Annotated in this window: 58 protein-coding genes (2 of these 58 running past the window's edge); 7 read left to right on the top strand and 51 right to left on the bottom strand. The window is 35.2% G+C overall.

Annotated features, from left to right (window positions below; translation table 11 throughout):
- The 8 genes from J4050_RS05230 to J4050_RS05195 form a co-directional block, all read right to left on the bottom strand.
- Positions 1-115: the start of a sulfite exporter TauE/SafE family protein gene (locus tag J4050_RS05230; protein ID WP_208152988.1), read on the bottom strand. It extends 587 nt beyond the left edge of the window; 115 of the gene's 702 nt are visible here — the first part of the coding sequence; the start codon lies at positions 113-115; its stop codon lies beyond the left edge, outside the window.
- Positions 116-117: 2 nt separating this feature from the next.
- Positions 118-564, bottom strand: a complete 447-nt coding sequence (locus J4050_RS05225; RefSeq protein ID WP_208152986.1) for a FixH family protein — start codon at positions 562-564, stop codon at positions 118-120.
- Positions 565-575: 11 nt separating this feature from the next.
- The gene (gene ccoG, locus J4050_RS05220; RefSeq protein ID WP_208152984.1) at positions 576-2,000 is read right to left on the bottom strand and encodes a cytochrome c oxidase accessory protein CcoG; all 1,425 of its coding nucleotides are present in this window, start codon (positions 1,998-2,000) and stop codon (positions 576-578) included.
- Positions 2,001-2,021: 21 nt separating this feature from the next.
- A complete protein-coding gene (locus J4050_RS05215; RefSeq protein WP_208152982.1) occupies positions 2,022-3,005 on the bottom strand; it encodes a cbb3-type cytochrome c oxidase N-terminal domain-containing protein in 984 nt (327 codons plus the stop codon).
- Complete coding sequence (locus J4050_RS05210) at positions 3,002-3,190, bottom strand: CcoQ/FixQ family Cbb3-type cytochrome c oxidase assembly chaperone (RefSeq protein ID WP_208152980.1); 189 nt, start codon at positions 3,188-3,190, stop codon at positions 3,002-3,004. Before J4050_RS05210 ends, J4050_RS05215 begins: the two co-directional genes overlap by 4 nt.
- Before the next feature lie 6 nt (positions 3,191-3,196).
- Positions 3,197-5,413, bottom strand: coding sequence for a cytochrome-c oxidase, cbb3-type subunit I (ccoN, locus tag J4050_RS05205; protein ID WP_208152978.1), 2,217 nt, complete (start codon positions 5,411-5,413; stop codon positions 3,197-3,199).
- 10 nt (positions 5,414-5,423) lie between these two features.
- Entirely contained in the window at positions 5,424-5,609 is a 186-nt protein-coding gene (gene ccoS / locus J4050_RS05200) for a cbb3-type cytochrome oxidase assembly protein CcoS (RefSeq protein WP_208152976.1), read from the bottom strand.
- Positions 5,610-5,683: 74 nt separating this feature from the next.
- Positions 5,684-8,059 carry a heavy metal translocating P-type ATPase gene (locus tag J4050_RS05195; RefSeq protein ID WP_208152974.1) on the bottom strand — a complete coding sequence of 792 codons (2,376 nt, stop codon included), beginning with the start codon at positions 8,057-8,059 and terminating at the stop codon, positions 5,684-5,686.
- A gap of 109 nt (positions 8,060-8,168) precedes the next feature.
- On the opposite strand from J4050_RS05195, the gene J4050_RS05190 reads away from it, so the two are divergent.
- Positions 8,169-8,846 carry a Crp/Fnr family transcriptional regulator gene (locus tag J4050_RS05190; protein ID WP_208152972.1) on the top strand — a complete coding sequence of 226 codons (678 nt, stop codon included), beginning with the start codon at positions 8,169-8,171 and terminating at the stop codon, positions 8,844-8,846.
- A gap of 18 nt (positions 8,847-8,864) precedes the next feature.
- Positions 8,865-10,019 carry an alpha-hydroxy acid oxidase gene (locus tag J4050_RS05185; RefSeq protein WP_208152970.1) on the top strand — a complete coding sequence of 385 codons (1,155 nt, stop codon included), beginning with the start codon at positions 8,865-8,867 and terminating at the stop codon, positions 10,017-10,019.
- Between the two features lie 64 nt (positions 10,020-10,083).
- Here the strand turns inward: J4050_RS05185 and J4050_RS05180 are convergent, their stop codons facing one another.
- Positions 10,084-13,284 carry a WD40/YVTN/BNR-like repeat-containing protein gene (locus J4050_RS05180; RefSeq protein ID WP_208152968.1) on the bottom strand — a complete coding sequence of 1,067 codons (3,201 nt, stop codon included), beginning with the start codon at positions 13,282-13,284 and terminating at the stop codon, positions 10,084-10,086.
- 113 nt (positions 13,285-13,397) lie between these two features.
- On the opposite strand from J4050_RS05180, the gene J4050_RS05175 reads away from it, so the two are divergent.
- Positions 13,398-14,543, top strand: a complete 1,146-nt coding sequence (locus tag J4050_RS05175; RefSeq protein ID WP_208152966.1) for a vWA domain-containing protein — start codon at positions 13,398-13,400, stop codon at positions 14,541-14,543.
- Positions 14,544-14,552: 9 nt separating this feature from the next.
- Positions 14,553-16,010, top strand: a complete 1,458-nt coding sequence (locus J4050_RS05170) for a MoxR family ATPase (RefSeq protein ID WP_208152964.1) — start codon at positions 14,553-14,555, stop codon at positions 16,008-16,010.
- Here the strand turns inward: J4050_RS05170 and J4050_RS05165 are convergent.
- From J4050_RS05165 to J4050_RS05140, 6 genes are all read right to left on the bottom strand, one after another.
- Positions 16,007-16,741, bottom strand: a complete 735-nt coding sequence (locus J4050_RS05165; RefSeq protein ID WP_208152962.1) for a DUF2490 domain-containing protein — start codon at positions 16,739-16,741, stop codon at positions 16,007-16,009. The genes J4050_RS05170 and J4050_RS05165 overlap by 4 nt on opposite strands.
- A gap of 14 nt (positions 16,742-16,755) precedes the next feature.
- Entirely contained in the window at positions 16,756-17,319 is a 564-nt protein-coding gene (locus J4050_RS05160) for a YdeI/OmpD-associated family protein (protein ID WP_208152960.1), read from the bottom strand.
- A gap of 5 nt (positions 17,320-17,324) precedes the next feature.
- Entirely contained in the window at positions 17,325-18,956 is a 1,632-nt protein-coding gene (locus J4050_RS05155) for a M1 family metallopeptidase (protein ID WP_208152958.1), read from the bottom strand.
- The gene (locus J4050_RS05150) at positions 18,957-20,303 is read right to left on the bottom strand and encodes a M28 family metallopeptidase (RefSeq protein WP_208152956.1); all 1,347 of its coding nucleotides are present in this window, start codon (positions 20,301-20,303) and stop codon (positions 18,957-18,959) included.
- Between the two features lie 72 nt (positions 20,304-20,375).
- Positions 20,376-21,002: a TMEM175 family protein gene (locus tag J4050_RS05145; RefSeq protein ID WP_208152954.1), complete on the bottom strand. Its 627-nt coding sequence runs from the start codon at positions 21,000-21,002 to the stop codon at positions 20,376-20,378.
- A gap of 10 nt (positions 21,003-21,012) precedes the next feature.
- Positions 21,013-23,217 (bottom strand): bifunctional alpha,alpha-trehalose-phosphate synthase (UDP-forming)/trehalose-phosphatase, encoded by a 2,205-nt coding sequence (locus J4050_RS05140; protein WP_208152952.1) that lies wholly within the window; start codon positions 23,215-23,217, stop codon positions 21,013-21,015.
- A 74-nt stretch (positions 23,218-23,291) separates the two neighbouring features.
- Between J4050_RS05140 and J4050_RS05135 the strand changes: the two genes are divergently transcribed.
- Positions 23,292-25,091 (top strand): glycoside hydrolase family 15 protein, encoded by a 1,800-nt coding sequence (locus tag J4050_RS05135; RefSeq protein WP_208153304.1) that lies wholly within the window; start codon positions 23,292-23,294, stop codon positions 25,089-25,091.
- Here the strand turns inward: J4050_RS05135 and J4050_RS05130 are convergent.
- Entirely contained in the window at positions 25,088-26,248 is a 1,161-nt protein-coding gene (locus J4050_RS05130; RefSeq protein WP_208152950.1) for a DUF6265 family protein, read from the bottom strand. The two genes, J4050_RS05135 and J4050_RS05130, sit on opposite strands and share 4 nt — an antisense overlap.
- 11 nt (positions 26,249-26,259) lie before the next feature.
- Complete coding sequence (locus J4050_RS05125; protein WP_208152948.1) at positions 26,260-27,000, bottom strand: hypothetical protein; 741 nt, start codon at positions 26,998-27,000, stop codon at positions 26,260-26,262.
- A 396-nt stretch (positions 27,001-27,396) separates the two neighbouring features.
- On the opposite strand from J4050_RS05125, the gene J4050_RS05120 reads away from it, so the two are divergent.
- On the top strand, positions 27,397-28,740 hold the full coding sequence (locus J4050_RS05120) for a M24 family metallopeptidase (RefSeq protein ID WP_208152946.1): 1,344 nt from the start codon (positions 27,397-27,399) through the stop codon (positions 28,738-28,740).
- An 80-nt stretch (positions 28,741-28,820) separates the two neighbouring features.
- On the opposite strand, the gene J4050_RS05115 is transcribed toward J4050_RS05120, so the two are convergent.
- From J4050_RS05115 to J4050_RS04960, 32 genes are all read right to left on the bottom strand, one after another.
- Positions 28,821-29,624 (bottom strand): DUF6090 family protein, encoded by an 804-nt coding sequence (locus J4050_RS05115; RefSeq protein WP_208152944.1) that lies wholly within the window; start codon positions 29,622-29,624, stop codon positions 28,821-28,823.
- Positions 29,625-29,628: 4 nt separating this feature from the next.
- On the bottom strand, positions 29,629-30,360 hold the full coding sequence (locus tag J4050_RS05110; RefSeq protein ID WP_208153342.1) for a DUF6090 family protein: 732 nt from the start codon (positions 30,358-30,360) through the stop codon (positions 29,629-29,631).
- Positions 30,353-31,138, bottom strand: a complete 786-nt coding sequence (locus tag J4050_RS05105) for a DUF6090 family protein (RefSeq protein WP_208153341.1) — start codon at positions 31,136-31,138, stop codon at positions 30,353-30,355. Before J4050_RS05105 ends, J4050_RS05110 begins: the two co-directional genes overlap by 8 nt.
- Positions 31,139-31,939 carry a DUF6090 family protein gene (locus J4050_RS05100; RefSeq protein ID WP_208152942.1) on the bottom strand — a complete coding sequence of 267 codons (801 nt, stop codon included), beginning with the start codon at positions 31,937-31,939 and terminating at the stop codon, positions 31,139-31,141.
- Positions 31,936-32,658 carry a DUF6090 family protein gene (locus tag J4050_RS05095; RefSeq protein WP_208152940.1) on the bottom strand — a complete coding sequence of 241 codons (723 nt, stop codon included), beginning with the start codon at positions 32,656-32,658 and terminating at the stop codon, positions 31,936-31,938. Before J4050_RS05095 ends, J4050_RS05100 begins: the two co-directional genes overlap by 4 nt.
- Positions 32,659-32,689: 31 nt before the next feature.
- The gene (locus J4050_RS05090) at positions 32,690-33,424 is read right to left on the bottom strand and encodes a DUF6090 family protein (protein ID WP_208153339.1); all 735 of its coding nucleotides are present in this window, start codon (positions 33,422-33,424) and stop codon (positions 32,690-32,692) included.
- The gene (locus J4050_RS05085) at positions 33,417-34,193 is read right to left on the bottom strand and encodes a DUF6090 family protein (RefSeq protein WP_208152938.1); all 777 of its coding nucleotides are present in this window, start codon (positions 34,191-34,193) and stop codon (positions 33,417-33,419) included. Before J4050_RS05085 ends, J4050_RS05090 begins: the two co-directional genes overlap by 8 nt.
- A gap of 123 nt (positions 34,194-34,316) precedes the next feature.
- On the bottom strand, positions 34,317-35,072 hold the full coding sequence (locus J4050_RS05080; RefSeq protein WP_208152936.1) for a DUF6090 family protein: 756 nt from the start codon (positions 35,070-35,072) through the stop codon (positions 34,317-34,319).
- Between the two features lie 47 nt (positions 35,073-35,119).
- Positions 35,120-35,884 (bottom strand): DUF6090 family protein, encoded by a 765-nt coding sequence (locus tag J4050_RS05075; protein WP_208152934.1) that lies wholly within the window; start codon positions 35,882-35,884, stop codon positions 35,120-35,122.
- 2 nt (positions 35,885-35,886) lie between these two features.
- Complete coding sequence (locus J4050_RS05070) at positions 35,887-36,666, bottom strand: DUF6090 family protein (RefSeq protein ID WP_208152932.1); 780 nt, start codon at positions 36,664-36,666, stop codon at positions 35,887-35,889.
- 5 nt (positions 36,667-36,671) lie between these two features.
- Positions 36,672-37,709 (bottom strand): DUF6090 family protein, encoded by a 1,038-nt coding sequence (locus J4050_RS05065; protein ID WP_208153337.1) that lies wholly within the window; start codon positions 37,707-37,709, stop codon positions 36,672-36,674.
- Positions 37,706-38,446 carry a DUF6090 family protein gene (locus J4050_RS05060; RefSeq protein ID WP_208152930.1) on the bottom strand — a complete coding sequence of 247 codons (741 nt, stop codon included), beginning with the start codon at positions 38,444-38,446 and terminating at the stop codon, positions 37,706-37,708. The genes J4050_RS05065 and J4050_RS05060 overlap by 4 nt, the downstream gene beginning before the upstream one ends.
- A complete protein-coding gene (locus J4050_RS05055) occupies positions 38,439-39,155 on the bottom strand; it encodes a DUF6090 family protein (protein WP_208152928.1) in 717 nt (238 codons plus the stop codon). The genes J4050_RS05060 and J4050_RS05055 overlap by 8 nt, the downstream gene beginning before the upstream one ends.
- Before the next feature lie 39 nt (positions 39,156-39,194).
- The gene (locus tag J4050_RS05050) at positions 39,195-39,968 is read right to left on the bottom strand and encodes a DUF6090 family protein (RefSeq protein ID WP_208152926.1); all 774 of its coding nucleotides are present in this window, start codon (positions 39,966-39,968) and stop codon (positions 39,195-39,197) included.
- 31 nt (positions 39,969-39,999) lie between these two features.
- Positions 40,000-40,518: a hypothetical protein gene (locus J4050_RS05045; RefSeq protein ID WP_208152924.1), complete on the bottom strand. Its 519-nt coding sequence runs from the start codon at positions 40,516-40,518 to the stop codon at positions 40,000-40,002.
- A gap of 5 nt (positions 40,519-40,523) precedes the next feature.
- The gene (locus J4050_RS05040) at positions 40,524-40,766 is read right to left on the bottom strand and encodes a DUF6090 family protein (protein ID WP_208153335.1); all 243 of its coding nucleotides are present in this window, start codon (positions 40,764-40,766) and stop codon (positions 40,524-40,526) included.
- On the bottom strand, positions 40,759-41,547 hold the full coding sequence (locus J4050_RS05035) for a DUF6090 family protein (protein WP_208152922.1): 789 nt from the start codon (positions 41,545-41,547) through the stop codon (positions 40,759-40,761). The genes J4050_RS05040 and J4050_RS05035 overlap by 8 nt, the downstream gene beginning before the upstream one ends.
- A gap of 6 nt (positions 41,548-41,553) precedes the next feature.
- Complete coding sequence (locus J4050_RS05030) at positions 41,554-42,876, bottom strand: MBOAT family O-acyltransferase (RefSeq protein WP_243878553.1); 1,323 nt, start codon at positions 42,874-42,876, stop codon at positions 41,554-41,556.
- 94 nt (positions 42,877-42,970) lie between these two features.
- Positions 42,971-44,011: a hypothetical protein gene (locus J4050_RS05025; protein WP_208152918.1), complete on the bottom strand. Its 1,041-nt coding sequence runs from the start codon at positions 44,009-44,011 to the stop codon at positions 42,971-42,973.
- A 459-nt stretch (positions 44,012-44,470) separates the two neighbouring features.
- Positions 44,471-44,611, bottom strand: coding sequence for a hypothetical protein (locus J4050_RS05020; protein WP_208152916.1), 141 nt, complete (start codon positions 44,609-44,611; stop codon positions 44,471-44,473).
- A gap of 21 nt (positions 44,612-44,632) precedes the next feature.
- Entirely contained in the window at positions 44,633-45,319 is a 687-nt protein-coding gene (locus J4050_RS05015; RefSeq protein ID WP_208152915.1) for a DUF6090 family protein, read from the bottom strand.
- A 31-nt stretch (positions 45,320-45,350) separates the two neighbouring features.
- A complete protein-coding gene (locus J4050_RS05010; RefSeq protein ID WP_208153333.1) occupies positions 45,351-46,082 on the bottom strand; it encodes a DUF6090 family protein in 732 nt (243 codons plus the stop codon).
- Positions 46,079-46,768, bottom strand: a complete 690-nt coding sequence (locus J4050_RS05005; protein ID WP_208152912.1) for a DUF6090 family protein — start codon at positions 46,766-46,768, stop codon at positions 46,079-46,081. Before J4050_RS05005 ends, J4050_RS05010 begins: the two co-directional genes overlap by 4 nt.
- A gap of 31 nt (positions 46,769-46,799) precedes the next feature.
- On the bottom strand, positions 46,800-47,588 hold the full coding sequence (locus J4050_RS05000) for a DUF6090 family protein (RefSeq protein WP_208152911.1): 789 nt from the start codon (positions 47,586-47,588) through the stop codon (positions 46,800-46,802).
- Positions 47,581-48,351: a DUF6090 family protein gene (locus J4050_RS04995; RefSeq protein ID WP_208152909.1), complete on the bottom strand. Its 771-nt coding sequence runs from the start codon at positions 48,349-48,351 to the stop codon at positions 47,581-47,583. Before J4050_RS04995 ends, J4050_RS05000 begins: the two co-directional genes overlap by 8 nt.
- Positions 48,351-49,079: a DUF6090 family protein gene (locus J4050_RS04990; RefSeq protein ID WP_208152907.1), complete on the bottom strand. Its 729-nt coding sequence runs from the start codon at positions 49,077-49,079 to the stop codon at positions 48,351-48,353. Before J4050_RS04990 ends, J4050_RS04995 begins: the two co-directional genes overlap by 1 nt.
- Positions 49,072-49,803: a DUF6090 family protein gene (locus J4050_RS04985; protein ID WP_208153331.1), complete on the bottom strand. Its 732-nt coding sequence runs from the start codon at positions 49,801-49,803 to the stop codon at positions 49,072-49,074. Before J4050_RS04985 ends, J4050_RS04990 begins: the two co-directional genes overlap by 8 nt.
- A 68-nt stretch (positions 49,804-49,871) precedes the next feature.
- On the bottom strand, positions 49,872-50,207 hold the full coding sequence (locus J4050_RS04980) for a hypothetical protein (protein WP_208152905.1): 336 nt from the start codon (positions 50,205-50,207) through the stop codon (positions 49,872-49,874).
- 181 nt (positions 50,208-50,388) lie between these two features.
- The gene (locus J4050_RS04975) at positions 50,389-51,144 is read right to left on the bottom strand and encodes a DUF6090 family protein (protein WP_208153329.1); all 756 of its coding nucleotides are present in this window, start codon (positions 51,142-51,144) and stop codon (positions 50,389-50,391) included.
- Positions 51,145-51,158: 14 nt separating this feature from the next.
- Complete coding sequence (locus J4050_RS04970) at positions 51,159-51,710, bottom strand: Pycsar system effector family protein (protein ID WP_208152903.1); 552 nt, start codon at positions 51,708-51,710, stop codon at positions 51,159-51,161.
- A 90-nt stretch (positions 51,711-51,800) separates the two neighbouring features.
- The gene (locus tag J4050_RS04965) at positions 51,801-51,992 is read right to left on the bottom strand and encodes a hypothetical protein (protein WP_208152901.1); all 192 of its coding nucleotides are present in this window, start codon (positions 51,990-51,992) and stop codon (positions 51,801-51,803) included.
- Positions 51,993-52,074: 82 nt separating this feature from the next.
- Positions 52,075-53,286 (bottom strand): nuclear transport factor 2 family protein, encoded by a 1,212-nt coding sequence (locus tag J4050_RS04960; RefSeq protein WP_208152899.1) that lies wholly within the window; start codon positions 53,284-53,286, stop codon positions 52,075-52,077.
- Positions 53,287-53,503: 217 nt separating this feature from the next.
- On the opposite strand from J4050_RS04960, the gene J4050_RS04955 reads away from it, so the two are divergent.
- Positions 53,504-54,973 (top strand): T9SS type A sorting domain-containing protein, encoded by a 1,470-nt coding sequence (locus J4050_RS04955; RefSeq protein ID WP_208152897.1) that lies wholly within the window; start codon positions 53,504-53,506, stop codon positions 54,971-54,973.
- Between the two features lie 73 nt (positions 54,974-55,046).
- Here the strand turns inward: J4050_RS04955 and J4050_RS04950 are convergent, their stop codons facing one another.
- Together J4050_RS04950 and J4050_RS04945 are read right to left on the bottom strand one after the other, a co-directional pair.
- Positions 55,047-56,849 carry an acyl-CoA dehydrogenase FadE gene (locus tag J4050_RS04950; RefSeq protein ID WP_208152895.1) on the bottom strand — a complete coding sequence of 601 codons (1,803 nt, stop codon included), beginning with the start codon at positions 56,847-56,849 and terminating at the stop codon, positions 55,047-55,049.
- A gap of 27 nt (positions 56,850-56,876) precedes the next feature.
- On the bottom strand, positions 56,877-57,671 hold the 3' portion of the coding sequence (locus J4050_RS04945) for an acetyl-CoA C-acyltransferase (protein WP_208152893.1). 396 nt of this gene lie beyond the right edge of the window; the window shows 795 of its 1,191 coding nt (coding positions 397-1,191); the start codon falls outside the window, past its right edge — the gene reads right to left on this strand; it ends in the stop codon at positions 56,877-56,879.

Below are 57,671 nucleotides of genomic sequence, written 5' to 3'. Positions count from 1 at the left end.
TTACTTTTTTTATGGAATTAGAACGATCTACGGGTAACATAAAAGCTATTGGTCCACACATTCCTACGCAGTGTAAACTTCCTAATAAACCTAATATAAGTGCAGACAATAACATACCTAATACGTCATAGCGTCTTTATAAAGATAAGGTTGATTTTCATAGGTCCAATCGATTGAAATGTTCCAACGACCATCCAATAAACTTTTGTCAGGTATGAGCAAATTGTGGTTAGATAAAGAAATTGAGATTTCAAAATCTAATTGTTTATTAGATGGTCTATATAGGAACACTTTACCATCAATTTTTGTAAAATCTAATTCTGGCGGAAAGGTTATGAGAATACCGTCATCCGTTTTTTTCCATGATACATTGGTTTCTAATGTTTTAGAATTAGATTCTTTGTTTATATCCATTTGGAATTGCAGCTCTTTTTGATAATAGTCCTCAACTACCAAATCATGATCGTACTTATCGTTTGTACTCATTTTTATTACAAAAAACATAATAAAGGACATGAATCCTACTATCGCTATTATAATTGCAGTTCCCCAATTAATTTTCATTTCAATTTTATTTAGTAGAAGCTTCTTGGGCCAAGGAAACTCACAGTTGTGGTTTCTATTAAACGGTCCTTGCTATATACTTCTATCATTATTTCATTTTTATCTCCAGAAAGATTAGCTTGGTTAAGCTCAATAAATAAGGTTCCTTCTGCCAAGCCCTGTGATTCTACGACGAAGCTTTCCTCCGTAGAAACTAGTTTGATAGTACCATCTATACCTCTAAGTTTAAAGCTTACATCTTCAATATTTTCACTCGTTTTATTTACCAGTTTATAGGTGTAAACGTTGCTAATAATATTATTGTCTTTCTTTTCATACAATTGCCCTGGCAGACGAAGTACCCTCGCCTCCACATCATTTCTTAAGGCTAACATACCTAAAAGTACACCCGTTAAAATCACTAAAACAGCAATATAGCCCTTCATTCGCGAGGTCAGTTTAAATGGTGTTTTCTTTTCAATATTCTCCTCACTGGCGTAGCGTATGAGCCCTTTAGGCAGACCTATTTTATCCATTATGGTATCACACTCATCAATACAGGCTGTACAATTAACGCATTCTAATTGTGTTCCGTTTCTTATATCAATACCTGTTGGGCATACATGTACACATTGAAAACAATCAATACAATCACCATGGCCTAGTGCCTCTCTATCTTCATTTTTTCTAAATTTCTTTCTTCCGTTTTCAGCTTCACCACGCTTATGGTCATAAGCAACAACTATAGATTTATTATCTAATAACACACCTTGCAGGCGTCCGTAAGGACATGCTATAATGCACACTTGCTCCCTAAACCAAGCAAACACAAAGTAGAATACCGCAGTAAATATTAGAAGTGGAACTAAAGTGCCAACATGAGCAGAAGGACCGTCTACGACATATTGTATAAGTTTATCACTTCCTATAAGATAAGCCAAGAAAATATTAGCTATTAAAAATGAAATGACTAAGAAAATAAACCACTTAAATAATCTTTTCTTTATTTTTTCGGCATCCCATTTTTGCTTTGCCAAGCGTATTTGTTTATTTCTATCGCCATCAATCCAGTATTCAATACGTCTAAAAACCATTTCCATAAAAATGGTTTGAGGACAAATCCACCCACAAAAAATACGACCAAAGCCAACTGTAAACAACGTGACAAAAACTACAGCTATTATCATGGAAATCACAAAGAGGTGAAAATCCTGAGGCCAAAACGGAAAACCGAAAATGTTAAAACGTCTTTCTAGGACATTGAACATTAAAAATTGATTTCCGTTTATTTTTATAAACGGTGCCGCAAATAGAAAAGCTAATAAAATATAGCTTACTACCTTGCGCTTGTCGTAAAAAGGGCCAGAAGGTTTTTTAGGGAAAATCCAATTGCGTTTACCTTCTTCACTGATGGTAGCAATGGTATCTCTAAAAACTTCATTTTGTGGCGCTTCCATAGGTGGTGAGCATTTGTTTATTTAATCATTTGAAACAACAGTAGTCGTTTCTGTCATTTCTGTTTCTTCGGTATCATCTGGTGTTGCATTTGAGTCTTCACCTTCCATTGATTCATCGCTTTCTGCAGGAATAGTGTCATCAACCCAAATCTCACCCTCAGCTGCTTTTGGTTTGGCTGGTGTAGTCCCTTGAAATTGTAATAGGTAACTTGCTACTTGTGCCATTTCCAAAGGTTTTAAATCTGCTTTCCAGGATACCATACCTTTTCCGGCACGACCACCTTCTGAAATGGTATTAAAAACATTTTTAATTCCACCACCTAAAATCCAATATTCATCAGTAAGGTTCGGTCCTATACCACCGCCACCATCAGCCATGTGACAAACCACACAATTAGCTTCAAAAATCTTTTTACCAGCATTAAGGTCTGAAGCTTCGGTTAATACCTCAACAGTATTTACATCTACAAGGTTTTTTGCTGTTTTTTTGTATTCTTCAATAGCGCGCTGAGCTTCTGCATATTCTATTTCGTATTCAGCAACTTGGTCATCTGCTCCAAGAACATGATAACGGACCATATAAACAACTCCAAATAAAATTGTAGCGTAGAAACCATATAACCACCAAGGCGGTAAGTTATTGTCTAGCTCTTTGATGCCGTCATAATTGTGGTCTAAAATAATTTCACCTTCTTCTTCAATAGGTTTACCTCCTACAAGCTTTTTGTAGAGAGCACTTATTTTATTGAATAGTGGAAATTCATTCTGTTGGGCTAAGTATCTTTCTTTAGCTTTCTCGTCCAAACTTTGAAATAAAATATTGTCCATAGAACTGACAATACCTTCTATAGCTATGAGAATTAGAAATACTAATAGAAGAAACAATAATACTACGGGCTGCATAAATGCAGGTTCATCACCTGAATCTATGAAGTACTCAACTAAGCCTGCGATTGCAAAGAATATCACAGGTACTCTAATGTATGATGGGATTAGTTTTCTCATGATAATGTGTCGTTTTCTTGGTTTTCTAATGGTATTTGGCTCACTTTATTTATGTAGTCTTTTTTTGCTGTGATTACCCAATAGAATAGTACCACAAAGAATAAAAAGAAAATGAGCAGGGAGATTACTGGGTATATTTCAATACCGGTAATGCTGTCCATATGATGTTTTATAAATTTTAGCATGGCGAATTAGTTTTGAGCGGTTATATTTTCGTCATCTTTCACTTTTATATCTGTACCCAATCGTTGCAAATAAGCAATTATTGCTACAATTTCACGATTGCGCATTTCAACAAAATTCTCGCCACCAGCTGCTTTATCAGCTTCGTAAGATTCTACAAAATCCGGGTCGTTGTAAAGATTTTTTTCTATCTGGGTACCTTGCTCTAGCATAGAAGCTTGAGCATTGGTAATATCTTCTTCGGTATATGGAACACCAAGCGAAACCATAGCTTCCATTTTTTTCTCCGTCATAGACTTGTCTAATTTCGCACCTTCTCCTACAATTAACCATTTGTAAGAGGGCATTATAGAACCACTTGAGGTACTTTGTGGATCGTACATATGATTAAAGTGCCAATTGTCTGAATATTTTCCACCAAGTCGGTGCAAGTCTGGACCTGTACGTTTACTTCCCCATAAGAACGGATGGTCGTAAACATATTCGCCAGCTTTGGAGTATTGCTTGTCGGAGGTCCAATCGTAGCGTTCTACCTCACTTCTAAAAGGCCGTATCATTTGTGAGTGACAGCCCACACAACCTTCTCTTATATAAATGTCTCGACCTTCAAGTTCTAATGCTGTGTATGGTTTAACACTACTAATTGTTGGAATGTTGGATTCAACAACCAAGGTTGGAACGATTTGAACAATACCACCAATTAAGATTGCGACAGTTGCATAAATTGTTAGTAGAACAGGTTTTCTTTCTAGCCAGGTATGCCAGCCTTCACCTGCAACACGTCCTTTAGTTACACGTTTAAGAGCTGGTGCTTCAGCAAGCTCGTCTGTTACCTTTGAGTCAGACTTAACAACAGTCATAACCACATTATAAACAAGGACGAGCATACCAGTAATATATAATGTACCACCAATGGCACGCATCCAGTACATCGGTATAATTTCTGTAACAGTTTCTAAGAAATTACCATAAACTAATGTGCCATCAGGGTTAAATTGTTTCCACATACTTGCTTGGGTAAATCCTGCGACATACATTGGAAGTGCGTAAAGAATTATACCTAAGGTACCTATCCAGAAATGTAAATTGGCCAGGCCAACCGAGAATAGACGTGTTTTGAATAATTTTGGAATTAGGTAGTATATCATACCAAACGCTAAGAAGCCATTCCAAGCTAAAGCACCAACATGGACGTGTGCAATAATCCAATCCGTAAAGTGGGCAATGGCATTAACGTTTTTCAAGGATAGCATTGGGCCTTCAAAAGTGGCCATACCATAACCCGTTATAGCAACAACCATAAATTTAAGTACTGGGTCGGTTCTTACCTTATCCCATGCGCCTCGTAACGTTAGTAAACCATTGATCATACCACCCCAAGATGGTGCTATTAGCATCACTGAAAATGCAACCCCAAGGTGCTGAGCCCATTCGGGTAAGGCGGTGTACAATAAGTGGTGAGGACCAGCCCATATGTATATGAATATAAGTGACCAAAAGTGAACTATGGATAAGCGATATGAGTAAACAGGTCTATTTGCTGCCTTGGGAACAAAATAATACATGAGTCCTAAAAATGGCGTGGTTAAGAAGAATGCAACCGCATTATGGCCATACCACCATTGTACAAGGGCATCTTGAACACCTGCATAAACCGAGTAGCTCTTAAGGCCACTAACCGGAAGTTCTAAACTATTGAAAATATGAAGTACTGCAACGGTCACGAATGTAGCAATATAGAACCAAATCGCAACGTAAAGGTGTCTTTGGCGACGCTTTAGAATAGTACCAATCATATTTACACCAAAGGCCACCCAAATAAGGGCAATAGCGATATCAAACGGCCACTCAAGCTCTGCATATTCTTTTGAAGTTGTAAATCCTAGAGGCAATGTTATTGCAGCACCTACAATGATTAATTGCCAGCCCCAGAAGTTGATATTACTGAGAAAGTCGCTGAACATTCTAGCTTTTAATAAGCGTTGGAGGGAGTAATAAACTCCAGCAAAAATTGCATTACCTACAAAAGCAAAAATCACTGCGTTAGTATGCAGTGGTCTTAATCTTCCAAAACTTAGCCATGATATACCATCGGTCATGTTTGGGAATAGAAACATAAAGGCCAAGATCAGACCTACAAGCATTCCAACCACTCCCCAAAGTATAGTCGCGTAGAGGAATTTTTTTACGATTTTATTATCGTAGTAAAATTGTTGCATTTCCATATTTAAAAAATTAGTCAGTTTTTGATTTTATTGATTGTTTAGATTTTTCTTTAACGAGTTCGTCCTCAAATAGAATACGTACTGAAGGTGTATAACTGTCATCGTATTGCCCAGACTTTACAGCCATTAAAAACACAATGAAAAAGCCTACGCCTACGATAACACTTACCGTTAAAACAATATATATAACGCTCATACCTAATTGAAGTTATGCATCAAAAATACTCTTGTGTTTGTACGTAAAACATGACATTTGTCATAATGAATAATTTATTTTAACCGTCTGCCTAAAATATTAGTGCAAACCGTAGTAAACACTACTATGCTAATAGAACTCAGAGGCATTAATATAGCAGCAACTACAGGAGCTAATTGTCCCGTAACAGCGAAATAAAGGCCTACTATATTATAGATAAAAGAAAGAGCAAAACTCCATTTAATAATTTTTATTGCACCCTTTGAGGCTCTCAAATATTGATATAGAAATTTTAGTTTTGAAGCATCGAGAATAGCATCACAGGCTGGTGAAAAAACATTGATGTCGTCTGATATAGCGATACCGACCTCACTTTGAGCCAAGGCTCCGGCGTCATTTAATCCATCACCTACCATCATAACATTTGCCCCTTCAGATTGATGGTATTTGATGTAATCTAGTTTGTCTTCTGGTTTTTGATTAAAAATGAGTTTGGTTTTTCCTGGCAACAGTTTCTTAAGATTATCGCGTTCTCCTTCATTATCACCAGACAAGACCACCAAATCAAAATGCGCTTTTAGTTGGTTAAACAATTTAGCGACTCCTTTTCTATACCTGTTGTAAAATGTGTATTTGCCTTTGTACAAATCATTACTGCTGATATGAACAGTGGTATTTAAGTTGTTGGGAGTAGTTTCACTTCCTACAAAGGATGCAGATCCAATTTTTAGGGCAATATTGTCGTGTTTGGCTTCAATTCCTTTTCCAACATGCTCGGTAAAGGTGTCTAACGTTACAATATCATTAGCTTCTAGAATATCATATAAAGTCCTACTTAACGGATGATTAGATCCTCTTAAGGTGTTCTTTAAAATTAGTGCTTCCCTAGCATTTAGAGCTTCACCTTCATAAATAGCTTGACTAGCTTTGTTGGCTGTAAGTGTTCCTGTTTTGTCAAATACAATTGTATTAATCTGAGCTAATCTTTCAATAACACTAGCATTTTTCACATAGAATTTAAGTTTACCAAATATTCGCAATAGGTTGCCAAAAGTAAAAGGTGCTGAAAGAGCTATGGCACAAGGACAAGCAATGATTAGTACCGCTGTAAATACATTCATAGCTTTAGAGACATCAGTTAGGAGCCAATAAGTAGTGGCAATAAATGCAATACTTAGGATGGTTAAGGTGAAGTGCTTACTTATGGTGTCTGTAATACTTGTAAATCCATCTTCTTTTTCTTTGTTGAAGACATCGTTAGACCATAATTGTGTCAAGTAACTTTGTTCAACCGATTTCAGAGCCTCCAATTCAATAATACCATTAGTTTGTTTTCCACCGGCAAACAACTTGTCTCCAGAGGATTTGGTTACCGTTTGCGATTCGCCAGTTACAAAACTGTAGTCGATTTTTCCTCTGCCAGAAATAAGTATGCCATCAACGGGTATGAGCTCTTCGTTTCGAATGAGCAAGCGATCCCCTTTTTTAATATCATAGACTTGTATGGATACTTCTTTACCTTTTTTGTTGACTTTAGTGATGGCAATAGGGAAATAGGACTTGTAATCACGTTCAAACGATAAGAAATCATAGGTTTTTTGTTGGAAAAATTTACCTAATAACAAGAAAAAAACTAATCCGGCGAGACTATCAAAAAAGCCTGAACCGATGTCAAAAGCAATTTCTATACTACTTCTCAAAAATAAGACACTGATGCCTAAAGCAATTGGTACATCAATATTTAAAATACGAGCCTTCAATCCCTTAAATGCCGAACTGAAATAATCTTGAGCCGAGTAAAAGACTACAGGTATTGATAAGACAAACATTATCCACCTAAACATATGTTTGTATTGCTCTAGCCAAAACTCATTGACCTCAAAGTATTCTGGAAACGATAAGAACATGATATTTCCAAAGCCAAAACCAGCAACACCAAGCTTGTATATTAAAGAACGATTAATGTGTTTTTCGCCAGATTTAAAATCGTCGAGGCTGATATAGGGTTCGTAGCCTATGGCACTGAGCAGCAGCACAACTTCTTTTAAACTTGAATTTTCGTTATTGTAAGTAACACGTACAGTTTTCTTTCCAAAATTGACTACAGAATCGCTAATGTTATGATTAAGTTTGTTGAGGTTTTCGAGAATCCAAATACAAGAGCTACAATGAATGTGGGGAATATATAAGGTTGCGATTTCAATGGAGTCACTTCTAAACTCCGTAAGCTTATCAATGATTTTGTCTTGAGATAAAAAATCATATTTCCCTTCAATTTCCTTTGGTACTGCGCCCGGTGAATCTTGTAAATCGTAATAGCAGGTTAAATCATTTTCGTTAAATATTTCGAAAACAGTTTTGCACCCGTTACAACAAAAGGATTTATTTTGAAAACGAAGTGGCTTTTCGCCACAGTGATCTCCACAATGATAGCAAGTGGATTCTTCCATAAACAATTTGCTCTATAATACCTAAATGCAAATTTTGGATTTTGTCAATTAAGAAAATATGATATTTGTCAGCTTTTATTTATCTTTATGTCAACTAAATTCAATTGGTATGAGCAAATGCGAATCTTGCATTGTCAGAGAATTTAATTCGTTAAAATCTTTGTCAAGGGAAGAATTGATGCGCGTTTCGGCGTGCAAAACAGGTAAAATCTTCAGAAAAGGTCAGGTAATTTTTGAAGAAGGAGAAACATTAAATGGCGTTTACTGTGTTAAAGACGGCGTCTGTAAACTCACAAAACTCAGTGAAAACGGCAAAGATCAAGTCGTAAAATTAGTTGTCAAAGGCGGACTTCTCGGCAAACGATCTTTAGTTACGGAACAAAAAACAAATCTTAGTGCTGTGGCCTTAAACGACATGGAAATGTGTTTTATTCCTAAAAGTGAAATAATGGAGGATTTAAATAAAAATCCGAAGTTTACTATGGATGTCCTAAAAACTATGGCTCACGATTTAAAAGAATCAGATGAGTCCTTAGTTAATATGGCTCAGAAATCCGTGAAGCGCAGAATGGCTGAAATTCTAATGTACATCCATGATAATTTTGGAACTGATGACGAAGGTTATCTCAGTATTGTAATATCAAGAGAGGATTATGCGAGTATTGTAGGAACAGCCACTGAATCTGCAATTCGGATATTATCCCAGTTTAAAAAGGAAGATATTATTTCTACGCGAGGTAAGCAGATTAAGATTGAGGACTATAATGCATTAAAGTGGATGGAATAAAGCCATTTTGAAGAATTAATGTCTTACGAAACGTACCAAAAGGACTATTCCAACAAATTTCCAGCTATAGAAGATTTAGCTATTAAGGCGAAGTCTAGGATTCCTCATGTGGCATGGGAGTACTTAGAATCTGGCACTGGTTCTGAGTATTTATTACAGCGTAATAAGGAAGCCTTCGAAGCCATTACGTTTACACCGCAGTTTTGTAAAGGTCACATAGAAGTTGATGTCAGCACACAGCTGTTCGGTCAGTCGTATTCTTGCCCTATAGGTATAGCTCCAGTTGGTTTAACAGGGTTGATGTGGCCGAAAGCAGAACATTATCTTGCAGCAGCTGCAAAACGATATACCATACCCTTTTGTCTGAGCACGGTTGCTACAGAAACTCCAGAGACAATTGGTCCTTTAGTTGGGAATAACGGATGGTTTCAATTGTACCCTCCTAAAGAACTGGATTTGACTGTATCATTACTGAACAGAGCAAAAGCATCAGGATTTCATACGTTGGTAGTAACTGCAGATGTTCCTATGGCCAGTCGACGTGAACGCACAAAGCGCGCTGGTATGACCATTCCACCTAAAATTACGCCACAACTTATTTGGCAAGGGTTAACCCATCCCGTTTGGACCTATGAAACGCTTAAACATGGCCTACCACGATTGCGTACGGTTGAGCAATACACCAACACTACTGATTTTAAATTTGTTAGTGGTTTTGTAGGAAATCGCCTAGGAGGAACTCTAGATTGGCAGTACTGCCAAAAATTAAAAGCCCTATGGGATGGCCCTGTAGTTTTAAAAGGCGTACTTCACCCAGATGATGCTCAGAGAGCAATAGATATTGGTTTAGATGGAATTTGGGTCTCTAACCATGGTGGTAGACAGTTTAATGGTGCTCCAGCCTCTATTGAAGCTTTACCAGATATTGCTGCAATGGTTGGTAATCAGGTTCCCATAATCTTTGATAGTGGTATACGTACAGGTTTGGATATAATGCGTGCTTTATACGAAGGGGCTAATTTTGTGATGTTGGGACGACCATTTTTGTATGGTATTGCTGCTCTTGGCACATATGGTGCTGACCATGTTATTCATATTCTTAAGGACGACTTAAAAAATAATATGGTGCAGCTAGGTATAACTTCGATAGAGGAGCTTAAATCTCATAAATAAACGGTCTGCAAACTGTGTAAATAAGGTTGCAGACCGTTCTTGAGAATTTTATTCTATGTAATGTTTAATCCGTTTTAAAGGATTCGGTAGATTTAAATGGATCTAATTTTAAAGATTGCACGGTATTTTTATAGTCTACCCAATCCTTATCGAAAAATGCATTGGTTTCTTCAAATAAGACGGTTAGTGCGTCTTTAGCCTGCATAATCAATGTAGTTTCCGTTGCGGTTAACCCTGCTTGGCTATTACTTACATAACGTCTCGCTGTACCTAATCGCTGCAGAGGTGTTACTTCAGGATTTCTCGTTATACCTTGGCGTTTGTCAATCTTGCCTAAATACTTAGCCATTAAACTATCAATAGATTTTACAATGTCTTTAGAGGCTTTTATCTCCGCTTTGAATCCATCTTTATCAAGTTTTGTTAAATTGGTTTTGTATGTTTCAGCTATGGTTTTACTTTCAACCAATTGCTTCACAGCATCTGCCGAGGTCTGTTGCAATTGTTCAAGGTTTTTTAAGGCAGCATAAACTTCATTGATATTCTTTTGTGAAACCTCTAGTCTTGGATCTGATTCGATTTTAACCATAGTTTCTGATGTTTTGTCTCCATAGTGCAACACCGCCTTATAAGTTCCCGGTTTTACGCTTACGCCTCCTGGTTCTCTATTGCGCTTTCTAATAGTTCTAGACGGCCTGTCAACTCCAGCTTCATCCATATACCAAGCCCATTTTTGCACTCCATTCTCTTTAGGTACTTTACGTTTGAGTGTGCGAATTAATCGACTACCATCATAAATTTTTAGAGTCAATGAATCCCAACTTATTTTAGCCTCCTTGTTTTCGGTATCATCTTTTTTATCCTCCTCCTTATCACTATCCTTCTTCGGCATTACTTTTTTATTAAAGAGATAGGTAAATCTTGCTCCACCGCCACGATTTTCGCCGTGATACATGGCGTCTGCACCAAAACGGCTTCCTGTAGGTTGTTGATATGCGGCCTGATAACCTACTGGAGGCTCAAACATCTTAATGTTGGATACTATGACCGATTTATTCCTTGCCATCTCGCGAAGTGGTCTTATATCATCCAAAACCCATGCTGCACGGCCAAATGTTCCAATTATAAGATCGTGTTCTCTAGGATGAATCACCAAATCTTTAACAGAAGTGGTAGGGAAACCCTCCGTCCATTTAGTCCATTTTTCTCCTGCGTTGATAGAAATGTATAGCCCATCGTCTGTTCCTAAGAACATTAGATTTGGCTCCTCCATATCTTCTACTATTGCAAGGGTATAGCTTTGGACGTCATTTTCGTCAACAATACGTTCCCAAGTTTTACCGTAGTTTTTCGTACGATAGGCATATGGTGTGTAATTGAATCGTCTGTAGTCGTTGGCAATTAAAAGTGCTTCGCCTTTATTTTTGTTCGACGCTTTAATTTGAGCAATCCAACTTCCCTCTGGAAGTCCTTTTAAATTTTTACTTACTTCAACCCAATCGCTACCACCATTTGTGGTATAATGAACGCGACCATCGTCTGTGCCCACCCAAAGCATATTTTTTTCAACAGGAGACGGTTCTATAACTAAAATCGTTGTGTGATTTTCTGCACCTGTGGCATCCATGGTTAAACCACCACTTTCCGATTGTTTTTGCTTTTCTGGATCATTGGTAGTAAGGTCTGGAGAAAGAATAGTCCAGGTTTCACCTTTATCTGTGGATTTATGTACAAATTGACTTCCAAAGTAAATGGTGCTGTTATCAAAAGGATCCATGTTTATAGCAGAATTCCAATTAAACCTTAAACGTACTTCTGGGTCTGGGTGTGTAGGTTTTACACTATAATTGTTACCAGTTTGCCAATCATATCTCACCACAGAGCCTTGTTGGCTCATGGACCAACCATAGCGGGAGTCGTCGCGGTCTGGAACTACATCAAATCCATCACCAAAACTAATTTCTTGCCAATAAGAGTTTCTTATACCTTGGGCTCTCCAGACATAAGCCGGACCGCGCCAGGACCCATTGTCTTGCATACCACCATAAACGTTATACGGGAATTCGTTGTCTACAGCGATGTGATAAAATTGTGCAACAGGAATATTACCTATAAAGCGCCAAGTTTTTCCTCCATCTCTAGTAATGTTCATGCCACCATCATTTCCATCAATCATAAAACTTCCATCTTCGGGATGAATCCACCAGGCATGATGATCTGGATGCACACCATTACTAACACCATAGGCAGGCATGAGTTGGTCAAAGTTTTTGCCACCATCCTCAGATACATTAACATAGGTAAAAACGGAATAGATCCGGTTTTCATTCTGTGGGTCGACATAAATTTCTGAATAGTAGAACGGTCTGTTCCCTATATCGCTTTTATCATTCGTTTTTTCCCAAGAAAAACCGCCATCATAACTTTTATAAAGTGCATTCTTTTTAGCTTCAATTAAGGCATAAACAATATTTGGTTTTCCAGGTGCAATAGCAACACCGATACGACCTAAATCTCCTTTTGGTAATCCATCTTCGTCAGTCAATTTTTTCCAAGTTTTTCCGCCATCGTGCGTCATATGAAGACCTGAACCTTCTCCGCCAGAATTAAAAAACCATGGGTCGCGCTTGTGTTCCCACATGGCTACAAACAATTTATTAGGATTGTTAGGGTCCATTACCATATCGGCAACACCTGTTTTATTGTTGGCGAACAAAATCTTATTCCACGTTTTTCCACCATCCGTGGTTTTAAAAACACCACGTTCTGGGTGTTCTCCCCAAGGAGACCCTATCGCTCCCACATATACAACATCTGGATTCGTTGGGTCTACTATAATTCTATGTATATGTCTCGTTTTCTCAAGACCCATAGATTTCCATGATTTACCGCCATCTAAAGATTTGTAAATACCATAACCACCATTGAGTGAGTTTCTGGGATTACCTTCACCAGTACCAACCCAAATTACACTTGGATTAGATTGTTGAACTTCAACAGCACCAATTGAAGCTGTTAATTCGTTTTCGAAAATAGGATTCCATTTAATACCTCCAGATGTAGATTTCCAAAGTCCACCAGAAGCAGTACCTACATAAATTATATCTGGATTATCTAAAACAACATCGATGGCAGTGACCCGACCAGACATTCCGCCAGGACCAATATTTCTTGGGGCCATATTTTTGACCATATCCATTGAAAAGTCTTGAGCAGATAAAAGCGTTATGCAGCAGAGCATAACAAAGGAAAAAAAATGTTTCATTATTTCTGGGTTAGTTTAGTGAATGCTAAAATTAATGAAATCTCGGATGCTAAATCTAAAAGAGATGTTAATGCTTGTTATAGCCTTTTAAAAAGAAGTATTTTTATGGTGCAATGAAAAGAGAGAATAAGAAAGCGGGTTTTGTTTTTAAAACTTACGAAGCGCCAAATCAGTCACCATTTGAAAAGCTTTTTGAAATTTTCAAAGAGTTAATTACGTACACCTCTGGGGATTTTGATGAGGCCATTGATTGGTTGAGGCAACTTGACAAGGAGTACGACCTCACAACACCGGAATACACAATTGATGATTTTATTGAAGACCTAAAAAATAAAGGGTATATCCGTGAGGAAATAGACCCAACTGTTGGCGATGGTGATGGAGATGGTAAAGGAAAACTAAGAATAACAGAAAAGACTGAGCGCGCTATACGAAAGCAAGCTTTAGAGCATATATTCGGAAAAATTAAGCGCAGTGGTTCAGGTAACCATAGAAGTAAAGGTTTAGGTATTGGAGATGAACATACAGGGGAATTTCGTGGGTATAGATTTGGTGATGCCATAGAGAAGGTATCTATGACGGAAAGTCTGAGAAATGCTCAAATCAATCATGGTGTTGGTGATTTTAACTTAACCGAAGATGATTTGGTTGTTGAAGAAACCCTTCATAAAAGCCAGATGAGTACGGTATTAATGATTGACATCAGTCATAGCATGATATTATACGGCGAGGACCGAATCACACCCGCCAAAAAAGTGGCCATGGCATTGTCTGAACTGATTATGACACGCTACCCAAAGGATACTTTAGATATTTTGGTATTTGGAAACGATGCCTGGCCTATTAAGATTAAAGACTTACCCTATTTGAAGGTTGGGCCTTATCATACCAATACAGTAGCGGGATTACAATTAGCTATGGATATGTTGCGTCGCAAACGAAATACCAATAAGCAAATTTTTATGATAACGGATGGTAAGCCAAGTTGCTTGCGCATGCCTGATGGTCAGTATTATAAAAATAGTAATGGACTTGACCCCTATATTACCAATAAATGTTACGCTATGGCTCAACAAGCTAGACGCTTGCATATTCCTATTACAACATTTATGATTGCAGAAGATCCCTATTTAATGAGTTTTGTAAGGGAGTTTACACAGGCGAATAGAGGCAAGGCCTTTTACACAGGACTGAAAGGTTTGGGCGAAATGATTTTTGAAGATTATGAGAATAATAGAAAAAGAAGAATTAAAGGATAATTGCTAAAAATGAAAAACATAAAAACTTTAGGCGCGTTAAAAGACACAGGTTATCAATCAAAATCTATAAAAGATGAATTGAGAGATAATCTAGTTAAAAATATTAAGAGTAAAACGAATACTTTTGAAGGGATTCATGGCTACGAAAATACTGTGATTCCTGAACTGGAGCGTGCTATTTTATCACGACATAATATCAATTTATTAGGGTTGAGAGGCCAAGCCAAAACACGATTGGCGCGCATGATGGTCAACCTACTGGACGAGTATATTCCTTACGTAGAAGGTTCTGAAATTAATGATGATCCTTTAAATCCTATCTCTAGATATGCTCTCGAGCTCATTAAAGACAAGGGTGATAACACACCCATCGCGTGGTTACATAGAAGCGAGCGCTTTGCCGAAAAGTTGGCCACACCAGATGTTACGGTTGCTGATATTATTGGAGATGTCGATCCTATTAAAGCGGCTAATCTTAAGCTAAGCTATGCAGATGACCGCGTTATTCATTATGGAATGATTCCACGGGCTAATCGTTGCATTTTTGTAATTAACGAATTGCCAGATTTACAAGCGCGTATTCAGGTAGCATTATTTAATATTTTACAAGAAGGAGACATACAAATCCGTGGGTTTAAATTGCGGTTACCTTTAGATATGCAATTTGTATTCACGGCGAATCCAGAGGATTATACTAACAGAGGTAGTATAGTGACGCCCTTAAAGGATAGAATTGGGTCTCAAATATTGACGCATTATCCTGCTACTATTGAAACCGCAAGAATTATAACTGAACAAGAAGCAAATTCTGGGGATGCACAGAAGAGCCATATTTATGTACCTGATTTAGCCAAGGACTTGTTAGAACAAATAAGTTTTGAAGCTCGTGAAAGTGAGTTTATTGATGTAAAGAGTGGTGTAAGCGCTAGAATGAGTATAACGGCTTATGAAAATCTGTTGAGTACGGCTGAGCGCAGAGCTTTACTTGCAGGAGAAGAGACTACAGCTGTTCGTTTATCAGACTTTATTGGCGTTATTCCAAGTATTACAGGTAAAGTTGAATTGGTTTATGAAGGGGAACAAGAGGGTGCTGATTTTGTAGCTCAAACCCTAATGGATAATGCTATTAAAACCCTTTTTCCTAAATACTTTCCAAAGATTGAGAAACTACAGAAACAAGATGAAGAAACACCTTATGATGATTTAATTTCTTGGTTTTTTAACAGTGATGGGTTTCAGTTATTGGATGATTTTGATGATAGCACCTATCGGTTAAAATTAGACGAGATAGTACCATTAACTGATTTAGTTAAGGAGTATCAACCAGATATTGACGACCGTGATATCTATTTTGAAAAAGAGTTTGTCCTTTGGGGATTAGTACAGTTTAAGAAACTCAGTAAATATAGATATTCAGAAGGGTTGCAATTTCAGGACCCATACGGCAGTTTTATAAAGGGAATCTAAATATTTAAATAGGCTCTACACCTAATAATATTTTCGATTACTGATTTGTCTGCCAATAAGGGAATGTTTGAAGTTTGAAGAATGTAATGTAGCTCTAGTTTTAAGTTTTCATTCATCTGGAAACTTATTGCAGTATCCCATCGGAAATTATTCACAGCAAAATTATTTTTTGAACCAGCGAGTGGAAAAAATGGTTCTAAACTGATGAAAGCTGTACTTGCTTTATTTCCAAGAAGTTTAAAGCTTCCTGTTTTAACTCCAATAAGATACCTAGCTCTTAACCTTGAATCATTTTGAATGGATTTTTCACTAAAATTGAAAAATCGTTGTTCAAATCTAAATCGATGTAAAATGCTAAAAAACCCCAATTCAGGCCAATTAATATTTGTGTCTTGGTAAACTCGAAACTCGTAAGTATTAAATAGGTCTTTTATAAATGTATTAAAAGAACCAAGACCTAATGAAAAGTTTACTCTTTTCGTCAATTTGTAATTGATATTGGGTCTTAAATAAAATTGCCAAAATAAAGGGTGGTCTGCAGAATGGCGCAAGCCAAAGTCACCTCCAGTTGACCAATTGTCAGTTAATTGAGTTTTGAGAGTAATGTCTCCCCAGATCTGTAAGCTGTTAATGTTATCAATATCATTAGTTTGAGCCTCTATATGTATGAGCGCTCCCATAAAAACTAAGAGGTAAGTTTTTTTTAATAGTATTTTAATAATAGGTTTCACAATTAATAACGCTTTTAACGTGATTTTTTGTTGTGTTCACAAAGCCTTATGATTTCTTCTATCCTTTTTTGACGTGTTGCTTCGCGTTTAGCACTATTGAGCCAAGATAAATAACTTTTTCTGTAGCCTCGGCTGAAGTTTTGGTAATTTATAAAAGCCTTTGGGTTTTGGTCAAATGCGCTCTGAAGTTCTGGCGGAATAATACCATTTTCTACATCATCCATTTCGCTCCATTTACCAGATTGCTTAGCTAATTCTATGATTTTATAACCTGGTTCTTGTAATAGATTAGCTTTTTCAAGCTCAAAGATGTACTTTTTATTTAAAGCACTCCAGGTACTTTTAGGATTTCTAGGTGAAAAATATTGTTTGCGTTTACCGTTACCCAAGCTTTTTACGGTAGAATCTATCCAACCAAAACAGAGGGCAACTTTTACAGCCTCTTCCCACCGCATCGTAGGCATACCCGTTTCGAGTTTATAAAAGATGAGATGAACGGCCTGATATTGGCTGTGATTACTTAGTAGCCAATCGTACCAATCTACATCACGTTCAAAATATAATTCTGGGATTTCCAAACCATTTAGAGTTGCTTGGAATAAATATAAAAATCTCTATCCACTTTGAAGGCGTCTGTGGAAACAGTTTTTGTTTGCCATTGTGTTTTAGGAAATATCCACTCCTTTTTAACTCCGATTATAACTTCAATTGGCATATCAAAACCATCTACAACATCTATATATCTATAAGATAATTTACCGTTACTTAATTTATATTCTAAGATGGGAATTCGCGAATCACGCAAATATTGATTGAAAAAAGCACTTAAATCTTTCTTAGTCTTTTTACTTATGTAATCTTCAACTTGTTTTGTAGTTACGGTCTGGTGATAAAATTTTTTGTTCAAACCTCTTAAAACTTCTCGCCATAGACTGTCATCTTCAATCAGTTGACGTAAGGTGTGTAACATGTTTGCTCCTTTATAATACATATCGCCTGACCCTTCGTTATTGACGTTGTATTTTCCGATAATAGGCTTGTCATTTCTTATGTTAGCTCTTGTACCTATAACATAATCAGATGCTGCTTCCGTACCATAGTAGTAGTCTAAAAACAGATTTTCAGAGTAGGCCGTGAAGCTCTCGTGAATCCACATATCTGCGATATCTTTGTTGGTGATATTATTGGCAAACCATTCGTGACCAGCTTCATGAATAATGATGAAATCAAATTTTAAACCCCAACCCGTTTGTGATAAGTCTCTTCCTAAATAGCCCTTGGTAAATTGGTTGCCGTAAGTAACGGAACTCTGATGTTCCATACCTAAATAGGGTACTTCAACCAATTTAAAACTATCTTCGTAAAAGGGGTAAGGACCAAACCAATGCTCAAAAGCTTTCATCATTTTGGGAGCATCTTTAAAGTGTTCTTTTGCTTTTTCCAGATTATCTTTAAGTACCCAATAATCCATATCGAGAGGACCTTTTTCACCTCTATACACTTCTGAAAAATTCACATAATCACCAATATTGACATTAACACCATAATTATTGATTGGATTAGATATAAACCAGTGTGATTTTACTTTTTCTCCTAAGTCTTCGAGCTGTCTGAGGCGACCATTAGAGACGTTGGTCAATCCTTTTGGAATGGTAACACTTATAAGCATACTATCCACTTCGTCGTAGCCATGATCTTTATTTGGCCACCAAACGCTTGCACCTAGGCCTTGACAGGATGTCGCCACAAAATGATTTCCGTTTTTATCTTTTTTCCAAGAAAAGCCGCCATCCCAAGGTGCACGCTTAGCTTCGCGAGGATGACCTTTATAATACACTTCTATGGTATTAACATCATCAATATTTTGAGGCGTTTTTAAATAAATAAAATGGGCATTTCCCTCGCTTTTTATATCTAAGTTTTCGCCATCTTGTATAACCTTTTCAATGGTCATTGGTGATTGTAAATCAATCTGAATGGTTTGATAGGGTTTCAGTACTTTATATTGAATGGTATTTTTTCCCGATATGAACTTTTTTTCTGGTTTTACCTCAATGTCCAAATGGTAATAGGTTAAATCCCACCATTCGCGCTCAGGAGTTATGCTTCCTCTAAGGGAGTCTTGACGTGTAAAGTTTTGCTTTTCTTGAAGTAATTGTGCAAAACTAAATGAGCAACAAAAAAAAACTAAAAGATATATTGGTAATTTGCTCATCTACCTCATTATTTGATTTGGAAATACAACAACACTTTCATGACCATTTTCGCCTACGGCTGCAACACCGAATAAAAAATTGTCAATTACAATACCTTCTAAAGTGAATTCAGTTACCTTGCCAACATACCTGCTTTGATCCCAAGTAGGTGAAGTTGTATCCCGCCAATAAATTTTATAGCCTTTTGCACCTTCCACCGGAGACCATTTTAATCTCGCGGACGCTTCAACGATACCACCAATACCAACTTCTTTAGGTGCAGGTGGTGCTGATGCTAAACTTGCCAAATTAATGGCATTAACAGCAGTTAATTTTTTGCAATAGGGAAAATTAACATGTTCAAAAGTATCGCCATAAGAAATACCATTTTCTGTTCTAATGTCTTGATGCTGCTGTGTATAGTTCTCGTGAGCCTCCATGATTCTTATCCCAGCGAACCCCAAATCATTAAATGGTCTGTGATGACCACCTCGCCCAAATCTGTCTAAGCGATATACCATTATTGGATTCATTTCTGGCATGTAAGTTTTTGTTGTATTATGAACATAACGTGCCAATTGTCTTGAAATTCCATCAACTTCACCACCATAAAACCTTCTTCCTCTGGCTTGTCTTGCCAATTGTTGTAAATCGGTTATATCCGTCGTGATTGGCTCAGAAAATATTCTAAATGTTCTATTGTCTATGACACCGTCAACGCCTGTAATATTACCAATCATATCGTTGTTAAGTACACCAATAATCTCCCAATTATTGTCTTTTGCATATTTTGCAAGACCTTGCCCACCAAAGAGCCCTTGTTCTTCACCAGATAAACCTGTGTAAATGATGCTATTCTCAAATTTATATTTTGAAAGTATTCTTGCCGCTTCAATTGCGCCTGCCATACCAGTAGCATTATCGTTGGCTCCAGGTGAATCTGTGGTATAATCTGTTGGGTCTGATACTCTAGAATCAATATCACCACTCATAATAATGTAACGGTTGGGATAGGTTGTACCGCGTTGAATGGCCACTACATTTACAACATTAACATCCTTAACAATACGTTGATTAGTCCCTTTTTCAAAGAAATTATTCTGAAACGAGACTTCTAAACAATCATTACAATCTGACGAAATCAGGTCGAACTGTCGTTTTATCCATCGACGTGCAGCCCCAATACCTCTAGTTTCAGATACTGTGTCACTAAGGGTATGCCTAGTGCCAAAATCAGCAAGGGTTTTAACATCATTTCTAAGGCGTTCTTCGGAAACTGCATCTATGATATCATAGAGTTTTGAATCGGTTTGAGATAATGAATATCCTGAAACTACGATACAAAAAAGGGTAAAAACATATTTCATATTCTCGTTGGTGTTGGTTAATGGTAAAATTAAGCTTTTAGAATCTGTATAGTTTTAAAGAAGTGTTAACACCTAGGTAAATACACTAGGATGTTTTTTTCTAAAAAAGGCTCCGTTGAAATAACACAGTGGTCCAAGCAAGGCATAAACGAATCCGGGAAACCCAAAGTTAATACCTAGTTGAAATGCTGATAGAATTACAGACACAATCCCAATAATTACAAAAATGAGGAAATGAGAGCAAAAGAATTTCAACTTCAGGCGGTTGTTATTTTCTATGTCTCTCTTATAGGCTTTCCAATAGAGAAAAGAGTAGGATGCAAAAATTAAAACAAATCCGCCACCATATAGCATGAATAGTTGGGAGAGGTCATTTGCCGTCATTCCAATTTGTTGTGTAATGGAATTAATTAATGTCTTCAATGGAAACAGATAAAAGAGAATAGTAAACAATAACAAGATGTTCGCGGTAATAATCCAATTATCTACATATTTGGTACGTTGAAAAAAATTATAATGCACTTTCCATAACAGCATCATTACAAAAAAAGCTACACCAAAACTTGTAAATAGCGGTAGTTGTGCTCCAATATTTTTAATATCTATCGTTGTACCTATATCTACAACCATTAATGTTGCGGCAAAAGCAAAAATACCATCACTTAGAGCCGTTATTCTACCTCTAGAATGTTTGTACATACTTTAGGTTTTATTTTAAACTACTTAAAAGTTCTCTTACCTGCTTTGGAGATTTTATTTGATATCTCGCTTTTGTTTTCTTATAACCCACTTTTATCGAATAGGCAAATTCGGGAGCTTCTTCGAACATATATTCATCCGTCCAATCATCTCCTACAATCAATACAAAATCATAGTCTACATCTAATAAGAGCTTATTGGTGGCTCTTCCTTTATTGACGTTACTGCTTTTAATTTCCATAACCTTATTGCCCTCTAACAAGGACAAATCATTATTAGCAATCATACTGGTAACAACTGTTTTAAGCTCTGTTGTTCTTATTTGAGCCAGTTCCGGGTCAGCAGTTCTGTAATGCCATGCTAAAGAATAGTTTTTACGTTCTATAAATGTTCCTGGTGTGCGGTCAACAAAGGTTTCTAGGATTGGCAGTAGTCTAGTCATCCAATCGGTTTTGAGGCGTTCTAATTCAACCCATTCCTTATGATGTCTAAGCCACACTCCATGGTCAGTAACTAGATTATAGGACTTTTCACCAAACCAGTTGTTAAACGTTTCTTTATCCCTTCCACTTATAAGAACAAGATTGTTATTCTCATCCTCTTGCAGGGTATCGAGTAATTCAAACAAGGCGTCATCTGGTTTAGCATCTTGAGGATTGTCCGTAAATGTTGTTAGGGTACCGTCATAATCCAGCAGTATTAAGCGTTTTTCAGCATTGTTATAATCGGTTTTAATTTTTGAAGCGTCGGCTACGGTTAATTCTTTCGCAACAATCACTTCTTGTAATTCTCTTGTAGCTCTTAATGCGCTTAAAAATTCTTTTGCCCATTTCTCAACATCATAACGCTTTAGTCGTTTTTGTAAAAACTTCATTCGTGTTTTTTGCTCAGCTTCTGGCATTTCTAAAGCACGCTTCAAGGTATTTGCAAAATCATCATAACTATTGGGATTAATTAATAAGGCCTCATTCATTTCTTTAGCTGCACCAGCCATTTCGCTGAGAATGAGTACACCATCAGTGTTGGTTCTGGTAGCTACATATTCTTTAGCTACTAAATTCATCCCATCTCTTACGGGGGTAATTAAAGCCACATCTGCCGATGTATATAAATCTATTAAATCACTAAATGGTAAGGATCTATAAAAATACCAAATAGGTGTCCAGCTCACGGTGGCAAACTGGCCGTTGATTCTACCCACAAGCTCGTCTGTTTCCCTTTTTAGCTTTATATACTGCGGAACATTAGATCGCGACGGAACTGCCAGCATTACGAGTCTCACGTGTTCCTTGTATTGCGGATAAGCGTTTAGAAAATATTCAAAAGCCCTAAGCCTGTTAGGTATGCCTTTGGTGTAATCCATTCGGTCAATGGATAGAATAAGTTTTTTGTTATGTTCTGGATCAATATGTTCGTCTAAACGTCGCTGTAAATCAGATTTTTCCTCATGGTCGCTATTGTGTTTAAGAGCTGCATTCCAAAACTTTTGATAGTCTATTCCCATTGGGAAGGAATCTACTTTTATAATACGATTATGATAACTAATTTCGTTGAAATTGACTTCTAATCGTAGTATACGTTTTATAGAACTTAGGAAATGACGTTCGTAATCATAGGTGTGGAAACCGATGAGGTCTGCCCCGAGCATTCCTTCCAACACCTCACTACGCCAAGGAAAAGTTCTGAAAATTTCATAAGATGGGAATGGAATATGTAAAAAGAAACCAATGGTTGTATAGGGTTTTTTAGCTTTTATCATTTCTGGTACTAAAAGCAGTTGGTAATCGTGAACCCAAACCGTATCGCCATCGTTTAATTGCTCTAAGACCGCATTTGCAAATTTCTGATTTACCTCTACATATGCGTTCCATTCTTTAGTTTCAAAAGCGGTATATTCCATAAAATAATGAAACAGTGGCCATAAGGTTTTGTTGCTAAATCCCAGATAATAATCCTCAATATCTTGCTCAGTGAGGTTTACAGCAACACATTTTTCCTGCTTAACACGCTTATTGACGGTATCTCGTAATTTGGGATTTAGGTCTTCGTCAGTTATTCCTGTCCAGCCAACCCAGATACCATTTCCTTCGGTATGCACTGATTTCATGCCAGTAGCTAGACCTCCAACGCTAGCTGAAACCTCTAGTTTGTCATCTTCAATTGAAATTTGTAGTGGTAGTCTATTTGAGACTATAATGGTTTTAGAATTACTCATATTTTGTTATGCGGTTCTTATTTCGTTAATTTAAACAAAAATGATTGCTAATCCATATGAGAAAAGAAGAATTAATGAATAATTTAAACTACGGCATTATAGGAAATTGCCAAAGTGCAGCCTTAGTTTCAAAAAACGGCGCTATAGATTGGTGCTGTTTACCAAAATTTGACTCACCATCTGTATTCGCCAGACTTTTAGATGATGAAAAGGGCGGTTATTTTGGTTTTGAAGTTGATGAAAGCTATAACATCACGCAACACTACCTAGAGGATACTGCGATTTTAGTCACCCGATTTAGTAATGGCTTAGATTGTTTTGAGGTGCATGATTTTATGCCGAGATATTACAAGGCCCAGAATAAATATCATAAGCCACCAGAGGTCTTACGGTCTGTTAAACTAGTTTCTGGGAAGCCCAGTTTTAAAATAAATTATGACCCGAAATTGGAGTATGCCAAAGGGGTTACCACTACTTATATTAAACACGAATTTATTGTTAGTATCAATGATGAAGAAACCTATGATACGCTTTTTCTTTATACAGACTTTAATTATGAGGCTGTTGTAAAGGGTACTGAAATAGAATTGGATAGAGACTATTTTTTGTGGTTTAGCTATAATGAAAAATTGGTAAAGCCCAATGTAAAAGAAGTTCAGCTAGAATATGAACGAACCAAAGTCTATTGGCTGAATTGGATGGAGCGTACGTCTGAATTTAAACTCTACAATGATGTTATTTCGCGTAGTGCCATTACATTAAAACTTTTAAGCTACGATAGAACGGGAGCGGTTTTGGCTGCAGCGACCACTAGCCTGCCAGAAACTATTGGTGAAGTTAGAAATTGGGATTACCGCTTTTGTTGGATCCGAGATGCCTCAATGGTTATAAAAGTTATGAATCAATTGGGACATAAAAATATTAGTAAACGTTACTTGAACTTTATCATTGACCTTATACCAGACAAGGATGAAAAACTTCAAATAATGTATGGCATCGATAGGGAAAAGCGACTTACGGAACATACATTAGAGCATCTCTCGGGTTATGAAAATTCTAAACCGGTAAGAATAGGAAATGCTGCATACAAACAAAAGCAGAACGATATCTACGGGATTCTAATGGATGTTATTTACCAGCTCCTTCTCAACTTTAGAAGTGATGTCGATCATCGAGAAGAATTATGGACCATTACCAAAGGCATTGTTTGGGTAGTTAACAAGCATTGGACAGAACCTGATAAGGGTATTTGGGAATTTAGAAATGAAGACAAACATTTTACCTTCTCTAAAGTGCTATGTTGGACCGCCGTTGATAAGGCTCTTAAAGTAGCAGGGCTTTTAAATAAAACATCAAAAATTGCACGCTGGCAATTGCTAGAAGAAACAATAAGAAAGGATATTATGGAAAATGCATGGAACGAAGACGTCCAAGCATTTACACAAGCCTATGGCTCTGAGGATTTAGATGCTTCTGTGTTATTAATGGAATCTTATGGCTTTATAGATGCTAAGCATCCTAAATACATTAGTACTGTAAAGGCCATTGAGCGCGAGTTGTGTTATGAAGGATTATTATATCGCTATAAGAATAAAGATGACTTTGGTTCACCGTCCTCTTCATTTACTATTTGCACATTTTGGTTTATAAACAGCTTATATAAAATAGGGGAGAAGGAGCGTGCAAAAAAAATGTTTGAGAAACTATTAGGTTACAGTAACCATTTGGGTTTATTTAGTGAGGATATAGATTTTAAATCGAAACGGCTTTTAGGTAACTTTCCTCAAGCGTATTCGCATTTAGCATTAATAGAAACGGCAATTAATATGTCTTCTGGAGTTAGAAAGGTAAAACTAAAAAGTGAGATTCGTTAATCTTTTTCTTTTAGAATAAGTGTCCCAAAAACACTGGCATTTTTCCAACCTAAATCTTGTTTAAACCCTTCGTTATTTGAAGAGCCGATAAAGTTTTCCCGATGCTCACTATTGTCGTTATCGCAGTAGGCTAGCGCAAACCCCATTTTTTTATTCGGTGCAAGTTGTACTGGTGTGCCAGCAGATTGATCAGAATAGGATTCGTCATAGACCAAAATTTTAAGCTCCCAAGTCGTTATGTTGCCTTTTGTAATCCGTTTAGAATCTATATGACTGTTGTATAATTTTCCTGTTTTGTCTGTAGCCATATCCACCACGTTACCGTCTAAGTCAACATGGTAGGCAAAGGCAGAATGATTGTACTGATGATTACCGCCATTGTTATTTTCATCTAAGAAGATTTCTAAACAATCGTCATCCCACCAAGCTTTTAAAGGGTCTTTATTTTGGTCTAAGAGCACATCATCTCTAATTTCAGCTAAAAGATATAGGGCATCTTCTGTCCATGTTAATTTGTACCTGCCAGAAAAGTCATCTTTTGTAAAAGTATCACCTAACCAGAGTTGGTCTATGGCTTGCCACGCAACCGTTTGCCATATAGGTTCATTGGCCAGACCGTCTATTGAAATTTCAGAAGTGGACTTTCTAACTACAGTAGGCTTATTATAGGGTTTGATTTTGCGGTAATATTTAAATTCAACGGTTTCTATATCTCCCATATCATTCTTAATATCTACAAAAATATTCATTTGGTTGTTTGAAACTTTTTCAAAGCTCATGCCTTCAAAAACCGCTTTGCTTGCTGTGATGTATTTTAAAGGGAAATCGATGGTTTCATCTTTGGTTTCCCATCCTTTTAAATCGTTATTGAAGTGCTTTAGTTGCAAGACCAAGCTGTTATTCACTTCTCTAATAATTTCGATTTCATAGAATTGAACCTTTCCATCTACCGTCAATTTAAATGTTGCCATCATTGAACCGTCTGAAGGCTCACTCCATATTTCTTCTGTTTGTCCACCAAAGGCCTCACCGTGCCACGTGCCAGAAATCCATGAAATGTTTTCGAGTTTAGGTTCTAGTTTTGTTTCTTTCTGGGCTTGGCAAAAAAAACTAGATATTGATAATATAACTATGAAATATGTTGTTTTAAAATTCATTAAAATAAAGTTTAAGGTTTTGTTGCTTCAATAATCTTATCAATTAATACATTAGTTTCCTCGCAACGTTCTTTAACTTGATGATGATACCATAGCATATTGTCTAAATGATTCTCAAATGCAAGTTCATTAAATACAATATAATAATCTGGTTTGAGTTTGGATTTACCTGTCCATTTTAATTTTATTTGGGCATCCATTTCTCTAAAAGAAATTTTGTTCAATAGATAAGGCACAAATTCCTCATTAGCCCAACGTTCTAATCTATAAAAGCGCTCCTTTCTTATTTCACCTAAAGCATTCCATTGATAAAGTAGTTGGGTTATACTATCATCTTTGATGAGATTTAGTTTACCACTTTGCATCACATTTTTTAAGGTATTATCTGCAAAAGCAATATCGTTTGCGCTCAAGGACTCATATAATAGGCTGTCTAGGTTATGTTTAGAGAGTTGGTCTTTTGATGCGCCAGCGAGGTTAATTAACAAGTTTAGTGCATCCATTTCTTGTCTATTACGTATCATATATTTTTTCAGTGCACCTTTATTCTCTTTAAAGTCGGTATGGAGTTTTGCAATCACTTCTTTTTCTTCATTATTCTCAATTCGATTTTGATTCCCGTTATTGACTTGAAGCGCTAAAAGGATACCAATCATAACAAGAACGATTTCTCCAACGGCGTATTTGAAGTATTTGGTTGTTTTCCCCGTTTCCATAAGGTTGTATCGTATTTTTCTAAAGAACTTAATCATGTCATTTTATACTTGAGTTACTATTTGTATCCTCACCAAAGGTCTACTAGACCTTTGATTTTGCTTCTCAAAATTATGTTCAGATAGTCTAAAAAATTTAATCATAATTGAATAATTTCTACCTTTCTCTGTATTTTCATCAAAGGTCTACCAGACCTTTTCTTCAAATAGCTAAAAAACTTAATCATAATTTGATATGTTCTGTCATTTCGAACTTATGTGAGAAATCTCATTATGAGATTCCTCGTCGCATTGCTCCGGCGGAACGACCACATATTTTGTTTAATTAAAGATTTGCTGAGGTGTCTAATTAATTTTATGATGTCTTAGGTCTAGATTACTTTTATGGTTAAACTCAAATAATTATCTTTCGTCAAGATACTATAAAGTTAAAATATGAAAGCTATTTATCGATTATTACTTCTTATTACCACTTTAGTTATTGGTTGCGCTGATTCAAATACATCTTCTAATTCTGAAGTTGCTGAAATTAATCCCGAAACCTATTGGGGCGAAAGTCCATGGCCAGAGATTAGGAAAAAGAGAATCGGCCAATTATTGCCTAAAGCGCTTAAAGCTGCGAATGTAGATTGCTGGTTAGTGATTTGTAGAGAAAATAATAACGATCCTATGGCCGACCATATTGGAGGAGAAAATGCTGGTGGTACTGCGGTATTCTTGTTTTATAACGATGATGCAGGGTTTCATTCTAAAGTATTTTCACCATCGGGTGAAGCTACAGCCTTGGATGATTTGGATATCCATGATGAGGTTGTAAGCGTTGAGCGTGGCACGTCTGCAGTGAACATGGCCGTAGACTTTATAAAAGAGAAAGACTTTAGGACTATAGCAGTGAATTCATCTGATAGTAATTCTGTAGCTGATGGTTTATCTTATACCCAGCGCCAAAATTTAGAACAATTATTAGGTGAAAACGCTAAGCGTTTGGTGTCTTCTACAGACGTGGTGTATGAGTGGTTATCAATTAAGTTACCAGAAGAAGTTGAGATTTTAAGAAGAGCGGCGCAGCTCACTGCAGATTGGCAAATAGAAGCCTATAAGCAAGTTGTGCCAGGACAATCTACAGATGCAGATATTGCTAAGTTTCTAAACCAAAAAATGGCAGAATATGGTGTAAAGGATGGTTGGGCACCAGACCAAAACCCTAATGTTAATTCTGGTGCAGATAGAGGCCATTCACATGCAACAGATAAGGTGATTATGCCAGGTGACGTCATACAGATTGATTTTGGAATTAAAGTATACGACCGTTGGGTAAGTGATATTCAGCGTTTTGCATATGTCTTAAAAGATGGCGAAACAAAAGCTCCAAAAGATATTTTGCATTATTGGGAAAGTGGTAAAGCAGGAAACAGAGCGGCTTTAGCCGCCATGAAGCCTGGTGTAAAAGGTGTTGATGTAGATAGGGCACAACGTGTACTCATGGAAAAAGCAGGCTCAGATTATGTGATGTGGAGCACAGGGCATCCAGTGGGTTATGTAGCACATGATGTTGGACCAAATTTAGGAGGATCACAAGCCTCACATGTAAGACCAGCTTCAGAGAAACTAATTAAAGAAGGCATGACCTTTGCGTTTGATGGTTTCCATGCTTGGAAATTGGAAAATGGCGGAGTAAAGACCATTTCGGTAGAGGAGATGGCTGTAGTTAAAAAAGATGGTGCTGAGTATTTAATTGCACCGCAAGAGGATTTGATTTTGATTTCTTCTAAAAATTAATGTATTAATCTATTTTCTCATTTGATTTTTTTTGGATTAATGAACGGCGAATATGACGGAAGAATTTTATCATCAATAAATTATTCAGTTAAATTATTTAACTCGTCCAAGAGCTTTTGGGTTTCTCGCTTTTTTGAGAGCAAAAGTTGTATGTGGAACCATCCATAATCATATCTTGTTGTAGCCATATTAATAAACTCCATCAGTGTACCTTTATCTTTAAGCTTTTCTTGTGTTGTACTTATTAAAGCAGTCATTTTATGCTTTGAAATACCGCCTTCATAAGCCATATCGTCTGTCATGTAATTAGCGTAACTCTCTGGTTTTTCCCAATAACTAGGTATCAAGGTTCTTAATTTCGGGGCAGTTTCTGAGTCTACAAAATAGCTATTGTTGAGTTTAATAACTTCCTTTGTCCGCTCAATATCTTGATAGAAGACCACAAGACTGTTTTTAAAAGCAGCATTACCAATAAGTTTCATGTCACCAGTGTTGATGAGTTCTGTATAAGTTGGGTTTACGGTTTTAAATGTACGACGATCCTGAAGTCCGTTTGCAGCTTCGAGCAAAGAAGCATCGAAAATAAAAGTTTCGTTTTCATTAAACGCCTTTAGAATGGTCTTGCTATCAGAGCAAAACCGTTTTTCAGCTGTAATTTGAGTCTCTATTTCCTGAATTTGATTTTTAAGATCTACTTTTAGTGTATTGAGATACAGTTGCTCCTTTTTACGATTATCTTTCTCGGTATTCCAGTTATTAATCTGTAGGGCAATAAGAATGCCGATAACTACAAGGATGATTTCGCCAACGGCGTATTTGAGATATTTGGTGGTTTTGTTTTGATTCATAAGCTTAAATCGTGTATGTCTAAAGAATTTAATCATAAACTCATTTCGTTGTAGGTTCAGTTAGTGCAATTATAGTTTCAACAGTATGTTGTACTTTCTGTAACTCACCAGAGTTAAATAGTATGTCCTCCACAAGTAAATGGGTGTTTTTAACCAAATATTCGAACTTTAGAGTTTGAAGCGCTTCGAAATCGTTCCGTTGATCATTAAAGTTGAAATTAAAATCGAAGTGATTTGCCATGTAAGGATCATACTGTTCTATCATATGCTCTCTTGATCTTAATTCTTCTTCCTGGTAATCGTCTATTAAATCATTCCAAGAAATCAATAGGTCTTTTAAAGTATCATTTTTTATTATATCAAAAGATGAGGTGCTGGAGAGCGCATTTATACTTGTCTGAGAAGGATTAAAAGTAGTTCCGCCATAGGACCAGAACAATTGATAACTTAAGGAATCTAAAACAGTGGCTTCTGGTTTGGATGTAATAGGAAACAAGCTCATAATTTTAGTGCAACATGTATAAACAAGCTCATGCTGTTCTACCACCGAATCTAATTGTTTTTTATTCTGCTTAAACTCTTTATTGATATTTGATAGGACTGCTGTTTCTTTAGTTGCATTTTTTCTATTTTCGTTCCAATTGTTAATCTGCAATGCAATTAAAATACCAATGACCACAAGGATAATTTCGCCAATGGCGTATTTAAAGTATTTTCCCATTTTGTTTTGTTCTAAGAGCGATTTACGGATATGTCTTAAGAATTTAATCATTACTGTTACATTTTTTTTCTAACAATTGCTGTAAAATATCTACTTCATTTTCAATAAGTTCTAATAGCTGTTGGCGTCTTCCGTAATCTGTACCTGTGATTAAGATAGCATCATACAAGATGGGCTTATAACTTTCAGAAATATACTCTGGTGAATCTTCTTTAATTCTTTTTCTTATAGCTTCAGTAAAAATCTCTTTATTGTATCTTGAAAATATGTTAACCTGATGTACACCTGTCTCAAACCAATTGTCGAGGGACTTGATGCGGTCCATAATAAAGTCTGTATTTTTAATTATGGTTTCGGCATAACCAGCTACGTTAGTATAGTATGTGTTAAGCGCTCCTGTAATCGCTTTATCTTGAATGATACTTAAATTTCCACTAGATTTAATATCGGAATAAGTAGCGTTATTTGGTTTAAAAGAAGTTGTGACCCTTTGAAGTGCATTAATCCAGCTTTTGCCAAATACTTCTGCCTTTGGTTTCTCTTTTTGAATTTCTAGTATAGCCTCATGGCTGCCATTTCTGCGCTCTTCATTTAAGGCTTTTAGTTGTAAAACTTGTTGTTTGTCTTGTTGTATGTTCTCTAATAATAAGCAATAATAATTCTGCTCTTGAGCACGTGATTTTCGATCCTCATTCCAATTATTAATCTGTAGTGCTATAAGAATTCCTATGACAACAAGGATGATTTCACCGATTGCATATTTAAAATATTTACCTGTTTTGTTTTCCATAATTAAGTTTTGGCGGATATGTCTAAAGAATTTAATCATTTAATAATTCTTAATGGCTTTTAATAATTCTTTGGTTTGAATTTTAAATTCAGTAAGGAGTAAAATATGAATCTTGGCGTAGGTTTCTCTTGATGCTAAATGATTTATAAAGAATAATTCGTTTTCCTCATTCTTTAATAGTTTAGAACTTATTTTTATCAGGCGTTCCATGTTTTTTGCGTTTAATGGATTCGGGCTGCTAAATGTCCTGGAGTAACCCCTAAACAAATCTTCCCAAACTAGACCCGTATTAACAACACCCAATTTATTCATGGCTGGAATAAATTCTTGGTCGATGAATGAAGAGTTGTTACTATCTATTACGTTTTCTATGCGCTCAAGTTCTTCATAATAGTTAATGAGTTTGTTTTTAAAGGTTTCGTTTTTTAAAAGCTCAATATTGCCAGTTGAAATAAGTTCTATATATGAAGGATTAGGATTGTTGAACGTGCGTCTCGCAGAGATAGATGTTATGACTATAGCAAACGTAGTATCTATCCTTAGTTGGTTTGTTTCATTATAGGGTTGAAGTGCAAGTAAGCAGTTGTCTGCTATTTTTGCTTCAAAATCTATTTGTGCCTGAATAGCACTTATTTGATTGTTTAAATCGCGCTCTATATTTTTAATGTAGTTAGCTTCGCGTTTGGCATCCATGCGATTGTTATTCCAATTATTAATCTGTAGCGCAACAAGAATCCCAATAACCACAAGGATGATTTCGCCAATGGCGTATTTGAAATAGCGACCTGTTTTATTTTCACTCATAAGGTTGTATCGTATTTTTCTAAAGAATTTAATCATTGGCTTAAATTATAATTTGTTTCAATGAGTTTAATAATCTTTAAAGCATTTTCCTCATTTTCAAGACTAACATAATCTCCTCGGCTTATAGCGCCATAGAAAAAATTGAGTCCGTTTAGTAGTTGGTTGATTATAATAGGGTCTTCCGTTAACATTTGGTCGGGATGCGCCTCTATAATCTGTTGGGTTTGCATGACTTTTATTAATATTTCGGCGTCAAAAATTTTACCTAGAGATTCAACATATTGCTCTGCCCATGCGAGACCAGCATTGTTTAGTATTTCAAATTTTGAAAATGAATTATAGTATTTTGAGAGCTGCTTGCTAATATCTGTATCGTTAATTAATCTTAATTGTCCAGAACTTTTCATTTCTGCATAGGTTCTGTTTATAGGCTCTATTACCATCCATTCCAAAGTTACCCGACGCGACCAATAGGACAGTTTATCGACATGTGCTTTACGGTCTGCTCTTTTAATATTTGGCACTATAGAATCTATTAACCCATATATTTTTGCGTTACGTTGGCGATATTCATTGTAGAGTTTGACATCTTCTTTTAAATCCTCAACAAGATTTATCATATTTATTCGCTCTATGTTCAAATCATTTTTCTGTTCATTCCAGTTGTTAATTTGTAGTGCTATAAGAATTCCTATGACAACAAGAATGATTTCACCAATGGCGTATTTAAAGTATTTGGATGTTTTATTTTCCATAATTAAAGATTGTCGAATATGCCGAAAGAACTTAATCATTTTCAACAGTTAAAAATTTACCTACTTCAACTTCTAATTCTGTTAAATGTGTAATGAATTTGTTGATTGTTGGCATGTAATTACCGTCATTATATAATTGTTGATAGCCATAAATTACTTTATTTCTATAATCCTTACCATTAATAAAGTATTCCTGTAATACTCTTGTGCTATTTCCTTTCGTGATAGTTTTACTAATCCATTCGGGATACCAAGTATAATTGTCTCTTACATATTTTGAATGCTCTATAACTACTTCATTAAAATTTTTCTCTCTGTTCATCAGTTCAACTTCCAAAAGATCATATATGTTTATGGCTTTTAAAGCTAGACTGTCTTTAGTGTCAAGCTCTTTTAATTGATTTACACCAGATTTATTTAAGGTGATATTCCAACCGTTGGCCAATAATCTAGAGAGTCCTTGATCTAAAAGCTCTACCGTTATAGAGTCCTTTAGAACCTTTTCAAAAATAGGTTTCTTCTTCATATAGAAGGCCTTAACATCATTTAAGTCCTTAAGATCATTTTTAATATCAGCATGTACTGATTCATAAATATTAATTAATTTTTCGTTTCTATTTTCTTTTTCATTCCAATTATTTATTTGAAGCGCAATAAGAATCCCTATAACCACAAGGATGATTTCGCCAATGGCGTATTTAAGGTATTTGCCTGTTTTGCCTGTTTCCATAAGGTTGTATCGTATTTTTCTAAAGATTTTAATCATTGTTAAAACTGTCTTCAATTATGTCTATCATCTCAGTCATTTTATGTTTTACATCTATCAATCTTCCATGCTGTATTCGCCCATAGATAACATAGTTACTAAACATATTCTCAAATTGGAGTGTATAGAAGAAGGATTCAAAATTGACATTAAAATTAGAATTTGAGACGTTTTGACCTATAGTTTTTTTCGAATTTGGATTGATAGTAAGATTAAAAGAATTGCGATACGACAAATATTTTGAGTAAAGAGGTGTTTTTACGTTATCATCCAAATAAATTAGGCGTTTATCTACTTCGTCTAATTCGTCCATATATCTGTTCCACGATGAGATGTGACTTCGTAAGCCTTTACTTTTTATAATATCCATTTTACCAGTACTTATAATTTCATTTAAAGTGCCAACTTCCGGATCGAAGGTTGGTGTATAAATGTGTGTCATTAAAAGTTTGTACATACTATCATTTGAAACCGTTCTTTTACTTTGAATAAGTTCCATGGCTATAGAGTCATATGTTCGATAGGTGTGGTTTTGAAAGATTTTATTATTTAATTGCACCAAAGCAGAATCGAGATCTTGTTTTAAGTTAATTAAGGTCTCAGTTTCAATTTTTGTATTTAATCGGTCTTGATTCCAATTATTAATCTGTAGTGCAATGAGAATCCCAATAACAACAAGGATAATTTCTCCAATGGCGTATTTGAAGTATTTTGTAGTCTTATTTTGATTCATAAGCTCGTATCTAATTTTTCTGAAGAACTTTATCATAATTATAATCTTATAATGCCCACGCGGCAAGCTGGCCCAATCACTAAAAATGTCCACAGGACATTTTCTAAACGTTCTGTCCTATTTTCCATAACAAGATTTTGACGGATTTTTCGAAAGAATTTAATCATTGTTCAATTCAGTTTCAACGCTTTTTAAAAGCTCATTCACTCTATTTATAATACTGTTATTAACTCCTTTTTGCAGAGAAGCAATAGTATGCCTGTAATTAATGAGATTAATAATATTCAATTTTTGTTCAGGTTTGTTCAACTGATCTAAAGAAATAGTAGAGAGCGATGTATCAGTTGAATGGATAAACTTACTGTACGAATAATTATTAAAAATTGCTTCCATTTCATCTGAATATCCTTTTAAACTTAGTGTTCCAAGTTTCATGATTTCTGGAACAATCATATTATCAACTAAATTTGTATTATTATTGATAGTATTTGTTGACCATAGTTGTAATTGTTCGTTAAAAGCCACAAGGTCTTTACGTAAGTTAGTATTTCTGATAAGCTTTGTTTGCCCAGAATTAATCATCTCAACGAGTGTGGTTGGGCTTGCAATAACCCCCCATCTAACGGTTAAATCATTTATTTTAGGTAATATAGAATCCATGTTGTAAAAACCTTGATTTAAGTCATAATGCCTTATGATATCACTAGATTGATTAAGGATTATATCCTCAACAATATTGGCCGTATTGTAACTCTCTATAATGCCTTTTAAATCGTCTTTAAGATTTTTCAGATATACTTGCTCTTGTTTTTTATCCTTATTGCCTTCATTCCAATTATTAATCTGTAACGCAATCAAAATTCCTATAACCACAAGCACAATTTCTCCAACGGCGTATTTGAAGTATTTTCCCATTTTATTTTCTTGGATTAATTGTTGACGAATATGTCTAAAGAATTTGATCATTTTTGGAACTTCTTTAATTCATTAAGTAAATTTTGATTTAATTGTTTTAAATCTAAAAGTCCACGATTTAAAGTACTCACAAAATTGGCTTCTAAACGATTTAGGACTCTTTGGTTTTGAAATATTTCGGTGATATTAGAATTGTTTATTTGGTACAATTCGGGTATTTCGTCAATAACAAATTTTAAGAGTTCTTTCTGCGTTTCTAAATATCGATCTTGATTAGAAGTTAAGAAATCATCATAACTATTATAGGTTTCTATGATGGTGCGCCGCAATTTTTTATCTATAATAATTCCGATTTTACCTGTACTTTTCATTTCGTCTATAGTCGTTGTAATTGGCGTAAATCGTTTTCTATTTTGCCATTGCATTCGGTAATAATACATTAATGAATCACTATCATAAGTTTCCTTTCTTATATACTCTGGATAAATGCTAAAGTCGGACAAATAGAATGTTAAGTCTGTATGTTCCTTTAAGTAGCGTTGTAATTTATACTTTGCCTTGAGCTGATTATTAGAAGCAACGAGTAGTTCGTCAATAGCACTGGCATCTTTACGAACATCATTAATTAGTTCATTAATATAACTTTGTTCTTTTTCTTTTTCTATTCTGGTTGCGTTCCAATTATTAATCTGTAATGCAATGAGAATACCAATTACAACTAGGATAATTTCACCAATAGCGTATTTGAAGTATTTGCCTGTTTTGTTTTCCATGAGTAAGTTTTGGCGGATATGGCGAAAGAATTTAATCATGTCTAACTACTTTTTAATTCTTCTTCAATCATTTTAATTGTAGCCATTATAAAGTCTCTTATATTCCTTTCGTTGATGACAACATAATCGTGATTGTGTTTGTGGTGCCATATTTGATTTTCGAACTCCATTAAGTCATCTTCAGATATGTTTATTCTAAATGGTGACTTTTCTTGGTAGGTTTCTAAATAATTCATTTTATCAAAGGCCAAGTTTTTGGTGAGCTCACCATTAGATAATGGAAAGCGTTTCATTAAAAACGGCATTAAGTTCATGGTGTAATTATCTGACCTAAACAATATATCTTCTTCGCAGTCTGCAATTAATGTTAGCCAATTACCTAGTTGTGCACGGATATTTTTATTTTTTAAAATATTTAATTTACCAGAGTTAACAATTTCACCAGAGACACCTGTTCTAGCATCAAATGAGGTGAAATCTCCAATATTTAGTAATAATGAGTCAACGTATTCTGGCATTTTATTTAAAGAATCTGCTCTTATGAGTTTTGTGAGGGTAAGGCAAGATTTGGTTGTTTTTTTGTTAACTGCTATGGTAGCATCTACTTCGCTCAAATTATATTCAAATTCGTCTTTAAGTGCCTTTAATAACTCTAACTCTTGTTTGTTCTCTATACGTTGTTGGTTCCAGGTGTTAATCTGTAGTGCAATCAAAATTCCAATGACAACCAGGATAATCTCGCCAATGGCGTATTTAAAGTATTTGGAGGTTTTGTTTTGACTCATAAGGTCGTATCTAATTTTTCTAAAGAACTTTATCATAATTGTTATAGAATAATATAATCTTCTTTATTCGCATCATATACTTTAGAGCATTTGCCATCTTTTTCTAGTTCAAAATAACTTTCAGGTTCTATAGAAACACCATATTTAACATCTAAAAAAGATTTAGGAGGGATGTTAATAGTATCAAAATTTTCGTTGTTCTTGTAATGCCATTTTAAGATTACTTCTTTCTCTTGATTGTTGTAAATAATTACATCTCTCTCAAAATATGTTTCATACTTTTTTTTCGGAACCTCACCACAGGGAAATTCTTGATAGGGCCTAAGGTTTAGATTGGTAAAAAAATCTTCCACCATTAGATTTTTATCCTTAGTAGATTTTAATTTAAATAACAAAATCACAGCGCTTGTTCTAATTAAATTTGCCTCCCAAACATTTTCTCCAAGTTGATATCGTATGTAATGGTTTACCTCGCTTCGGTAAATTTTATCATTTAAAGATCGATCGATTATTTTTTCAAAACCGACTGAATCATTTCTTCTAAATTCTGGAGTTTTGCTAGCAAGCTCTTTATTTCGTTGCATTGATAATTCTAAAGTTTTGTTTTGCCAAAATCGCCATGCTTTAATCCTTCTTTTCAATAGTTTAATTTCTGGAAGAAAAGACTTGTAGGCATTAGACAACTCTTTTTCTTGTTCAATAACTTCATCTAACCTCTCATCTCCTAAAAACGTTGATCGTGTTCTGTAACTGCCAAATGCTAGAATGGGTCGTTCGCGAATCATTTCTCTTGTAACTTTATCCTCTCTGTATAGCGTCCGAACAGAATCTGCCATATGACCACTTCTTAATAAAGCTGAAGTTTCTAAAATATTGTTTTCCAACTCTGCCTCCAGTGCTGTAAAAAGTAAATTTATTTCCCTATTTATTTTCCGCTTTTCGTTCCAATTATTAATCTGTAAAGCGATAAGAATCCCTATTACAACGAGGATGATTTCGCCAATGGCGTATTTAAAGTACTTACTCGTTTTGTTTTCCATAATTAGATTTTGACGGATATGGCGGAAGAATTTAATCATTTGGTTGACTCTAAAAGTTGTAAAATAGACTCTGTTTTTTCTAATACCTCTTGAAATTCTCTTAATCTTATCCTGTATAAATTAGCTTTTGAAGTGCCCCACAAATTGAGTTGGAGTGCAAGGTCTTTTTTATCTACTTTAGACCACATTAGAGCATTAGCATCTCCTTTATTTATATAAGTAAATGGTAAATCAAAAGGGTAACGCCTCATTAAATTATTTGTTTCTGTCAAAACCACACTATGATAGTTAGTATCAGACTTTGATACTTGTTCTTGCATTACTGATAAATCGAATAATTCCTTTTTAACCTCATCGTTAATGATTTCAATCTTTCCTGAAGATTTAGCAGAAGTATAGGTATTGTTGTTAAAACCCTGAAAGTTCTGAAAATAAATATAGATATCCTTTCTTATAAAATTCACCAGAGAATCGGTCTTAAAAGACGAGCTTGATAGTATTTTACTTTCTTCTTCCAAAGTTTGTTGACGCTGCCTTGTTTGTTCTAAAAAGGCATTTAACATTTGAACGTCTGCTTCAAGTTCTGCTTGTATAGATTTTAAAAGTTGTTGTTGCTCAATATTCTTTTTACGATGTTCATTCCAATTGTTAATTTGAAGTGCAATTAAAATACCAATTACAACAAGTACAATTTCACCAATGGCGTATTTAAAGTATTTTCCCATTTGATTTTCTTTTAGCAGTAATAGGCGAATATGACGAAAGAACTTAATCATCTGTTATAAGGTATTTATCTATTAGACTGATTGCTTCTTTATTGTCTGCCAAATAGTTTTTTGCCAAGCCCCGTAATATTTGCGAATTTGTTTTTATGCCCTGTAAGAAATATTGATAGTTGTTATCTTGCATTAGTAACTCATAATCCTTAAATAACACTTCTCCCGAAACGAGTTCACCGTTTTTTAGTTCTGTAGATTCCCACTTTTTAAAGTAAAGTGCTCCTTTCCGAGTGCGAAAATCCTCAATTTGTTCAATCACTATATCTTCCATATGTTTGAGCCACACCAAGTCGCCTTCATAAATATTGAAAACAAGTTCTCTTAACCTTGGATTTGAAATAACATCTAGACCTTTAGATTTAATTGTGCTATAGCTTCCAGCGTTAAGCACAGCTTTAGTCCATAAACCTGATTGGGAAAAGTGTATTAATAGCGAATCTTGGTAAGTACTATTGTGGTTTATAAGGTCAATTAAAATCTCACAAGATGTAATACAGAGGGTCTGAAGTTTTATATTCAGTTCTATATCCTTAATATTAAATTCTAAATCTTTCTTAAGTTGAATGATCAACTGCGTTTCATAATCTCTTTGTTTGCGGCTTTCATTCCAATTATTAATCTGTAATGCAAGCAAAATACCTATAACAACCAAGATAATCTCACCAATAGCGTATTTAAAGTATTTACCTCTTTTATTTTCACTCATAAGGTTGTATCGTATTTTTCGGAAGAATTTAATCACAGACTAGTTGTTTTTCGATTTTTCCAATTCAGAATTCAATTTAATAATGATGTTCTCAATTTTATGTTTTACACCATCAGACTGGTCATTTGTATATGCAGTATAACTGATGAGTTGAGCCAAATAATCTTCAAAATCTGGATGAACCAATAAAGGCTTAAAATCAGATTTTTCGAATAAACTCTTTAGGGTGTCATAATTGGCCATACTCCCCATAGTTATTTTTTCTCTCATTTTTTTGTCGTCAAATATTTCCATATGCATTCTACCTATTTGATAGTTCTCTCTCAGAAAGGGCATAACTTGGTTTTCCGTAAAATCCACGATAATTACTTCTTCTTCCTGGAGCTCACTTAAAGAACTGCTAAAACTAGACACATTGTTTCTTAGTTCCTTATTGTGTAATAAATAAAGTTTTCCGGTATTAATCAGCTCATTAGTAACACTAAGTTCTGGGTCAAAAGTTGGGCGTAGTGTAATTCTAATAAGATGTCTATCTAAACTATCTACAATTGCAAAGGACTCTGGTTCTTTTCTGTATTTTAGGAGTATATAGCATGATTTAAGGACATCATTTCTTATATCTATCTTTTGATTGATTTGGTTTAAATTATTTTCATACTCGCTCAATAAAAGATTCAATATTTCTTTCTCTTGTTTATTATTTTGGTTTTCTAAATTCCAATTATTTATCTGAAGTGCAATAAGGATTCCAACAACAACTAAAAGTATTTCACCAATGGCATATTTAAAATATTTGGATGTTTTGTTTTTCATGAGCAAAGATTTTCGAATATGTCTGAAGAATTTAATCATTATATATTTCTAAATCATTATTAATGATATCTATTAAAAGGCTAGATTTTTTTTTAATATCCTTATACCTAGGAATAAATTCTTCTGATATAATATTTGATATGGCCAATCCATTTTTATACTCTAAGCTATTAAAGAGTGCATTAAAATGGTCCTTGTTTATACTTAGCGATTCAGCTGTTTTTCCGTTATAAAAAATAGATTTGAGGCTGTTTAAGTCCACATAAGTAAACAAAGATTTGTTTATATATTCTTTATACTCGAATGCTTCGTGTTCAATACCAAACAGGTTGTTTTTATAAAGCTCTTCTAAATCTAATAGTAATTGTTTTATAGAATCATTTTCTATTAAGCTCAAATTTCCTGAGCTAGCCAACTCATTATATGTGCTGTTGTTTGGCGTAAAACGTTCTTCATTTATGGTACTGTAGACATCTTTAGATAGATTATTTACATCCGATATCATATTTATTCCCTCTATGTGTGAGATGAGTTTTTCAGTCACCTTCATTTTTTTTATCTTGTGTCGATTTGCTCAGTTAACTGAATTAGGTCTTTTTTTAAATCGAGTTTTATGTTTGTGAGGTATTTAATTTCACTTTTACGCTCTATCCTCTTTTCATTCCAATTATTAATCTGTAGGGCAATCAAAATCCCAATAACAACAAGTACAATTTCACCAATGGCGTATTTAAAGTATTTGGATGTTTTGTTTTCCATAAGAAGAGATTCGCGGATATGTCTAAAGAATTTAATCATTGCTCAATCTATTTTTTTCTTGGTTAATGCGTTCTACAAGTTTCTCCATCTCTTTTAATAATTTTACATATTGAGAAACCTGCCCTTGTAAAGTGAACAGCTTTTGTCTCAAAGCATTTATTATGAATAAGTCGTTTCTGTAATCGTCCAGCGTTTTAGGTTTAATATCAAAACTTGATACATCTGCTTTATAAAAGATGTTAGGATCACTATAATTTGAGCCATCTGCAAGATCCATCTGGGGAATATGGTCAAATTTTAATAAGTAAGGGCCAATAAAATTTCTAGTATAATCTCTAAGTGCTCTGTCCCAACCTTTATAGTCATCCGTGTAATACTTAACGATATCATCTGAAAGCGACTTATTGCTAATAAGCTCTAGTTTACCTGATGAAACTAAATTATTAAATGTTGTCGCGTTTTGATCAAAAAACGATACCCCAAAAATGGTACCGAATTTAGTCATAAACTCTTCCTTTGAAGCATCTCTTTTCCGCCCTAAAATTTCAATACATTCTATATAATTATTAACCTCTAATCCAATATTTGTATTTAACTCTTCGAGATAGTTAATATCTGAAACAATATCGGTTTGTAACTTATTTAGTATAAAGTATTGTTCTTTTTGGCTTTTGCGGTTTTCGTTCCAATTATTGATTTGTAAGGCAATCAAAATGCCTATTACTACTAGAATAATTTCTCCAATGGCGTATTTGAAGTATTTGGATGTCTTTCCTGTTTCCATAAGGTTGTATCTTATCTTTCTAAAGATTTTAATCATATTTCGTTAAAATTGGAAGTAGATAAACTGCTCGCCATGACCCTGGGCGATAACAATTAGAAAAAATAAGGTGGCCCAGAATACACCGAATAGCCATGCAGGTAATCCTCTAGCAAACTCCTTCAAGGAGCTATTGCGCATATACCAATGACATAAAAACATAATCCCAATAACCGTGCACACTTTTATGATATCAAAATTGCCTAGAATTTTCTCACCTTCCGTATGCACATAAAACATTGATTGTATCATGTGCCAAGCTTTTTCAAAAGTTCTAGCTCTAAAAAAGACCCATGTAATATTCACACAGGAAAAGGTGAGGAATGCAAGAAAAATACCATTATATGCCGTAATCTTAAACGGTAAGTACTTTTTTTGAAGGCGTTCTAGAATTAAATACGTGCCGTGCAAACCACCCCAAACCATAAAGGTCCAGGCGGCGCCATGCCAAAGACCTCCAAGTAGCATGGTTAACATTAAGGCTATATACATTTTAATGATACCATGCCTGCTGCCACCAAGAGGTATATAAAGATAATCCCTAAGCCAGGATGATAAACTTATATGCCAACGACGCCATAAATCTGAGAAACCGAGTGCTGCGTAAGGATATTTAAAATTATCGGGTAATATAATACCTAGCATCAGGGCTATACCTATAGCACAGGTAGAATAGCCTGCAAAATCAAAAAAAATCTGCCCAGAAAAGGCAATAGTTCCAACCCAAGCATCAAGGCCATGTAGGACTTTACTCGTTCCAAAGACATCATCAGACACTTCAGCTAGGAGTGTATCTGCCAGTACAACCTTTTGAAATAACCCAATGGTCAGCAAAAATAAGCCCCATAAAAATTGGTTCATAGTAGCGCGTTTTTCTTCATAGAACTGGGTGATGAGGTCTTGAGCCCTAACGATGGGTCCGGCAACTAATTGAGGGAAAAATGTGACATACAGGGCGAAGTCCAAAAAGGTTTTGGCGGGTTGTGTTCTTTTATAGTACAAATCAATGGTATAGGACATAGTTTGAAAAGTGTAAAAGGAGATGCCCATAGGAAGGATTATATCCATGGGTTGAGGTTCAAAATTGAGACCAATTATATTTAATAGGCTCACAAAATTTTCTAAAAGAAAATTACCGTACTTAAAGAACCCAAGGAAACCGAGATTTACAAACATACTGAGCAAAAGCCAGAATTTTCTGCGCTTTTTCTTGGTTTCTTTGGCCAAGCGATTTCCTGCTGTCCAATCTACCATGGTAGATATCCATAGAAGAATAATAAGAGGCGGATTCCATAGACCATAAAAGACATAGCTGGCAAAAAGTAGCATACGTTTTTTATTGGTCCAACTCAAAATCTTGATGTAGTATAATATCAATACCACTACTAGGAATACGATAAAACTTAAGGAATTAAAAAGCATACTATTTATCGATGTTGATTTGTGGAATAGCTTTTTCAGCTTTTAGGATTCCTATGAGTTCCCTTGTAAAGAATCGAGCATCTTCTGCAGATAGGTGAGACCATTCTGGCAAAAATAGATTTTGGAATTGCGGATAATCTTCATAGTGATAAGACTGAGCATTTACTTTATTTACGAGGACATCCCAAAATTCGTGTCTAGGAAACCCTTTGGCTTCTACCTCCTTAAATAATCCTGAGGAGGGACAGCGCACTAAAATAAGATTACCTCCTCGTTTTGTGAATGTATTGGCGAGTTTTTCAAAGGCTGCCATAGTCGCCGTTTTGTCCGGTGGTGGCCTATCTGCAGAAAGGATGTCTTTCCACACGGCTTTTATTGTATTGGCGTAGGAAGTGTCATTGGTCACATACTCTGGCATTTTCATGTGACGATCTAGACCGATTTCTTCAAAATTATTAAACGGTACAGGTGGCGGACCAGCACGTTCACTTATGTGTATACGGCTTAAGAGTGTGCCTAAATCTACATCTGAATCCCAAGCCTCATCACCATCTCTTATAAAAGCCAGATTGGTTTGTAGGGGAACCGATAATATGTGATTTATACGTTGGGCATAAGTACGATTTTTAAAGTAATCTACCTTTGCTATGGCTCGTCTCATTGGAGGGGCTTTTGGAAACGTCGTTGAAAATAATAGTGCAGGAGTAACACCCACAACCAAAGTACCTGCAAAGTCAGTATTTTTGACAATGTCCTCAAAGATTGGAATGGGAGAAGAGCCTTGTACTGCGAGCATGATTGGCTCGGTATGGGTTAAATCGCGCCATAGGTCTAACTGAATATCATAGAGTATCCTGGAAGACCCTATAAAAACAATTGTGTTCTTGGGCTTTTTTTGGAGTCGTTGGCGTTGGTTGGCCCAGAGATCTTTATTGTCATCTAGGTAAGGTTCTACACCTTGACATCTCCAATAGATTTCCCAAGATGTTATGGCAGTAACTCCTAGAATGGCTGCAATTATAAAGGATTGCCTTAACTGCATAGTATAAGATTGATTTAGTTAGTATATAGGCAGCCATGTAAATTAGGGTTATGGTTAAAGATAGTTAAATTATTGAATTAGAGCATTTACATAGGTTAGGCTTAATTTGCATTTTGAGATTCGAGATTCTTTTATTTTACATAGCTAAATCGTAAGGCAACTATTACCGTTAAGATGTCACTATCGGCGTATTTAAAGAACGTAATATGTTTTGGTATTAATACTTGTTATAACGTGTTTAATTTCTAAAAGTTTAATTTTTCCGGGCTTCTCTAGATTTTCCATAACAATTTCTGCTAGTTGATTTTATTCTTCAAAATCGTCTATGTATGGTCCGTTGCACTTAGTCCTTAGCGCTACGCTGTTCTTTGCCATATTTTACAACAACTTTTATAATAACTCTAAGAATTAAGGCTGCTGCCACAACATAAATAATAGTTTCTGTATCCATAGTTGAATTTAAATATTTGATATTTTGCTTTTTAAAGTACTTAAATCATTGCCAATTTCTCCCAAGACGTATTTAAAGTATTTGCCAGCCATCGCTGAAGCTTGGGATAACGTGCCTATTAGGTTTTTAATATTAGAAGATTGGCTCATATATTGTTAGGCTTTAGCAGATTAGTCAGGCTTAAGTAACTCTATAGCTTTTTTAGAACGCTCTTTAATGTCTTTACCTCTTACCTCGATATAGTAGTACAATTGTTTCAATGCTCCCATAAATAAATGCCTATGAAGCAATGCTTGAGCTTTCCGTTCTTTACTGTTTTTAATATTTAGTTTTTTGTAGAAATCAGCTGGCTCGCCCAAAAAAGCACTAGCTAATTCACTCTGTTCTACAGCAGTTTGAATGTAGTTATCAATAATAATTTTTATTTCATCTTGCCTGGCACTCAAGGCAATAAGGCAATCGCGTTGTTCTAGTGTTAAAAGGTTTTCTGCAGCTTCAGACTCCATATTTTTAAACGTACTGTTTACTGGATAATAATTCATGTAATAGGCTTTGACTTTATTAATGCTATCCAATAATTTATCTACGTTAGCATCATTTACCGAAAGACTGTCATAATACTTAAAATAGTCTTCGATATTGGTTTCTGGTGTATTACTTCTTTCAATAAGTGCGTTTATATTGAGTGTGTCCGTGATGAGGTCATTAACGATTTTTTCAACAAGTGCTTTTGACTTAATTTTTAACTTTCGCCCTTCATTCCAGTTATTAATCTGTAATGCAATGAGAATTCCTATAACTACAAGGACAATTTCGCCAATGGCATACTTAATGTATTTGGCTGTTTGATTTTCCATAATTAAGGATTGTCTAATATGGCGGAAAAATTTAATCATAAGCTTTCTGTAATTGCATACTGTGCATTTGTTCAAGTTTTTGCGATAGAATTTGGGTCATTCGATAAAGATTTTCCCGCTTCCGTGTGACTTCAACAATTGCATTTATAAAATCTGGACTTTGACATAATTTGGATACTTCGTATTCTACTGTAGGCTGATTCATCGTATCAAAACCAAAAACCACATGGTCTTTTATAACTTGATAGTCCATACTTAAATCTCGCTGATAATCATTAATGTAGAGCATCATGGCATCTCTTTGCGCAAAAAATTCTGTAATAATACTTTTAAGTTGTTTGTCTTCAATACCAGCCAGAAGATTTGCAGATAACATTTCTTCATAGGTATCTCTAATTTGGAATAATTTTCCTAATTCGTTGTAAGTAATAAGCAATTGATCTAAATTAATTTTTTGGTCATCAGATATTTCACAAGACTTGAGATTGCTATAAACACCCAAAGCAATAAGATGATTTGCTTTCGTGTATTTAACAATACCTTTGTATTGAAAACCCATGGAATCAATATCTGTTGCTAGTTGCTTTAAATACCTTGTCTGTGTGTGTTCTAATGTTCTATTCTCATTCCAATTATTGACTTGTAAGGCAATAAGGATACCAATAACTACTAAGACAATTTCACCAATGGCGTATTTAAAGTAGCGGCTTGTTTTATTTTGCTCCATGAGGTTTTTTCGTATTTGACGGAAGAACTTTATCATTTTAGCTCCGTGTTAATAATACCAATTAAGGTATCGATCTCTGTTGTTTTTTCTCTATAGAGCGCATTAAGCGTCATAGAATTTCCGAATATTCTTGCCATGTAATTGGTCATTATATGATCGTTAAGAAATTGATGTCGTTTATCATTTAAGAAAGTAGGTTCATTGAACTTAAAATTAGCCAAATCAAAATATTGACTTATGTGATTTGAATAATTATTAGATATAGTCTTACCTAGGTTTTCAAATTCTCTGATCATTTTAAGATCAGCATCCCAGGATGCAATTTTCTCTCTTAGCACCTTGTTGGTTACCATATCTAATTTACCTGAGCCAATGATATCATTTATTACGCCTTCGCTGGGCATAAATACTGTAAATCCAGAACTTCCACTTATTAAAGTATCGATTTGGATTACTGACAGTTCATTACCATTTTTTTTGATCAGGCTTACAAGCGTATCAACTCTTTTAGAAACTCTGGAAGTTTTCTTAATTACCCGTTCCAAAGCGAGATTTGATTGCTCAAAATCTGCTTTTAACCCTTTTAAATAAATAGATTCCTTTATGTTTAATTTACGCGCTTCATTCCAGTTATTTATCTGCAGTGCAATGAGAATACCAATAACCACGAGAATTATCTCACCAACGGCATATTTAAAATATTTACTTGTTTGGTTTTTCATAAGAAGAGATTGACGGATATGGCGAAAGAATTTAATCATTTATCTTTTTGAGATAGTCATCAATAGAGTTATTCAAATTTATGGCGTATTCTTTTTGTCTGGTATATGCTGCTAGTAACCCCAGGATGTTTCTCGATTTATAGCGCAGCATATTAATGATCATATAATTGTTTTTATAGGCTTCTAGAGGCTGCTGTGCTTTTTTATAGTCGACAATATTCTCGGAGAATTGCTCTAAAAAAGCTTGTAATTGAGGTTCAATAAGTTCTATGTCATGCGGTGGAACATAATCAAATTCCAATAAATAAGGAGCGAAATTATTCCTCGTATAATCTCGTAAGGCTGTTTCCCAACCCTGATAATCGGTATTGTAATAGCCCACAATACTATCTGCTAAGGATTTATTTGTGATTAATTTTAGCTCTCCGTTATTTTGAAGGTTGTTAAAGGTGGTAACGTTTAATGTTAAACCACCTATTTGCAAAATAGATTTAAAATCTCTGAAAAAATCAGCCTTGGTGCCTTCCTTTTTGTCTGTTAAAATATCCAAACAATTCGCATATTTTATAATCATCTTTTTCTTGAAGTCTATTTCAAAATTTAAATCCTTTAGGTCTGATTGAATATCATTTTTTAGACTCTTTAAAATGGTTGTTTCTTGTTTGCTTTCTTTTCTTTTTTCATTCCAATTGTTGATTTGTAAGGCAATCAAAATCCCTATAACCACTAAAATGATTTCACCAATGGCGTATTTAAAGTACTTACTTGTTTGGTTTTCCATAAGTAAGTTTTGACGTATGTGACGAAAGAATTTAATCATAGCAGGCTGAATTTAATTCATTTTTTATGGGCTCTAATTCTGCAAGGATGATATCAAAAAGTTCGAGCTCTCGACTTGATAGCGACATCCCGATAAACACTACCTCCTGAAACCTCTTGTAATAAATACTGCTAGAATCTAAATGCCAATTGTTTTTTGGTAGAATATCTAAAAGTTCTGAATCTAAGTTTAATTGCTTAGATATAGCCAACTCTTGCCATCCTAATTCTAACACATTATCCCAACTTTTTAAAAGTTTTTCTATCCTAAAATCTCTATTTTTAATTAACTTATCATTGAGACTTTCTAAGTTTGAATAATAATTAATGAGTGATTGTTTTAGATTTTTGTTTTTTAGCAGATTTATATTTCCAGATGATTTTAAATCCGTGTATGTTACATCGATGGGTACATAGGATATACCTCTTACGGTATATATGTACTCTGTAAGTAATTCATTTTTTGTTTTATTCTTTTGGTGAAGATGTTTGATTAATTGCTTGCCCGTTTCAATCTTTTTAACAGCTTCTGCTTTTAGTGAAAGGATTTGTGCTTTATCGAGTTCAAAATCATTTAATAATTGACAATAATAGTCTTGTTCTATAGTTCTATTTTTTCGTGTCTCATTCCAGTTATTAATCTGCAATGCAATTAAAATTCCAATCACTACAAGAATTATTTCACCTATTGCGTATTTAAAGTATTTGGAAGTCTTGTTTTCCATAACCAATTGTTGTCTTATGTGTCTAAAGAATTTAATCATTAATCTATATTATGGGATTCTGATCTTATAGCACTGAGTAAATCACTATTTCTAGACTGCAGTCTATTTAGACCACTATTAAACCCACTGGCAGCGTTACCTAGTAACCGGTTCTTAACTTCAAAGTTGTTTAGTAAACTTATAATATCCAATGGTTCAGATTCATTAAAAAGGTCACTAAATATATTTGGTGCACTAGATTGAACAAGTTCTCCCAATGCATGTTGTTGAAGCAAATACCTTTCTTGACCATTATTAATGTGAGTCGTATAATAATTATACGTTTCTAAAATTTTACGCCTTAAAGTGGTGTTTTGAATAACACCAATGTTACCAGTGCTTTTCATCTCGTCTAGCGTGGTAGTGATAGGATGAAATTTGGAAACATTTCGCCATTGTTCTCCAAAAAAATAAATTAAAGAATCTTCACTTATCTGTTTTCCCTCATAATACTTTAAGACTTTATTCTTTGCTAAGGTTTGAAAATCTGATTTTTCTTTAGCTTGAGAGATAACTATGGAATCGGTTTGTAAATCTAAAATAAGCTCTGATAGGTAACGTTTTTCTAATTTTCTGGCTGCTCTTTTATTGCTCCAACTATTAATCTGTAGTGCAATTAGAATCCCAATAACAACGAGAATGATTTCACCAATGGCGTATTTGAGGTATTTGGTTGTTTTTCCTGCTTCCATAAGGTTTCGTCTTATATGTCTAAAGAATTTAATCATTAGCAAGTTCTTTGCCGATTAGTGCAATTACGTCTTGGCTATTGGCTTTAATGCGGTTTAAATTGAGACAATACCAATATTTTTGTTCAGTAAAATTTACTAAATCGTAAAAAATCGGTTGGTTTTTGGCCTTCTTTAAATCTGTATAGGTCCAGTTTTGCTTTTCAAAGGCATACTTGGTGGCAATGCCGTTTTCTAAATTTTTAATGGCTTCGTAATTGCTCGCCAGGCGTTGGTGGTTTTCATTATAAATTCGTTGAATTTTATCAAGAAGAGGTTTGTTTTTTATTAAAGCAGTTTTTCCATCAGAAATTAAAGAATTATAAGTGCCGTTAATTGGTCTAAACGATACGTTTCTGTAAAATACATGTTCAAAATCTATGGTGTCAGGTTTCACGAATAAAAAACTGTTTTCTTGGGCATAATAAAAATGTTTTTTGTGAAACACTGAATCAATACTACTGATTACACTAAATGTTTTTTGATTCATTTTGAGTATGCTATCTACTAGAATAATATCTTTTTTTATGTCTGCGCGTATACCTTTTAAGAACTGTATACCAATTTTATGTTCTTTTTGAGTTTCATTCCAATTATTAATCTGTAAAGCAATGAGGATACCTATAACGACAAGGATAATCTCGCCAATGGCGTATTTAAAGTATTTGGTGGTTTGATTTTTATTCACAAGACTATATCGTATTTGCCTGAAGATTTTAAACATAGATTTTGATATAATTGGGATTAAGCCTATAGTGGGCTTAATCAACAAATGGCATTACAGAGCTATATTTAATATAAGATATTGTCTAGAAGACTGTCTAGCCTTCCTTCGTGTAGACTTAAGCGACCGTCAGACATAAATATCTCATGGATTTCAGTTCTAAAGGCACTGAGTTCCATGGTGGTAAAGTGATGCGCACTTATGGCGCTCTCAATTTTTTCTAGGCGTTTCTTTTCATTATCTCTATTAAATTCAGCATAAATGGACTTGAAGGTTTCGCCATTGAATTTAGATTTAATAATGTTGAGTTCTGCTTCTGTTTCTTGATTATCTGCATTTGCGCAGAGTAGAAAAATATAAAGTTGTAGTTCTGATTTATCCCATTGGTTAGGTTGAGATGGCATAATTAATGTGGTTTTTGGTTAATAGCTAATTACCAAAAGAGGTTAGTAGGGTAGGACCTAGGATACTTTAAAGATAGGCAACATAACTTAAATAGCATATTTTAATTTTCTTTTGTTCAAGGCCTTAAGAAAATGTGCACTATACAGGCTATTTTATAAATTCTAACTACTTATTTTGGTTTTAATTAGCCTTTAATTCCTTGTCTATTAATGTTACTATATGCTGACCCTTTACTTTAAGGGTATCATATACCGAAAAATATTTTTCTGAAGCAACACGCTGCATCATACCAAGCATTTTACTGTTTTTGTAAAATTGCTCGGCAGCTAGTTTAATTTTTTTAGCAGGCATATCCTCTAAAGGGATATCACCCAAAAAGACCTTAAATATATTAGAAATCTCGTTGTAATTGCCTTCATACAAGCCTGCTTCCATGGTTTCAATAAAATTATTGAGGCTAATTTCACTCTCATGGATTTCCTCATAAAAAGCATAATAGTCCAAAAGGGCATCCTCTAGTTTAAGTCCTTGAAGTTGTACAATAAAACCAGAACTTTTTAAGGCTTCAAAACCTGTTTTATTAACGTTTAAATATCGCTCTCCCATTACAGGAGCTATACGGTTTACTAAATCTATTGACATAGAGTCTTTATAAACACATTCCATATAATCCAAAGCTGCTTTGTTGTGGCGTTCTCGTCGGTTTTTGATGAGATTAATTTCTATGGTATCTAATTGTATGTTTTTACTGATACTTTGTAAGTATCCGAGGAGTTGCGCCGTAGTTTTTCGGTTTTCATTCCAATTGTTAATCTGTAGTGCAATTAAAATACCTATAACTACAAGGATTATTTCTCCAACAGCATATTTTAAGTATTTGCCTGTTTGGCCTTTTAGAATAAGTGATTGTCTAATATGTCTAAGAAATCTTATCACCGAAAAATAAATCGTTACAATTTAAAAAAGAAAATATAAATACCTCCAACCGCTAAAACAATCAAGCCAATTGCTAAGAGGTTTATAGCGCGTTTTACATTCTTGAATTTCCAATCTGCAATTTTAGAGACTATATAAACTTGTTCACCTAGCTGAAGAAACAGTTCATCTTCATCAATGCTCATTTTAAAAAATGATTTAGAAAACTCCTTAATATTGCCATAACGCGATATAACATCCTTAAAGAAGAACATGTTCTTATCAAAATTCCCTTCAATTTTTGGAATAAAACAACGAATACAGAATAGGATAGAAATGGCAGTAATTAGTACCCATAATATAATAATACCAAGCAAAATTATGTCTTTAGTTACATCAGTCTCTAAGGACTGCGCACCCTGATAAATAAAATTTAAAATAATACCGTAAAAAGATAAGATGAGTCCGGCTTTCAATTCAGAAGATTTAATTAAAGCAGACACATAACTTATGGTATACCAATAATGATCTACTAAATCTTCAGTATGATTGGTAAGGATTTTTTTAGATGGATCGTTATCTGCCATGAGCTAGGGATTTTATAATCTGAAAAATACAACAGGAATTTGGTTTACAAAAACCATTGTTGAATATTGAGAATATAAATGCCTTGTAATTTATCCTATTTGTCCATCATCATTGATATCTGTTCCAGAACGTTCTTCGAGTAGTTTTAAGGTTTTGAGAAGAAGTGCTTTTGTTTTTTTAAGGTCTTCTTCAAGCACAACAACACGTTCTTCTAGCGATTCTGCTTTGCCTTTTTGTTCTTCAATTTCGCTTTGTTGGATTAAATCCCAGAATAGTCCCATGATGGTTGGTTTTTAAAATTAGAGTAGTTAATAAATTTAGAAGTAATTAATCATTGGTACACTAAACCATTGAAACGTTACATTATTGAATAAAGGTAACCTTGGTGATTAAACCATTTTCAACTTCATAAATAGCCACGGCTTGAAAAGTACGTCCATTGGCCATGACTTCCTCTTCATCAATGACTTTATTGCCAATGACTATGCGTTTTTTGAGAGTTGCCTTTAAATCTGGTGCACTTTTAAACCACTGTATATAACTTTCTCGCATTTGGGTTTTACCATCAGTTCTGAGTTCATTGGGATAATTAAAGAGTTTTATATCATCCGAGTACGTCGCCATAAAGGCATCAATATCACGTCGATTATAGGCATCCAATTGTTGTTGTACAACAGTTTCAAAACTCGAATCGTCCGAATCAGATGGTTTTGGTTCATCTTTGACCGCCTCCGCTTCTTCTTTAGACCCAGAATTGGTGTTTAATTCAGCAGCCAAGGCAAGTTTCGTTCCCGTAATATTTACGGTAAGTCTCGTAATTTCTGTTACGCCATATGCAGTTAAATCATCAATTTTCTTCCAATTGATATCACGTCTTAGTGTTAGCATATACAATTCTGAACCTTTACCAGCAAGCATAGTGCTCTTATCCAACCAACACATATCTTCAACACCAGTTAGGGTGCTAGCCAATAATAAAATTTTACCTGTCTCAGGGTCTAGCGACTTAATTTTCCAATCTGCTTCATCGCTTTTAGAAATAAAACTTACGAGTTGGGTGTCTGGAACAAGATGGATAGATCGTCCAACATTTTCAGCAACTTTTTTGTGCGCCCCTGTTTCAACATTACTAATATAAAGATTGAGTTGGTCGTTTTCAATAACTGAAGACACAACTGTCGTAGCATTGACCCACACATAATAGGCCACTACCATATCACTGATTAGGGGTGTAGATCCGCCATTACTCAGACTATAACTGTACAAAGCTTGTTTACCGTCTGGATCTAATCTTACAGCAGAAACCTCATTTTGTAAGGGTATTTTTTGAGGTGAGTATTCGCCGCCTTCCGTAAAGTTTATCCAAACTTTAGAGTTGTATTCTGAAAAGAATTGTGCAATATCAGTCTGTCCATTACGAGTAGAGGCATATAAAATACGTGATTCACTCAGAAACGAAGGCTGATTATCATAACCTTCATTATTGGATATATTTTGAAAATTTGAAAGTGTTAGTTTAGGTTGAGTTTCTAAATCAAATAGAATAATCTCGGTATTGGGCTGAGCCTGTAACAATGAAAAAAAAATTGTCCCAAGGCATAAAAAACAATATTTCATATATAAGTTGGTAAGGTATTATAAAGATATAAAAATTAGCAACTCCAATTAATCCATAAGCGCATCAGTTCCTTATCGTTCTATTAAATAAATGAGGTTAGGCCTAATAGATAAGTGGTATCTTGTTTAAAATGTCTATATTGGTGACATCATATTTAACTTCAATTCTATCTACATGCAAAAAGTTACACTTTCTGTTTTCGTTTTTTTATTTGTTTTATTTGGTTTTGCCCAGCAGACCCAATATAATATTGGTTTCGAAACCTCGGATAATGACGGTTTCCTTAATTATTGGCGAACCTTTGAGGGACCAGATCCCGTTATTCAGATTATTGACAACCCAGATACAGATGGTGGTACGGTAGCGGTTACTAAAGTACTTCAAATAGATGTTGATCAGAATTCTGCATGCTATGCAGGTGTTATTAATGAACATGGCACCTTAGGGACATGGCAATTAGATGCTGGAGTGCCCAGTAATCTGTCGCTCAGTATGGACATAAACAGTAGTTTTTCCGAAGGTCGTATAGGAATTAAGATGGTGAATGCTACCGACGGAACTGTATTTGAAATCTCTGATGCCCAAGGTGATTATACAGGTGCTGGCCAATGGCAAACATTAACCTGGAACATAGAAACTGGAGCCAATAGTGGTGACAATGTTAATGTAGATCAAATCGTAGTTTATGCAGACTGGAGATGTCCAGCGGGTTCAAATCCCAGGCCATCTAATCTTACCTTATTAGTTGATAATATAACTTGGGGTGCCAATAAATTAACTGACCCTCCAGGACCTTCGTGTACCAATGGTATTGAGGATGGCGATGAAACAGGCGTGGACTGTGGAGGTTCTTGTCCTAATACTTGTATCCCAGACCCGCCAACTTCTGCACCTCAGTTTGGTTCTACGGGAACGGATTTGTACGTTTATTCGGAACTTCCTGGACAGAGCGTTTCTAATTTTATATTTAATTCTTTTGGGGGTACTGGAACTTATACTGAAATTGATATTGAAATGGACGGTAATATGACAGGTAAATTGTTTAATCTCGATTTTTTTGGTTCGCAGTGGACTCCAGAAGATACAACGCCTTATACTTACGTACATTTAGATTATTTTGCAACAACCGCCACCCAGTTTGAGTTTTTTCTAATTGATGATTCGCTATCTCAGACAGTTTGTTGTGGCAATCCAGCAGAGCCTTTCTATGGTTTTGGTCCAGCCTCGGATGAACCTTTGGTTCAAGGACAGTGGGTGAGTGTTTTCATTGAATTATCCCATTTTTCAAACTTTAATGCAGGTTGGGATGGTACTGATATTAAGCAAACTAAGTTTACAGGAAATGGTATTATATATTTTGATAATATTTACTTTAGTACAGAGAACGCATTGAGCACAGAAGAATTTAATCAGGCGTCATTTTCTGTATACCCAAATCCAACAAAAGATTATTGGAATATCGATGGCCTAAACACTGACATTACTCAAATTGAAATATTTGATATTCTTGGGAAAAAGGTAAAATCACTTGAACCCTCTACCACTAATGTTACAATAGACAGCTCGGAATTTAAAGTTGGAATGTATTTTGCAGCAATTTATACTGGTAAAAGCAAATCAGTAATACGTCTCATTAAAAAATAAGCGGCCAGTTATAAATAAAGAAAGCCAATTCAACTGTTTGAATTGGCTTTTATTTGTTTTAGTCTTAAAATAACTAGAAACAGTACTTGTTTTCTGCCTTCACTTTTTCAGCAATGGTATTTCTAAGCTGCACCACATTAGGATAATTGGCATACTTTGTAAAGCGCTTTAAGCCCATAAGCATCATTTTTTGCTCATCACCTTCAGCAAAAGAAATAACGCCTTCCATACCATTTTTCTTAATGATTTCAACAGCATTGAATAAATACAACCTAGCCATGGCTATTTGCTCTTTTTGAGACTCTTCTCCATAGCGTTTAGCATTTTTCTCTGCACGTAAAATCGCAGATTCTGCCATATAAATTTCAATTAAAATATTAGAGGCGTTTAGCAATAATTGCTGGTGCTTTTCTAAATCTGGACCAAATTTTTGGACTGCAGAACCAGCAACCATTAAAAATACTTTCTTGAGCTTGGCAATCATTTCTTTTTCCTCAGAAAATAATTCAGAGTAATCTGGGACATCAAATGAAGGAATTCCAAGGAGTTCATCTGCAACCGCCATGGCTGGACCTAATAAATCTACATGACCTTTCATAGCTTTTTTAACCAACATACCCACTGAAAGCATACGGTTGATTTCATTAGTGCCTTCATAGATACGTGCTATACGGGCATCACGCCAAGCAGCTTCCATTGGTGTTTCTTCTGAGAAGCCCATACCACCAAAAATCTGTATCCCTTCATCTGCACAGTTTTGTACGTCTTCTGATACGGCAACCTTAAGAATAGAGCATTCAATGGCGTATTCTTCAACACCCTTCAGTTCAGCCTCTTGGTGGGTATTTCCAGATTCTAATCTTAATGCAATTCTATCTTCAATATTTTTAGCTGCGCGGTAAGAGGCTGCTTCTCCTGCATAGGCACTAGTTGCCATTTCGGCAATTTTAGCCTTAATAGCTCCAAAGTCTGCTATTGGTGTTTTAAATTGTTTACGTTCGTTAGCATACTTAACGGCCGTGGTTGTTATACGTCTCTGCGAATCTAAGCATGCGGCAGCCAATTTAATGCGACCAACGTTTAGCGCGTTCATGGCAATTTTAAATCCTTCACCACGACCCGCTAGCATATTTTCTACAGGGACCATACAGTCATTAAAAAATACCTGTCTTGTAGAACTTGCACGAATTCCTAATTTGTGTTCTTCTTCACCTAAGGTAATTCCGTTAGATGGGTCATTTTCAACTATGAATCCAGTGATATTTTTATCATCTCCAATTCTGGCAAAAACAATAAAGAGTTTACAGAATCCAGCATTGGAAATCCACATTTTCTGACCATTAATTTTATAATGCTTGCCATCTTCAGTTAATTCTGCCGTAGTTTTTCCAGAATTGGCATCACTACCAGCTCCAGGTTCCGTTAAGCAGTAGGCACCGAACCATTCGCCAGTGGCTAATTTTGGTACATATTTTAATTTTTGCTCTTCGGTACCATAAAGCGTAATTGGCATGGTTCCAATTCCTGTATGTGCTCCAAAGGCTGTACTAAATGAACCTGTACCACTAGAGATATAGTCACAAACCAGCATTGTAGAGACAAAGCCCATGCCCATTCCTCCATAGGCTTCAGGAACGGCTACACCTAAAAAGCCAAGGTCACCTGCTTTTTTCATACACTCTTCGGTAAAGGCAAAATCCTTATTCTCAAAACGCTCTCTATGGGCAATGATTTCACGGTCATTGAACTCAATAACAGCTTCTTTCATCATGGTTTGCTCTTCATTAAAATCTTCTGGTGTAAAGACATCTTCGCTTTTTGTCTCCTTTACCAAGAACTGGCCACCTCTTAATAATTCTTTTTCTATTGTTTCCATCACTCTTATATTTTGATATGTTTTTATTTAGTTTAAAAATTCGAATATCCCTGCTGCCCCTTGTCCTGTACCCACGCACATTGTGACCATACCGTATTTGTTTTGCATGCTGCGTTTCCGCATTTCATCAAACAATTGTACCGATAATTTTGCGCCAGTACATCCAAGTGGATGACCTAGTGCTATGGCACCACCATTCACATTGATAAGTTCTGGATTAAGGTCTAATTCTCTTATCACAGCCAAAGACTGGGAGGCGAAGGCCTCGTTTAATTCGATTAATTCAATATCTTTTTGAGATAATCCTCCTTGCTTTAATGCTTTTGGTATAGCGGCAACGGGACCAATTCCCATGATCCTTGGCGGTACGCCTGCCGCAGCATAACTTACAAGACGTGCAATGGGTTCAAGATTTAGTTCTTTTACCATCTCCTCGCTCATAACTAACACGAATGCAGCACCATCGCTTGTTTGTGATGAGTTTCCAGCGGTTACGCTTCCACCTTGAGCAAATACAGCACGTAATTTTCCCAATGCCTCTTTACTCGTACCACGACGTGGCCCTTCGTCTTTAGAAACTGTATATTTTCTGGTTGCTTTTTTACCTTTGGTATCCACATAGGTTTCTTCAACTTCAATAGGAACAATTTGATCTTGGAACCTATTTTCATCTAAAGCCTTTAGTGCTTTCATGTGTGAGTTATAAGCGAACTCATCCTGGTCTTCTCTAGATACCTTATACTTGTTAGCAACAGCCTCTGCAGTATTACCCATTCCCCAGTAATAATCTTCATGGCCCGAATTAACGATGTCGTAATTGAG

The sequence above is a fragment of the Winogradskyella pelagia genome, from assembly GCF_017581965.1.
Taxonomy (GTDB): domain Bacteria; phylum Bacteroidota; class Bacteroidia; order Flavobacteriales; family Flavobacteriaceae; genus Winogradskyella; species Winogradskyella pelagia.
The sequence above is the reverse complement of the archived record's forward strand: the minus strand, read 5'-3'. Positions and strand labels throughout refer to the sequence as shown.

Excerpts from the sequence above, each read along its gene's own strand:
- J4050_RS05110 (WP_208153342.1), bottom strand. The coding sequence starts at position 30,360 with ATGATTAAATTCTTAAGACATATCCGTAAATCGCTCTTAGAACAAAAC.
- J4050_RS05225 (WP_208152986.1), bottom strand. The coding sequence starts at position 564 with ATGAAAATTAATTGGGGAACTGCAATTATAATAGCGATAGTAGGATTC.
- J4050_RS05005 (WP_208152912.1), bottom strand. The coding sequence starts at position 46,768 with ATGAAAAACCAAACAAGTAAATATTTTAAATATGCCGTTGGTGAGATA.
- J4050_RS04990 (WP_208152907.1), bottom strand. The coding sequence starts at position 49,079 with ATGATTAAATTCTTTAGACATATAAGACGAAACCTTATGGAAGCAGGA.
- J4050_RS05095 (WP_208152940.1), bottom strand. The coding sequence starts at position 32,658 with ATGGAAAATAAAACATCCAAATACTTTAAATACGCCATTGGTGAAATC.
- J4050_RS05070 (WP_208152932.1), bottom strand. The coding sequence starts at position 36,666 with ATGATAAAGTTCTTTAGAAAAATTAGATACGACCTTATGAGTCAAAAC.
- J4050_RS05090 (WP_208153339.1), bottom strand. The coding sequence starts at position 33,424 with ATGATTAAAATCTTTAGAAAAATACGATACAACCTTATGGAAACAGGC.
- J4050_RS05035 (WP_208152922.1), bottom strand. The coding sequence starts at position 41,547 with ATGATTAAAATCTTTAGAAAGATAAGATACAACCTTATGGAAACAGGA.
- J4050_RS05060 (WP_208152930.1), bottom strand. The coding sequence starts at position 38,446 with ATGATTAAGTTCTTTCGTCATATTCGCCTATTACTGCTAAAAGAAAAT.
- J4050_RS05140 (WP_208152952.1), bottom strand. The coding sequence starts at position 23,217 with ATGAGTAATTCTAAAACCATTATAGTCTCAAATAGACTACCACTACAA.
- J4050_RS05100 (WP_208152942.1), bottom strand. The coding sequence starts at position 31,939 with ATGATTAAATTCTTTAGAAAAATACGATACAACCTTATGAGTGAAAAT.
- J4050_RS05130 (WP_208152950.1), bottom strand. The coding sequence starts at position 26,248 with ATGAATTTTAAAACAACATATTTCATAGTTATATTATCAATATCTAGT.
- ccoG (WP_208152984.1), bottom strand. The coding sequence starts at position 2,000 with ATGGAAGCGCCACAAAATGAAGTTTTTAGAGATACCATTGCTACCATC.
- J4050_RS05045 (WP_208152924.1), bottom strand. The coding sequence starts at position 40,518 with ATGAAGGTGACTGAAAAACTCATCTCACACATAGAGGGAATAAATATG.
- J4050_RS05040 (WP_208153335.1), bottom strand. The coding sequence starts at position 40,766 with ATGATTAAATTCTTTAGACATATCCGCGAATCTCTTCTTATGGAAAAC.
- J4050_RS05000 (WP_208152911.1), bottom strand. The coding sequence starts at position 47,588 with ATGATTAAATTCTTTCGTCACATACGTCAAAACTTACTTATGGAAAAC.
- J4050_RS05155 (WP_208152958.1), bottom strand. The coding sequence starts at position 18,956 with ATGAGCAAATTACCAATATATCTTTTAGTTTTTTTTTGTTGCTCATTT.
- J4050_RS05185 (WP_208152970.1), top strand. The coding sequence starts at position 8,865 with ATGTCTTACGAAACGTACCAAAAGGACTATTCCAACAAATTTCCAGCT.
- J4050_RS05020 (WP_208152916.1), bottom strand. The coding sequence starts at position 44,611 with ATGAGCCAATCTTCTAATATTAAAAACCTAATAGGCACGTTATCCCAA.
- J4050_RS05195 (WP_208152974.1), bottom strand. The coding sequence starts at position 8,059 with ATGGAAGAATCCACTTGCTATCATTGTGGAGATCACTGTGGCGAAAAG.
- J4050_RS05025 (WP_208152918.1), bottom strand. The coding sequence starts at position 44,011 with ATGCAGTTAAGGCAATCCTTTATAATTGCAGCCATTCTAGGAGTTACT.
- J4050_RS05120 (WP_208152946.1), top strand. The coding sequence starts at position 27,397 with ATGAAAGCTATTTATCGATTATTACTTCTTATTACCACTTTAGTTATT.
- J4050_RS05015 (WP_208152915.1), bottom strand. The coding sequence starts at position 45,319 with ATGGAAAATCAAACAGCCAAATACATTAAGTATGCCATTGGCGAAATT.
- J4050_RS05010 (WP_208153333.1), bottom strand. The coding sequence starts at position 46,082 with ATGATAAAGTTCTTCCGTCAAATACGAAAAAACCTCATGGAGCAAAAT.
- J4050_RS05135 (WP_208153304.1), top strand. The coding sequence starts at position 23,292 with ATGAATAATTTAAACTACGGCATTATAGGAAATTGCCAAAGTGCAGCC.
- ccoN (WP_208152978.1), bottom strand. The coding sequence starts at position 5,413 with ATGGAAATGCAACAATTTTACTACGATAATAAAATCGTAAAAAAATTC.
- J4050_RS05150 (WP_208152956.1), bottom strand. The coding sequence starts at position 20,303 with ATGAAATATGTTTTTACCCTTTTTTGTATCGTAGTTTCAGGATATTCA.
- J4050_RS04950 (WP_208152895.1), bottom strand. The coding sequence starts at position 56,849 with ATGGAAACAATAGAAAAAGAATTATTAAGAGGTGGCCAGTTCTTGGTA.
- J4050_RS05075 (WP_208152934.1), bottom strand. The coding sequence starts at position 35,884 with ATGATTAAATTCTTTCGCCATATCCGCCAAAACTTACTCATGGAAAAC.
- ccoS (WP_208152976.1), bottom strand. The coding sequence starts at position 5,609 with ATGAGCGTTATATATATTGTTTTAACGGTAAGTGTTATCGTAGGCGTA.
- J4050_RS05145 (WP_208152954.1), bottom strand. The coding sequence starts at position 21,002 with ATGTACAAACATTCTAGAGGTAGAATAACGGCTCTAAGTGATGGTATT.
- J4050_RS05105 (WP_208153341.1), bottom strand. The coding sequence starts at position 31,138 with ATGATTAAATTCTTTAGACATATCCGCCAAAACTTAATTATGGAAAAC.
- J4050_RS04985 (WP_208153331.1), bottom strand. The coding sequence starts at position 49,803 with ATGTTTAAAATCTTCAGGCAAATACGATATAGTCTTGTGAATAAAAAT.
- J4050_RS04965 (WP_208152901.1), bottom strand. The coding sequence starts at position 51,992 with ATGGGACTATTCTGGGATTTAATCCAACAAAGCGAAATTGAAGAACAA.
- J4050_RS05125 (WP_208152948.1), bottom strand. The coding sequence starts at position 27,000 with ATGATTAAGTTCTTTAGAAAAATACGATACAACCTTATGGAAACGGGG.
- J4050_RS05115 (WP_208152944.1), bottom strand. The coding sequence starts at position 29,624 with ATGATTAAATTCTTTAGACATACACGATTTAAGCTTATGAATCAAAAC.
- J4050_RS05190 (WP_208152972.1), top strand. The coding sequence starts at position 8,169 with ATGAGCAAATGCGAATCTTGCATTGTCAGAGAATTTAATTCGTTAAAA.
- J4050_RS05210 (WP_208152980.1), bottom strand. The coding sequence starts at position 3,190 with ATGCTAAAATTTATAAAACATCATATGGACAGCATTACCGGTATTGAA.
- J4050_RS05175 (WP_208152966.1), top strand. The coding sequence starts at position 13,398 with ATGAAAAGAGAGAATAAGAAAGCGGGTTTTGTTTTTAAAACTTACGAA.
- J4050_RS05030 (WP_243878553.1), bottom strand. The coding sequence starts at position 42,876 with ATGCTACTTTTTGCCAGCTATGTCTTTTATGGTCTATGGAATCCGCCT.
- J4050_RS04995 (WP_208152909.1), bottom strand. The coding sequence starts at position 48,351 with ATGATTAAATTCTTTAGACACATAAGACAACAATTGGTTATGGAAAAC.
- J4050_RS05085 (WP_208152938.1), bottom strand. The coding sequence starts at position 34,193 with ATGATAAAGTTCTTCAGAAAAATTAGATACGAGCTTATGAATCAAAAT.
- J4050_RS05050 (WP_208152926.1), bottom strand. The coding sequence starts at position 39,968 with ATGAAAAACAAAACATCCAAATATTTTAAATATGCCATTGGTGAAATA.
- J4050_RS05170 (WP_208152964.1), top strand. The coding sequence starts at position 14,553 with ATGAAAAACATAAAAACTTTAGGCGCGTTAAAAGACACAGGTTATCAA.
- J4050_RS05180 (WP_208152968.1), bottom strand. The coding sequence starts at position 13,284 with ATGAAACATTTTTTTTCCTTTGTTATGCTCTGCTGCATAACGCTTTTA.
- J4050_RS04955 (WP_208152897.1), top strand. The coding sequence starts at position 53,504 with ATGCAAAAAGTTACACTTTCTGTTTTCGTTTTTTTATTTGTTTTATTT.
- J4050_RS04970 (WP_208152903.1), bottom strand. The coding sequence starts at position 51,710 with ATGGCAGATAACGATCCATCTAAAAAAATCCTTACCAATCATACTGAA.
- J4050_RS05215 (WP_208152982.1), bottom strand. The coding sequence starts at position 3,005 with ATGAGAAAACTAATCCCATCATACATTAGAGTACCTGTGATATTCTTT.
- J4050_RS05080 (WP_208152936.1), bottom strand. The coding sequence starts at position 35,072 with ATGGGAAAATACTTCAAATACGCCGTTGGAGAAATTGTGCTTGTGGTT.
- J4050_RS05065 (WP_208153337.1), bottom strand. The coding sequence starts at position 37,709 with ATGATTAAATTCTTCCGCCATATCCGTCAAAATCTAATTATGGAAAAC.
- J4050_RS05055 (WP_208152928.1), bottom strand. The coding sequence starts at position 39,155 with ATGAGTGAAAATAAAAGAGGTAAATACTTTAAATACGCTATTGGTGAG.
- J4050_RS04980 (WP_208152905.1), bottom strand. The coding sequence starts at position 50,207 with ATGCCATCTCAACCTAACCAATGGGATAAATCAGAACTACAACTTTAT.